Source organism: Candidatus Kapaibacterium sp. (genome assembly GCA_023957315.1).
GTDB lineage: Bacteria > Bacteroidota > Ignavibacteria > Kapaibacteriales > UBA2268 > PGYU01.
In genome coordinates this window covers 346,028-391,974 of record JAMLHE010000002.1, presented here as the reverse complement: position 1 = coordinate 391,974, position 45,947 = coordinate 346,028, and the positions used below count along the sequence as shown (strand labels likewise).

Sequence of the window (45,947 nt, the reverse complement as noted above, 5' to 3'; positions counted from 1 at the left end):
AACATCAAAACTCCTGTTGTATTATTACGAAATAGCAATCGGGTTCTTCCCAAGGTTTTTTAGGGTCAATTCTATTACGGCAGCCCGGTTCTGCTTTTCCTGCGATAATCACTGAATAGCTTTTGCCCAAGGTAAATAGCACATCGCTTAAGCGATTGACATAGTTGTCGCTTTTTTCATCGTAAAAGAAGAAAGTTACTTTCTGCTCTCGGGTTTCGGTAGTATATGATGAAAAAGTATATTGTTCGATACTCTCTGAGTAAGCCTCGTCCTTTGCGGATTTTTTTATAAATGTAATGGGAATATCTTCTGTGGCATTTACAAATCGGTATCTGAAAATTGAATTATCACTTAAACCGAGGGGTTGGAATTTATTTGCAAAGATTTTGATGTTATTGCTGTTGCCGGATGCTACAAACATGATTCTTTCATTTTCGGTTGATTCGATTTGGTGAGATACACCGTTTACCCTAACTTCTATCACGCCTTTGTCCACTACTGTGGCTATCGAATTTGATGCTGATATGCGTGCGTCAACGACTAAATTTTGAATTGCTTTTGATGAAATTATATCAATATTAACAAAATTTACACCCCGAACAGCATTGACTACTTGAACAAATAAGCCTTCTTCCAGAAACGCAACATTCGTATTGACTACATCATCTTCTACGACAGAAATCTTAGTTTTGCCGTCGGTATCTTCGGAAAGTATTAGCAAATAACTGCTACCGGCTTTGAATTCGCCTTTTGCTGAATAGAGCATTTTCGCAGGTTGCGAAGCGGTAAAAATACTCAGCGGAGCGACACCTGCATAAAGAGCTAAGGGATGAGATAATTCACCTTGAGAAATTTCTGATGCAAGTATTGTTCCCGATGAGTAACCATTAGGGAATAATGCAGCGTTTGGCTCTGCTCTTGCCCCAAGCGATACAGTGATAGCTTCGTAATTCTTGGAAGCGTGAAGCACTCTGACGATTGCTTTTCCGGTTACATCCTCTTGCAAACTGACGGGCTCGACCAAAAGCATTTCGCCTGCAATTGTATTGCCTGAGTCGAGTATCACAAGTGAATAATTTTGCAACACTTCGATTGATGATTTAAGATTGATAGTCTCATTTCCACCAACTGTTGCCGAAATTGAATCTCTGAAAACAGTGTTGCAAACGCTAATTTGGTTGTAATCAGTAATTTGGTCAGGCTGAACTGATGATGCAACTGAAAGTCCGTTGAAATTGATGCCAATTTCGTTAGATGCGAGATTGATGATGCGGATATTGGCATTTCTTTCGTCAACAATCCTTGGCGAAGTAAGTGCACCGCCGCTCATCTCATCTTCATCTAAAAGTTTCAGAGTAGGGTTACCGTTTCCGTCATCAGTCACGATTAGCACGTATTGTTTGCGTGCTTCGAAATTAACTTCATAGATATTGACAAACTCTTCTTCGATTGAAGCACCGTCTCGCACAAATCTGATTAATGAAACACCCATGGTCTCAGCAATCAAATTTAGAGGACCTGCAGATGAATTCATATAATTCACATTATTAAACATGATTTCCCCATTCGGACAGCCACTCCTAACAGCAAATGACGAATTTGTATCCGGGAAAAGATTGATAATCTTGAGCAAACATTCGTAGTTGTTGTCGGGCAAAGCTGTCGTTGTTCTCAAAAACAACAAAGTGTCCACGTTACATCCGGGATTTGCCAAACATTCACGGCTTGGAACTGCAAAGTACGTATAGCGAGTGTTTCGCAAGAATTTTTGCAACATTTCTAATTCATACTCTTTGTTAGTCCCCGAATATACATTGAAAAAAGCCGAGTCAGCAGGTGGTTGAATAGAACTTGAACTCGTCCCCCAAGGAGTGACATCCGTTTTGGAAATGCCGGACATGTCCAAGGTTCTCGGGCTTTTGTCCTTGCTAAGATTAATAAAACGAACTCTGACAGTTTCAGCTTTCTCGGGTGGATTGACCAAAGCCGGGTTCTCTTCGATACAGGCGCTAATAATAAACGCAAGAACAATTGGTAGTATGATTCTTTTTAACATAGATAAAAGTCGTTTTTGTACAAAGATTATTTATAACAGACAAACATGTTGCAATAAAGTTACAATTTACGAAAAAATTTAATTTGCTGTTAATATTAAGACGATTAAAATTTATTTTTTTCGTTTAGTGATAAATTATTATCTTAGTATATATTTTTGGCACAATATTTACGGGATTTATTGATTCGATGATTTTAATAGATAATATATTAGTTGACGAGCGGATTGGGACGAGTGATTTCGAGTGCGATTTGACCAAATGCAAAGGTGCTTGTTGTACGTTTCCGGGCGAATACGGCGCCCCCGTTCTTGATGATGAGATACCCAAAATCATGGAAGCCTTGCCTCATGCTCTTGAGTATTTATCCCAAAAATCTATCAAAGTTATCGAAGAAGTGGGTTTTGTTTCCGGAATACAGGGCAACATGACCACTATGTGCATTGAAAAAAAGGATTGTGTGTTTGTCTTTTATGAGGGCGATATTGCATTATGTGCTCTCGAAAAGGCTTACTTAGAAGGCAAAACCGACTTCAAAAAGCCGGTATCGTGCCACCTGTTTCCTATCAGAGTCGGTGATTACGGGGGGAAATCGTTATATTATGAGAAAATCTCAGAATGCGATCCGGCAATTACCAACGGAAGGAGAACGGGGAACAAAATATACACTTCTGTCAAAGAAGCTATCATCAGAGAGCTCGGCGAGAGTTGGTATAATAATTATCTTAATGTAATTAACGGTAAATAAAGAGGAAAATGAATATAACACTTGACCTTCGGACGTCTTTATCGCAAAGACTTACACCTCAGCAAATTCAATATCTGAAATTGCTCCAATTGCCGCTTGTGCAATTCGAGCAATATATAACCGAAGAACTCGAACAAAATCCCATGTTGGAAGACCCCAACAGTGCTATAGATGATGTCTTCTCCGACGACGAAGATGATTTTATTCCGAGTTTGCCCACGGCTCAAGACGCCCAGACTACTGTTTCGGAGCCGGATGTCGCTGATGACCAATCTGATACTGTTTATACAGAGTCTCCTGCTGAAGATTTCATCGTAAGCGAAGATGAAAAAGACCCATTCGAGATTTATGATATGGTCTGGCAAGACGATGTTGGTAACGAATCCCATTCGACTGACAATTTCGATGATGACGAACGTACGCCATTTCAAATCAAAGACAATGTCACTTTTGAAGAAGATTTAATCAGCCAACTGAATTTGCTCGAATTGACCGAAGAAGAGCTGATGATTGGCGAAAGAATTATTGGCGATTTGGATAGCGATGGATACTTCAGACGCGAACTTCAAGATGTGATTGATGAATTGAATTCCGAAATTGCCCGAATCAATACTCTGGCTCAAGGCAAGCATTATATCGAAATGCACCAGCAAAATGGCAAATCATATTCCAATCCTGCAAAATATTACGAACTGACTCCTGAGAGCCGCCGTTTGCTCGAATCAGCTTTGAATCTGACCAATAACGAAGGTCTGCCGACAAATATTCAAAACCATCAGAAAGCCGATGAATTAAAATTTTTCAAAAGTATTGATATTGAAACAGGTGAAAGAGTGCTTTCGATTATTCAAGGGCTCGAACCTCCGGGAGTTGCATCGAGAAATATACAAGAATGTCTGATTGCCCAAACTAAACATAAGGAAGCCGCTCCCGATAGAGATTTGGCGCTGAATGTTTTGTCAAAATGCTACGAACCCTTTATACGCAAGCACTATAAGCAAATCATCAAGGATTTGAATATTTCGGAAGATGAGCTACGTAATGCAATTGAATTTATTAAGAGATTGAATCCCAAGCCCGGCGGTGGAGACAACCAACCCGAGATGAATTCGGTAATTCCCGACTTTATGATTAATCGCGATGAAGAATCGGACGAATTGCTGATTGGGCTAAATGACAGTCGCATCCCGCAAATCAAGCTCAATAATTTGTACGATAAGCTTAAGAAAACTGCGAAACTCAAAAAATTCAACAAAGACACGAAAAAGTGGCTCAAAGATAAACACGAAGACGCAAAATTCTTGATGCAGGCGATTGTTCAGCGTAAAAATACAATGCTGAAAGTGATGACAGCTATTGCTCAAAAGCAAAAAGCATTCTTCTACGAAGGCTCTTCAGCCATGAAGCCCCTTCGATATAAAGATGTAGCCGAAGAATCAGGTATGGATATTTCAACAGTGTGCCGAATCGTCAATGGCAAATACGTTCAAACCGAGTATGGGACATACGAGCTAAAGCATTTTTTCAGCGAGGCATTGCCCACTGAAGACGGTGAAGATGTTTCAAACAAAGTAATCAAAGATGAATTGAAAGATATTATTGAAGCTGAAAACAAGAGCAAACCTTACAGCGACGAAGAATTGAGCAAATTGCTCGGCGAAAGAGGCTATCAAGTTGCTCGACGTACAGTCGCAAAATATCGCGAGCAAATGCGAATTCCCGTAGCTCGATTACGCGTTGAAATTTGATTTCAATACATTGAGTGATTTTTTCATATTGCCGATGAAAATCAACCAAGCTATTACTATCGTTGTCGTAGTTGCGTAATAACCTGCATCGAAGGGTAATTTCGCTATTTTCATCTCGAATAAAATTGCTCTTGCGGCGGTGAACAAAATCAGCAGGATTGCTGCTATCAACGATGACTTAAATAGCGAAGGCACGGACAGAATTGCGATATACCTAAATACCGATTTGCCCAAACTTATAAAATAAGGCTTGAGAATAAAATAACTTGCAATCGGTATCAGCACCAAAAGCGCCAACGATACCAAATAGATGACTGAGGGAAGTTTTGGACTAATGTCTGCCAATCCGCCGGAAATCATAAACGCAGCAAAAGATGCTATCAAAAGCAAAATTGCAAAATATTTGCTATCGCAACTGCTCTTTATTTCGTCACTTGCGAGATATGTTAATGTTTTCTTTGTATTTAGATACATTTTTTTTGTTCAAAAGTATTAGAAATAATATTTTTTTGTTAATTTACTTTTTTAAAATAACAAAAATGAAAATATAAATTACAAACTAAATTAGGATTATGTGATGTCAGACCAAATAAAAATTCATAACCACCAAACTTACTCGATTATTGAGTTGAACGGTAGGTTTTTACCGGGCGGCGACCCTGATGTATCGGACTTGATTAGAGACCATATCCGCGAACAAGGCGATTTGGGTGTCAAAGGTGTTGTGCTTGATTTGCGCAATGTTGACTTCTTTGCATCTAATGCAATTGGAGCTTTGATGTCGGGCTATAATCTGCTCATGGATAAGGGTGCAAAGTTGATTCTCTGGAGACCCAAATCATATCTACGCGACAGTTTGAGACTTGTAAGAGTGGACAAGCTATTGTCTATTGTTGACGATTTAGATGAAGCAATGGACATGATGGGACTGCCTCCTGTTAATGAATAATCGCTGAGAAAATTTTCGTAATCCCGCAAAATTGCCTTTTGACCGGCATTGTGGTTTCATTGTAATGATATAAATAACAAGTCCGTTTTATACGGACTTATTTTTTGGGGAATCACTTCTTTTTCATATCAAATGTAGTTACTTAGCGTAATCTGAACGAATAGATAGGATTTGACGTCTTTATATTTAGAAGTGGAATCTTCATTTACTTAATTCAATCTAAAAAGTAGATGACGGTCAAATGAAACGAAGGAATTAAAAAATGTTGATGGGGATTATAGATGCAGTAGTATTCATGTTTGTCGAAATGGCGCCCTACATAGTATTGGGGCTGATATTCGTGGGTCTGTTGAATCTATTTATAAATAAAGATGTTATTGCACGTCAGATAGGCAAAAAAAGTTTTATGTCGAATCTGAAAGCCGCTTTATTCGGTATTCCTTTGCCACTATGTTCCTGTGGGGTTATTCCGGGTGCGGTTTATATGTCAAAAAGCGGTGCATCGAAAGGTGCGACAATTTCATTTTTGATTTCGACACCACAAACAGGCGTTGATAGCATATTTGCGACTTACGGTATGATGGGACCTGTTTTTGCGATTTTTCGTCCCTTAGCTGCTCTAATTATGGGCATCTTGGGTGGTACATTTATCAATATCGTTGATAAAGATGAGCCGGAAAAGAAAAAATTTATCAATATCGAGCAATTTCAGCCAGTTTCCAAGTCTGATTTAAACACAAGAATTAAAAGTACGGCGAGATATGCTTTTGTTGAATTTTTAGATGATATTTCGGCACAATTTGTTGTGGGTGTTATCATTGCAGGACTGATAGCATATTTTATTCCTGATGATTTCTTTGCGGATTCGGCAATTAATTCGGGAATTCTCGGCATGTTGATTATGATTGCAATCGGAATTCCGATGTATATTTGTGCAACTGCATCAATTCCAATTGCTTTGAGCTTGATGATGAAAGGATTTTCTCCGGGCGTAGCATTTGTGTTTCTGGCAGCAGGACCTGCAGTAAATGCAGCAAGTTTTACGATTATATCTAAAACTCTTGGCAAGAAATTTGCATTTTATTACGTCGGTACAATCGCTGTTCTCGCAATATCAATGGGTTATTTGCTCGAATGGATTTTTTCTGTCATTGGTACGTCTTCAATTACTCATGTTCACGAACATGAGCATGGAGCAAATCTTATAACATCCGAAATTGCAATCGTTATAAGTATATTTTTTGCTGTCATGCTTGGGTTCAGCTTTTATCGAAAGTATTTTGCAAAATTTTTTAGAAAAAGTGAGGATAGTATAATGGAATCAGGTACTGAACAAAAGGTCGTAGGAATTGAAGGAATGACTTGCAATCATTGTGTGGCAAATGTCAAAAGGGCTATAGAGAAAATTCCGGGTGTTCAATCTGTAGATGTCAGGTTGGACGAGAATAAGGCATACATTCAGGGGGATTTTGATATGGACAAACTAAAAGCCGCAATAGATGAAATTGGCTATAAAATTGTCTGATGTATAAACCGAAAATTAAAAATATACTATATTTGCATTTTTAAATAATGATTTGATATGAACAAAACAGCAATTTATCCGGGTACATTCGACCCAATTACTAACGGACACGTAGATGTTATCGAACGTGCGTGTGAGATGTTCGACCATGTGCATGTTGTGATAGCAGTGAATGCAAAAAAACAGACGCTTTTTTCCGAAGAAGAAAGATTGGTCATGATTAGAGAATCGCTCAAACATTTGGATAATGTCTCCGTGATTGCACATCACCAACTTACTGTGGAAATAGCTCGCGAGACAGGTGCAGTGGCAATAGTACGCGGTATAAGAGCCATCTCGGATTTTGAATTTGAATTCCAAATTGCACTCATGAATCGCAAACTTGAGCCCAACATTTACACTGTTTTTCTGACTCCTCACGAAAAATATACTTATCTGAATTCGAGCATTGTTCGGGAGATGGCAAGCTATGGTACCTTCGCCGAAGATTTTGTTCCGCAAATTGTTGTAGAAGCTTTGAAAAAGAAATTTGAATCAAAATCTTAAAATATACGGAGAAAAATGAATGAAATTAACTGTTGATATTAGTCTTTATCCTCTAAGCGAGGATTTTATTCCTCATATTAAGGAATTTATACTCCGGCTCAGATCATACGAAAATTTGACGATTGCCACGAACAAGCTCAGTACTCAAGTTTCGGGCGAATTTGACGAAGTAATGAAAATTATCGGCGCCGAAATGAAGGCAATGTTTGAAGAACAACGTTCTGTACTTGTGATGAAATTCTTATTGGGCGATAAACTTAATGACTGATTTCGTGCTAAAATTACAATGTGTATTTATAAAAAATGAAGAACAAAGAAAAAATTGGCAGATAGAGATAAAATATTAAATAATGATGGTAAGCGAGAGTTGTCCGAAAGAGAAAGGCAAATCCTGCACAAAATAGTGCATTTGTACATTTTGAAGGCTTCACCTGTGGGTTCGCGTTTTCTTTCCAAATATATCGAAAATGACATGAAATTATCGCCCGCAACAATGCGAAATATCATGTCCGACCTCGAAGAATTAGAATATATCAGCCATCCTCATACATCAGCCGGCAGAATCCCGACCGATAAGGGCTATAGATTTTACGTCAATTCGCTCCAAAGTTTTGAAAAGCTCAATAGTGTGGAACTTTCTGCCGTAAAGAAAACTTTATCGCAAGGTGATTCGGATAATTTGCTCAAAAATGCTTCAAAAATACTTGGACTATTATCTAAATATCTCGGAATTGTCAAATTCCCGCACCTCCGCGATTTGATTATCCAAAAAATTGAGCTAATTCAACTAAGCTCTACCAGATTGCTTGTGGTACTTGCATTGGAATCGAAACAAATCAGGACTGTGACGCTCGAAGCCGATTGCGAAATTGATTCGGCGGATTTGGATTCACTTTCAATATATATCAACGAGCGATTGACAGCAAAGCCTTTGAAGTTTATTCGCGATAATTTCGCCGATATTATCAGGGATTCCGATATGGGAAACACGCCTTTGGTAAGGCTTTTCACCGAATCCATTGATAGAATTTTTGCCTCATATCAATCAAGCGAACGAGTACACATAGCCGGAACGCCGAATTTGCTCGATTATCCTGAATTCGAAACGCCCGAAAGATTCAAAGGTGTAATCGAATTAATCGAAGACGAAGATGTAATAGTCCATCTGCTTGATAATATTGAAAATAAAGATGGCGTAATCATAAGCATTGGCGCCGAGCACGAAAATCTTATAATGTCCGATTACAGCCTAATCAAATCTACTTACAAAATGGGTTCTGCAACCGGGACGATTGGATTGATTGGTCCCAAACGCATGAATTATGGCAAAATGATTACAATCGTGAAGTATATTTCCGATTATCTATCCAAACATAACGACTACAATTAGGCTTACAATAAATGATTCATGTGCTTGCGGCGCAAAAAATCAACTAATTCCTGAACGTCCTCGGTTTCGCCTTTTTTGCAAATCAAAATAGCCTCGTCGCTATCAACTACTACTAAATCATCGCATCCGATTATACCAATCATCTTTCCACGTGACATCACGAAACAATTCTTATTGTTAAGCGAAATGACATCGCCTTTGATAACGTTATTGCTCGCATCTTTCATCGAAATTCTGTAAAGTTCGTCCCAATTGCCCAAATCGCTCCAATTAAAGGAAGCTTTGACACAACGGACGTTTTCGGCTTTTTCAAGAATCCCATAGTCAATCGAAATCGAAGGAATTTGGCGATAAATATTTTGCAAAAATTCTACGTATTTATCCCGACCAAACATAGGCACCAAGTCTATAAATCTTTCGTTAATTTCGGTCAAATATTTCCTGAATGCAGCCATCACAGTGCTAATTTTCCAAACGAAAATACCGCTATTCCACAAAAAATCGCCTGATTCGATAAATCTGCGTGCAGTCCCGATATCAGGCTTTTCGGCAAAGGTCAAACATTGTTTCAGCCCTGATTCGTAGTATGGGTTGATTCCCGGATTGCCATTTTTGTATTGAATATAACCGAATTTGGTTTCCGGTCTCATTGGGTGGATGCCGATTGTGATGATATCATCCGCAAAATCTGCACAATCTCCGGCAATATCCAAACTATGGTAAAACTCGCCGAGATTAGAGATATTATGGTCTGAAGGGAACACAAACATAATCGTATCATCATCGTAATTTTTTTGCCTTATATAATGTGAAGATAAAGCAATCGCCGGTGCGGTATTTTTGCCGAAAGGTTCATAAATTATATTTTCTTCGGGTAAATTCGGGAGTTGTTCCTGGGTTATAAATCTGTGTTCGTAGCCCGTCACGACAAAAATATCTTCTTTACCGAAATAGTTCTCAAGTCGCTCGTAGGTATTCTGTAGCAAAGTCCCTTCGCCAATCATATGAGTATATTGTTTAGGATTCTTTTCTGTGCTGCGGGGCCAGAATTTGGCTCCCAATCCGCCTGCTAATATCAATGCAACTTTTTTCATGCCGTTTTTCTCATTCTTATTTCCAATACAATATGTAAAATTATGAAATAAACTTGCAATAATAAAATCAATTTTAAATTTTATTGAAAATTTCCGTTCAAAAAAGTTTAATTATCCTCAACATTAATCCAATTCTAACAAAAAGTAAAAATATCAAATCGTATATAATGAAAATAAAATAATTTTGATAGTATGTTTATATTTCTTAAATTGGTATAAGCAAATTCTGCAAAAAGTTTTTACTTGAAGATTTATTAAATTATACTATCAATTATGATGAAAGATAGAAAAATTGATATATTCCAAGTTCATTGTTTGAGCCATCAAACTTTTGTATATGCTATCCTTTTGCTTATGCTGATACTTATGTCCTCATATTCAAAAGCAGACACTGACACCCTTAATTGGGTTTTTACCGGAAATGCAAGTGTATCTTCAGATTTTTATTCAATCAATTCATCTCCCGAAAATAGTATCAATCGCCGCCGCCCTACAGATTTGCATAGATTACTATACAATTCAAATTTGAAATATGGAATCTTCGAGTTGCCGATAACAATTGTGCTCTCATCCAATCAGACAAACTTTACCACTCAAGCTCCCGGGGCACAGACATTTATGCAATATTTGCAGAACCCGATGAATATAATTAGAATTGCTCCGCGAATTGGAGACTTGAGCCTTCAGTTTGGCTCATTCGTCCCTCGTTATTCCGAACTTTCTACAGGTAATTCTAATGTTTTCGGGCTTGGAGCTGAATATACTCCCGATAATCTTGCGATTTCGGTATTTTACGGCATTTCGCAACGTGGAGTCGAATCCGATACTACACGTGGAATTCGTGGGTCTTATGAACGGCGGAGTTTGACCGCACGATTGCATTATGGGAGCAAACGCACCGGGCTTATCGGGATAAACGTGGTCGCTGCCGAAGATGTAGAGAGCTCTATGAAATCTCCAAGTTTGGAACTTTATCCTGAAAGAGGATTTTTAACAACGATTAATTTCCTTGTTCCATTCACGGAAAGGATTTTTCTCGAAGGCGAAGCAGGTGGTTCACTTTTCACTCGAAACACTCGAGACAAAGAAATCGAAAGCAGTAGTTTAGACTTTTTGTCTGTATTGACACCTATTAAAACATCTACTCGAGCAGATGGTGCCGGAAGGTTGAAATTCGGGATAGAATATGATACTTGGGGAATCGCCGCAAATGCTCTTTATGTAGGAGACGGCTACGTCCCCTTGGGGTACAGGTTTTTCATGTCGGACAGATTGGAATTGACATTGATGCCGAAATTACGACTTTTCGACGGCACTATTTTCGTATCGGGCTCAATTGGTACACGCATTAACAATCTATCAAACACAAAATCCCAGACAAGTGAGCAATTGTTGGCATCCGTAAATTCTGCAATACGATTTACCGACTATCTCAGTCTCAATGCGGGCTACTCTAACTTTGGATTCCGAAACAGAACAGATAATGACACTCTGAAAATTGATGTCATATCGTCTTCGTTTAATCTCTCGCCAAATTTAATTTTACGCGGACAAAAGCTTATTCATTCGATTACACTAAGTTTTGCATTTGACGATTATAAAGACTACAACACATTTACAACTGTAATCAACGAAAATTCAACTCGCAGCATAACAGGAGTTCACGTAATCAACTTCACCGAAATACCCTTGACCACAGATTTGACGCTAATGCAACTCACAAACGACATCAAGCCATTCGAACTTAGCATCTATTCGGTAATTGCAGGCGTGGCTTACCGTTTTTTCGACAATACGCTCAATCCATCTCTAAAAATTTCATACAATAACACAAGTTACACAGGAGCCGGTTCGGATAATTCAATCGGATTCCGGGCAAAAGTGGCTTATATTTACAACAAAAGTTTGACATTTACTGCCGAAGCATCATCCAACCAATATTCTTACGGTGAATTGCGGAGCAATGCTTCATTTGGGGAGACTTTCGTGCGGCTTATGGTTGCATCAAGATTTTAGTGCTAATTTTCTAAGGGAGTTTGAATTATGAGAAAAATATTATCAATTTCGTTGCTTTTGTTAGCAAGCATTTTTACAAATTCGTTCGGGCAATTGAACGTACAGTTGGCTATTTCTCCCAATCCCTCGCCCTATCTGTCGGATTGGCAGGAGAGACGGGAAACGGCAACTATGATAATAACAAACTCATCTTCAGACCAATTTTTTGTAAAGTTGCATACTCGGATATATCAAGGCGGGTTCTCGGATGGTGAAATTCAAGCCCAGACGATTACCGAGAGAATGCCTGTTATGTTTATTGAGCCGGGTGTTACTGTGTTAGATGCCACAGAAATGATTCCATACGAATCAATGGAATTTTACGGACACGTAAATGAAGTTGTAATTCGAACCGGAAAATTACCTGCAAATAATTATACGATTTGTGTCCAACTTTTGGATGCTGAATTGAACGAGCCGCTGACGCAAGACCAATGTCGGCAGTTTTTCATCACTGATTACCAAGGTCCAACTTTGCTTTTGCCTGAAAATCTAAGCGAATTGAAGCCGGAATCAGTGAGCAATATAATTTTCCGATGGACTCCTGTTGTTCCGCAGCCTTTCGAGCCGGTTACTTATACTGTGGCAGTATTTGAAGTATTGCCCGGACAATCGCCCGATATGGCATTTCAGGCAAATTTCCCGATTCTGACCAAAGAGGCAATGAACACAAATTTTACTCTTTGGACTCCGGATTTCGATTATCCGCAACCGGGAATGCAGTATATTTGGAGCGTTCGGGCAATTGATTCGCGTGGTAACCCTTTGGGGCAAAATGACGGTTGGGCAGAGCCATTCATATTCAATGTAACGGAGCGTAGCAGCGGATTTGGCAGAGATTGTTCGTGCGAAGACATAAAGAAAACAATTGAAACTCGAGATTGCAAATCATGCTATTCGATTGAAGTGGAAGGATTGCTGATTGATATTAATTGTGGTGTCCCGATTTACCTATCTGAGGTAAATTCTTTTGTAACAGCTAAAAGTGATTTCCCCGTTGAGTGTGGTGAGCACAGTTGGCTGCTAACGGGTACAGTATTCCAACCCAATCCTGATTATTTGACGACCGATGCAAATGCTTCAAAATATATTACAAAACAAATTGAAATTCCGCTCTCGAATTCAAATATTGCAAACTTTGAGAGTTTTGGTTGGGGTAAATTCGAGCTAATTCATTCGATTAATGGTCTGACTGTTTCAAGATTTTCATTTTTCTCGGACGAACCACCAAGCGATGACGATTCATTACCAATTACCAAAGGCGGTCATTCAATTAAAATTGTCAGCCCGCAAGATGCTTGTGTCGGTTCTGTCATAAGTGAAATGGTTGATGGTATGGTAACTATAACTTGGGAATCAATTGGAGAATTCATAGATTTCGAAGTGGTGATTTTGGAAAATCCCTGCGGTAGGTATCGTTACCCTGTACCAAGTAAAGTGCCCCCCGTGAAAGTGCCTGCTATGTCGCGAGTGCCATACGAGGGTGAAGGCGGTGGCGACGGTGGCGGTGAAGGTGGCGACGGTGTAATACGTGAAGTACACAAAGAAAAAGTTACAGGTCGCGAGACACGTTCAGATTGGAGTACGACAAATTCTGTAGTTGTACCGTTGGCTGAGGTACTTGGCGAAGGTGACGCATTTATCGTCCAGATTGAAGGCAACGCAACATCAGCAGATGGCGAAGTTTTTTTAGTTTTATCCGAACCGATTTGCTCCAGATATCGCCCGCTTGATTCTGATGGAAATCCCGTCGAGACTACACCCTGCTTTCCGCCTCATCGCCCCGAAAATGCCTGTTTGCCCAATGTTAAACCCTTACCCGGTAGCGAAATTTCACTTGGCGTCTATGTTGAGAACATTGATTTATTCGAATATCCGCGTGCTGTGGCTATGACTGCCGATGCTGTGGATTGGGACATAGTAGAAGTACGCTGCAATCCTAACGAAGATTGCCCCGAAACGCAGAGTATGGAACAATTTGCCGTTCGCGATTTAATAAGTCCAAATCAATATAAATGGGAACTCATCGGCAAAGGGTCTCTCAATGACCCATTCGATGTCGGCAATATCGCTCAACTTACAAATGATATCAATGATATTAACAAAAGAATCGCTGAATTGGAAGAGAGAATTGATTCGCTTAATCAAGCAAAGGATTCGAGATTAAGTACTCTTAAAATTCAGCAGGATATGGCAAAAGGACAAGTAGGGAAAACAGACACCACTATAATGATGCTGAGAGATTCATTGATAACTATTACTCAAACTTTGACTGCAAAATGGGACAGTTTGACAACCATCATAAACGAGCGGATTGCCTTGAGTGATAGGATTATTTCCAAGCGTGATTCAGTTGACGGTGTGATTTTAGATTCCATTTCATATTATGATGAACTGCTGTTAAACAAACCAAGCAGCTACGAACTCGGATTGTACGATAAAATAGCAGACGCTCGAGATGAAGTTGATGATGCGAATAAAGATTTGAGGCAATCTCAGACAGACCTCGCCGACGAAGCAAAGCGATTGCAGGACGAAATTATTCGTGCATCTGATGCCGTCAAAGCACAACAAGATGTCGTTAATAATATCAACAATCTGATTGAAGGAAATCAGCAAAGAGTCATATTTTTCGAGCGGCAGGCTTATAAATTATTCGGTTCATTCGCTACTGTTGCTCGGAGTTACATGCGTGAACGCGACCAATATCGCCGTTCAATGAGCAATTTCATAATTCAAAATTTTGATTATGGTAGCGATATTCACGATACACTCACGAATATTTTTCAATTTGCTGATATGATAGCCGAAGACCTTATTGGCTCGACAAATCAGCAATATCGAATGACTCGACTCGCTCTTTTCGATTCTCTCAATGTATCATTTGGCAACTTAGCCAATGATAGTTGCAGCGCTAAATCTGATTCATTGCGTCGTGCTTTGTGCTCCTCATCACTTACATTTGTAGGGAGTTCATACACACTCTATCGCCAAGCACTAAATTCTTCGATTGTTCAGAATTTTGTTGTGGACACATCTGCTATTGACAGTATTAAAAAATTTAGAAATGCGATTCTAACGTACGAACCAATGCTACAAGCTGCCAAACTACAATTGCAACAAACTTATGATGCTTATAATCAAGCATTGGAAAATGATTCGACAACTATAGCACAAATTGTAGAAGCCCAAAAAGCGCTCAAGGACTCGATTACCGCTCGAGAACAACGCTTGGCAAAGGTGGAAACCGAATTACGTGATACTGTAAGCAACCGAGAAGAGAAATTCACCAATAATCGCGTCGAATTCGTTGACCGAAAAGCCTTCCATGAGGAATTTCGTCAAATGACAATTATTGATATATCACGGCTCAGCGATACTGTTCAAGTGAAAATATCGGATTCTACTGTTTGCATTACCGAGATAATCAAAATCCAAAGTGATAGCACAATTATCGAACGCGATATTAAAATCCAAGAAGATTTACTCAAATCGCTTCAAGATATTCTTGCACTCGATTCGAATGACATCAAGAAAGAAATTGATGACATGATAAGCAAACTCGAAGATGAAATCAAAGCATTAGAAGACAAGCTGAAGGCAATGAAGGACAGCTTGAATGTAAGTTTCGCAGGCACAAAAACCGCAACCGGTCCCAAAGTTTATTATATACCGCCGCCCTTGGAAGATATAATGAAAGATAAAACAAGATTTGAACACTTAAAAGATTCAGTTGCTAAAGCCGAAGCCGACTTACTTTTGGCAAAATCCAAAAAGGAAGCAGGGCAAAAACAATTGGCGAGAATGTTGGAAAGAATCGGGCGCTCACTAATTCAATACGTTAATGCTGAGGAAAAAATCAGCGAATTGGAAGATGCGAAAAAAGATGCCCAAGACAAACTAGGCGAAGATAGCGAAGAAAGCAAAGATTATGGTGATAGATTAGACGGAATCCGCCAAACTGCCGAATCTGCCAAGAATACTTCCGAGCAAAAACTCAATGATTTAGACCCCGACAAGATTAAAAGCGAGCTTGTTGATATAAATCAGGACATCGTGGTCAAGAAAGTTGACGTTGCCGACGCACTCAATGATTTCAATGATTCCTACCTTGATTTAATTGACAAGTCCTCCAATCTCGGTCAGTATCGACAACAATTGCAAGCTTTGACAAAACAATATGAGTCAACGCTCGACCGTGCAAATGAATTAAAAACAGCACTCACACAATCGCAAAATGAAGTTGCTCGTATCAGAGCTTTGAATGATTATGCAAGGGCTCAATGGGCGAATGCTGATTTGGATAGAAATGAACAAGCATATAAGAATCAACAAGACAAGATTCAGCTTTTAGTAACGGCAATTCAATTATTGCTCCAAAATCATAACAGCACGACAAATCAACAATCTGACGCCGAAGATGAATTCATGGAAAAAATCGGTAAAGTAGCCGAGAAAATGCAAGAATTGAGTAAATTATTTGATAATTATTTCGAGAAATGGAATGAATATCAAGCAGAAAAGCTGCAAGTGGCGCATTGGAAAGTAACGAAAGTCAAAGCCGAAGACCTCGAAGGGAAAGTAGATGATGCCGAAACCAAACTCAATCAGATGAAGAAAACTGATAGCCTTGGTAAACAATTCGACTTGACAAAAGTTGATGATGAACTGAGGAAATATCAAGATGCAAAATCTAATGCAGATTCGGCGATTGCAGAAATTGTCAGAAAAGGGAAGGATTTGCTCGATTCATTGGATAAGAAAATCGAAGAAGCCGAAGACAAGCTTGCGGAAAAAAAGGAAGATTTGCGTAGATTTTTATTAAATGAATTTAACACCGTTGACCTCGTAGTTCAGCTCAAAGTAACTGTAGATGATGATGTTATTGACGGATATCGCTATGACGACAGCCAAAAAATCAAATCAAAAGAACTTAGATATATGTCTAAGCGTGTGCCACACTTCGACAGTGAACGCCCGAATGTAGAGGAACCCAAGTTAGACAAAAAGCCAGGCGAATGCTTAGTGAAATATGAATTCGAGAAAGACCCTCCAATCGCTGCTTCTGACCCGAGCTTCAACCAAAAGGAACCGCGAACCATTGCACTTGTTTACAAAAATGGCGAGCCGCTTTGGCCCGAATGGCCCGTAATCGAAAACTCCGCTCCAACGCTGTCTAAAGATATTGTGATTATGGCAGGAAATGCTCAAGATACTGATGATTTCTCTATTACCTGCCGCACCGATTGCGAAACGAAACCCATCAAGAATGGAATTGTTGAATTGCCACAATACACCTGGAGAGGCGATGGAACATATTATCAAATTAACACGGCAAATTTAGAGCAACAAATCCTTGCTTATTGGGAGCCTCCTGATGTACCTCAACCATATTGCGAAAAGGATTTTGAGGTTGTCAATGACTTCCGGGCTGCTCGTAAGGGACCCGATGATGATGTCTTGGACAAAAAGACAAAACCACTCATCGTACCCGGTGTATTGATTGAAGTACCCGAAAAGTTGATTGGGTGGTCTGAAAAGAAAGATTCAATCAAGGCAAGAATCGTCAAAGGTGACCACACCGGGCTTGCGGGAGAAAAAATCGAATATTCAGTCACTTTGCTCGAGGGTCGTGCCGAAGATTACGGATTTCCTTCAGATACGGTCAAAGTCGTTACAACGGATGGTGACGGATACGCACCTGTAGAATTCAACTTCGGAAAAGGATTTGCAAAATTTGAAATCAAAGTAAAATGGTTCCGACAAGATACTTGTGAAAGCAAAACTATTGAAGTGGAATCACCACTCAAGATTCAAATGCTACGATTTGCATCGGGATTGAGCAAAGAGGCTTTAGATGGTGCCATGGAAATATGGGATGGTGCATCGGTGCAAGATATTGCCGCTACAATGAGCACTGATGATGAAAAGAGAATTTATGGCATTGCAGGTTTGTTCGATAATTATCCTAATTTTATCAACGAAGAGTATATAAATTACGAACTTGATGACCCGAAACTTGATGTTGACCCTGATTCTGTCGAAACTTCCTTATTCGGAATTGCCGTCACATACATTGATGGCGATGTCCCGGAAAATGCAAAATTAAAACTGACTGCACGTTGCGAAGAAGTTTTCAAACCCATCGCAGACCCATATGAAGATTCGATGGAGCTAAATACCACAAAAGAAGACAGATTCAAAATCGGCATTGATAAATCAATTTTTACTGTTGTGATGGACGAACCATTCACAGTTGGCGAATTGATTAGCGGTACGGGCAAACTTGAAATCGCTCCGGGCGGGCTTAATCCGGCATTTTTGACTCAACTTTTGAATATTGTATTAGTCGCAGACGAAGTCTTTGTCGAAAATGAAGGGCAAGACATTGTAGCTCAATCCGGCAGAGTAACTTGGGAAGCACCTGACGGATTATCGGCGGATTTGCCGGGCTTCACATTTACTTTAGATTCCTTGTCTTTGCGAGCTAAGCAAGCTGCTCAAATGGGTGGGAAAATTTCCAGCACAAGCGATAAATTGCCGCACCCCGTTGGATTTGACGCTGAACTATATTCTGACGGTGAATTTTTCGGCAATGTATATAATTTACCGGAAATAAATATTTCATCTTTCAGGTTAAACCAAGGAACTTCTCTCGCAATTGATTGGTCGAGCACTCGTTCTGTTGCCGGATTTAGCAATGATTTCAAGGGTATCGTAATCCGAACTGCCACTCTTGAATTCCCGAATGTATTCGCTCGGGAAAATTCGCCCGATAAAATGGCTCTAATTGTTGACAATTTTGGAATTTCAAGAGAAGGTGTTCAAGGCACAATTGCTCTAAGTGGCGAAGTCACGGGCGGATTTGCAGGATTTGAAATGACATTGGAGCAAATCGCTCTCGAATTCGAAATGGGTAAATTGAATCCGAAAACTATCACACTCGAAGGCAATCTCACTCCACCATCAAACATTGTCGATGGTACTATTGCATTCAAAATCTCGAAATCCGGCGATGATTGGATTGGCGAAATGACGACCAAGGGAGAAATTCTCGTTCCTTCCATCGGATTGACGATTGCCTTAAATGACGGCACCAAAGCGGAATGGAATACAGCCAAAGAGGAAGGTTCCTTGCTTGTCAACGGTATGTTTAAGTCCCGATTTACAGGTGAAATTGAGTTAGAAAATCTGAAAATCACTTCCGGTGGAGAGATTGACGCAGACGCAGTCCGAGTGAAAACTGATGCATCGCTTGTTATTCGCGGCTTCAATCTCAATCTCGATGAAGTGGCATTAGTTCGTGTTTCCGGCGAAGGCTCTACATCTCAGTATGCAATCGAAGTGTCCGGTGGATTCGGATTCCCAAGCATTCCGGTCCAAAAAGTAGATGGTAAAGTCATCGTAAGTCCGGGACTGAAAATAGCAGTTGAAATTTCTAATGCTGAAATATCATTCGATTATGGTCCCGTCGAATTTAGCGGCAAATTGGAATTTGGGAATAATAGTTTCAAGGGTGATTTTGATGTCGGACTTAAGCAACCCAAATTCGGGCTTAAATGCTCTTTCATAATTGGTACTCAAGAAATTGATTCACTTAATTATTACACTTATTGGTATGCAGAAATGCAACTTGCATTGGGTGCAACCGGCATCCCACTTGGCAGTACAGGACTTGCTATTACTAGGCTTGGTGGTGGAGTGGGTTGGAATTATGACCCACCGGTTGGTTCGCAAGAAGGGGCTCCGCGTAATACGGACGGATTTGCCTTCAAGGCTCTCATCGGCATCGGTACTGTGCCCGGAGGCAAATTCCTGAATAGTCTCTTCACGATGGTCTATACTCCATCTAAGTTTTCGCTCGGTGGCAAATTATGGGTGCTCGAACAAGAAGATAATATATTTGGCGAAGGTGTCTTGAATCTATATTTTAATTCTCAATCGCCAAATGCTATTGATGGTTTCGTAAAAAGCTTTGTGGGAATTCCCGACGCTGAAGGCAAAATTATTCGCTTAGACGGCAAAATTAATTACAAAATAACTCGCGGCGGCAATATTAGTATCGAGAGCGAAACGCTCAATGGCGCTATATTGGATTTGCTGAAAGCCGAAGGAACCGTTGTAATTAATAAAAATATTATTGATTTAAACGGAAGAATATTTCTCGAATTCTATAGCGATGATATTAGTCTTGCCGGAATTTTGACATTAATTGTTGATTTCAAAGCCGAAGCATCAGGTTCTTTTAAATATATGGTGCAGCAAAAGCGGCTCTTTGCAGGAGTGAGATTTGAAGGACATATTGACATCAATCTCGATACTCCTTTTGGAGTTGCCGATATATTATCTGCCCAAACTCATGTAAATATGCAATTACGTGCACAACCGGGTTCCATCGAAGCGAGTGGTTTTGCATTTTTCTCCTATAGTGCATGGATATATAGTGGCAGTGCTAAAGTAGATTTTGGTTTTACAATTTAATTATTTGGTGAAAAAATGAAAAAGTTAATTTTAATATTTCTATTTTATTCAATTGCAATTTATTCGCAAGACCCTGCGTATTTAATTTTCAGAAATGCAGGGAATGTTTATTTGAAATGGGAATATTTGCGAGATAATAATCATGAGCATTTTAATGTTTATCGTCAATATGAAAATAGTGATACATGGGAACAAATAAATCAAAAACCACTGAAATTAATTACGGATATTGACGAAATTGTTTATATTGGTGGAGAATATTACGGCTCTATTTATTTATCTTTAATGGGTGTAAAACGTGAAAAACGAAATATTACGAAATCGGATATCATCGCTTGGCAAAATAATGCAGAAGCTTATTCAATGTTGAACGCACTGTCAGTCACTCAGCCACTGATTTCCGAGCTAACAGGAACTTCTTTTCTCGATGCGCCCGAAACCGGTAAAAGAGTTCGATATAAGATTAATTCCATGAGAGCAGCTGATGAATTGCATTATATCACAAGCGAATTTATTGACCCGAAAATTGATGACATTGTACCCACTCCTGATGATATTTCAATTAATCCGCTAAATAATTCCGCAAATATTATTTGGGCACGAAATTTAGACGTATTGCAATCAGGGAGAGCTGTTAATTTTAATATCTATCGTGCCGATAATATTACCGGTCCATATTTAATTGTAAATTTTGCAGATATGTTCCAAGGAGTATTAACAGGCGAAGAAGTCGAAGTTGACACTAATTATTTTAATTTTGTGGATGCGAATCTAATTAATGGAAAAACATATTATTATTATTTAACGGGAGTTAATACTTTTGGTTTTGAAAGTCAACGTACTTCGGTTTATGAAGTAGTTCCGTCGGATAATCGTGTCCCCTTGGCTCCGGGAGACATTACAATTAATGAATTTGGCGGCAGACTTAAATTATCATGGAGAAACATATCTCGTGTCAGACCAATTGGTTACGAAATATTTAAATCAATTGGCGATACTGACAATTTCGTAAAAGTATTTCCGACTTTGGACGCTCAATATGATGCCGGAATCACAACTTGGACTGATGCTGATGTCCGAGAAGGCGAATTCTACAGTTATTATCTCGTTGCAATCGGTCAAAGCGGGGCACGTAGTGAGACATCCGATACTCTCACTTTTATCATTGATGATTATATACCGCCTTCTGCACCTGTCGGCGTTGTGGCAGTCGGGGATACAGGCGCTATCAAACTAAGTTGGGAAGCAAATACCGAACATGATTTGCTCGGCTATCAAATTGAGCGCTCATCCGATTCGAGATTTGCAACTCGATTTCTGGTAAACGAAAAGCCAATTACGGGAACTGAATTTATTGACACCGTGCGTCGCGAGTCGCAAAGCGATATTGCATATTTTGTTTATGCACTCGACAAAAGTTACAACCGTTCACTTCCATCGGAGCGAGTCATAGTGCGAGTAATTGATGTAGTACCGCCATTGACGCCCGAAATGACAAGCATTTACGAAGAGGACGATAGATATTTCGTTAACTGGACAAAATCTCCCGATAGTGACTTGAAAGCATATCGATTATATCTTTCAATCGGCGACTCGAGCAATTTCACGCTCAAAACCGAAACTAATTCTCTTACATTTTCCGACCGAATCAGCGAACGCAAAGAGCATTATTTCAAAGTTTCCGCAGTTGATTTGTCCGGAAATGAATCCCCGTTTTCACGCACAAGACGGCTCGAAATTGAGGATGAAGCTCCACGACCACCGGATTCGGTTCAAGTAATTCAAGAAGAAAAATATGTCAATATCGAATGGAAAGCGCCCGCAGACGAGCGTGTAGTAGGCTTCTTCATTCAGCGAAATTATGCCGAAGAAGGCAGTCCGATGGTTGATTTGGCTGTCTTAAAAGCTGATAAGAGCAGATTCATGGATTGGGATATTGATATTACTCGCGAATGTACATATTATATCTATTCTCGCGACGAAAAATGGCGTTTGAGCAATCCGGTAGTGATAAATTACGTCCCCAAAGCAAAATAATTCACAATAAATTGCTGTTATATGGGAAATCTTTCATATATTGTGATTTGAATAACAATATTATTTGAAAAATAAAATTGAGAATGTAAATGATAGTAAATGAATTGATTGCTCCTAAGAGCATAGTGATAATTGGGGCTTCGAACGATGTTGAAAAGCCGGGTGGTAAGATACTGAAAAATATTATTGATGGCGGCTTCCGAGGGAAATTATCCGCTGTCAATCCAAAAGAGGAAATCGTGCAGGGTGTGCGGTGCTTCAAGGATGTCGCTGAAATTGACAATGTCGAATTGGCGATTTTGGCTATTCCGGCTAAATTTTGCCTCCCAACTATAGAAATCCTTGCCAAATCTAAAGGTACGAAGGCTTTCATAATTTTGTCAGCCGGATTTAGCGAATTTGGCGAATCGGGCAAAAAGCTCGAACAACAAATCGTCAAAGTGGTGGAAAGCGTTGGTGGAACTCTAATCGGACCGAATTGCATCGGTGTGATGACTCCTCATTACAAGGGCGTTTTTGCAGGATTAGTGCCCCAACTCAGCAACAGAGGTTGCGATTTGGTTTCAGCTTCGGGGGCTACAATCGCTTTCATACTCGAAATGGCAGTGCCACGCGGATTGATGTTCAACAGCATCTTATCTGTCGGCAATAGCGCCCAAATCGGTGTTGAGGAAATTCTCCAGTATTGGGACGAAACATACGACGAAAAAACAAGCGCCAAAGTGAAGTTATTCTACCTTGAGCAAATCAAAAAGCCCGAAAAACTTCTCAAACATTGCCGCTCCTTGATTATGAAGGGTTGCAGGATTGCAGCAATCAAAGCCGGAACGACAGAAGCCGGTTCCCGTGCCGTTTCATCGCATACAGGTGCTTTGGCAGGTTCTGATGCAGCGGTTGATGCACTGTTCCGTAAAGCCGGAGTGGTGCGATGTTTCTCGCGTCAAGAGCTTTTCTATGTAGGCGGAGTTTTGCTTCACAAGCAATTGGAAGGTCCCAACATTGCCGTTATTACCCATGCAGGAGGCTCCGGAGTGATGCTGACTGACTCTTTAGCTAAAGGTGGCTTGAACATCCCCAAGATTGAAGGTCCGGCAGCAGATGAACTTTTAGCCCAACTTTATCATGGCTCGTCGGTTTCAAATCCGATTGACTTCCTCGCTACCGGAACAGCCGACCAACTCGGCACTATTCTGGAATACGTGGATAGGGAATTTGATAATATTGACGGCTCAGTTGTCATCTTCGGCACAACCGGAATGTTCGACGTGACGGGTGTTTACGATGTTCTTCACGAAAAAATGAAATGGTGCAAAAAGCCGATTTACCCCTGTTTGCCATCAGTTGTCCAAGCCGAAAAAGCGGTCAAGCACTTTTTGTCGCTCGGCAGAGTTGATTTTACTGACGAAGTCGCTATCGGCAACGCACTCACCAAAGTTTATCACACGCCTAAACCCGCGAAAGAATTCGATTTGCCGACAATTGACGTCGCGACTATTCGCCAAATTATCGAATCCAGCGATTCCGGTTACCTAAGCCCCGATAAAATCCAAACCTTGCTTGACGCATCGGGGATTCCGCGCGTACCGGAAAAGCTGGCAAATACTGCCGAGTTAGCCGTGCAATACGCCGAAGAATTGGGCTATCCAATCGTGATGAAAGTTGTAGGACCTGTGCACAAGACTGACGTCGGCGGAGTTGTGCTCAATATCCGTCACCCCGACATCATCCGCAAAGAATTTGATAGAATGATTGAAATAAAAGATTGCACAAGCGTCTTGCTCCAACCGATGTTCAACGGCACCGAGCTATTCGTAGGGGCAATGAAAGAACCCGACTTCGGGCATATCATTTTGCTTGGTCTCGGCGGAATATTCATCGAAGTGCTGAAAGATGTCGCTTCGGGCTTGGCTCCAATCAGCAAAGAGGAAGCGCTGAAAATGATGAGCGAACTGAAATCATACAAACTAATTGAAGGTGTGCGCAAGCGAGAAGGTGTAAACAAGGAAATTTGGGCTGATATTATTGAGCGGCTCAGTGCTTTGCTCGCAGCCGCACCCGAAATCGTCGAGCTCGATTTGAACCCGCTATTAGGCAAATCCGACTCTGTAATCGCCGTTGACGGCAGAATCAGAATAGAACGGGAGTAAGGGGTAGAGGTTTAGTCATTCTGAACGAAGTGAAGAATCAAGTTTTAAAAAATACATGGATTGGAGAATAACATAAGTTGGTCAATCTGAGCCGCAGGTGAAGAATCAAGTTTTAAAATACATGGATTCTTCACTTCGTTCAGAATGACGGTAAGACATCATTTTGTGGTCATTCTGAGCCGCAGGTGAAGAATCAAGTTTTCAAGAATACATGGATTGGAGAATAACATAATTTGGTCATTCTGAGCCGCAGATGAAGAATCAAGTTTTAAAAATACATCGATTCTTCACTTCGTTCAAAATGACGGGAGAACTGAAGAGGTGTAATTATGAAAAAGGGATATGTTTATATCATGGCGTCTAAAAGAAATGGAACCTTATATACAGGTGTCACGTCTGATTTATTTAAAAGAGTCTATGAACATAAGAACAACTTGATTGATGGGTTTACAAAAAAATATTCAGTTCATAATCTTGTTTACTTTGAAGATTGCGGAAATATTGTAAGTGCAATTGAAAGAGAAAAGCAAATTAAAGGTTTTTTAAGAGCTAAAAAAATAACACTTATAGAATCAATTAATCCTGAATGGTATGATTTAAGTGAAGAGTGGTTTCTGGATTCTTCACTTCGTTCAGAATGACGGGAGTACATCATCAGTTGGTCAATCTGAGACGAAGTCGAAGAATCAAGTTTTCATGAATACATGAATTCTTCACTTCGTTCAGAATGACAAATACTAATAACCTACTTAATCACATCCAGCTCTTTTAACTTCAACTTTATTGTTTCAGATACGCTTTTTGGAGTATATTTCTTTGCAAATAAATCATCAAACATCAACAATACTTCCTTATCTTGGTATCTGATAATGATTGCAGGGCTCTTTGATATTTCAGTATCTCTAAATTTAATATTAGACATGAAGTTGCGGGGCGAAGATTCAACAAAGAGGATTTCATTATATTTTAATTTTTTCTTAAGCTCAAAAGCAGCGACCTGAGCACTTTTCTTTATCTTCACTGATTTTGTTATGACTATTGTTTTTAGCTTTTCTTTCCATAAGTATGATGACTTTTCGATAATGTCCAAACAATCACTGCAATAAGGTGAATTTAGTACAATAACAAGGCTATTTTCAAAGAAGGCTTCGTCAACTTCTTTCAAATCTGATGTGAATAGAGCCTGAAAACCCAATATTAATAATAAAAATTTCAATTCGACTTCCGTAAAACCAGTTTGTAAAATCCATCTGAGCCATAGTCAAAGTTATAAATCATGTTAGAGTGATTTTTATGTTGCAAAATATAGCTATTATGCATCTTGTCCTCGGATAAAGAAATATCTGATGACTCTAAGAACCAATGATTGTCTTTCTTAGCCCAAATGTCATATTTTAAATTGTAAAGTGAATGAGAACTATCTAAAAATAAATCATCATTATCCGAATAACAAACAAGTAAGTGATTTGCATCAAGAAAATTCACTCTATGAATCAAATTTCTTGTAGCGGTGTCGGATTGCAAGAAATCAATCACTGCCATTGGGTGCTTGCCATCAAATTTTTCAAGTTCATAAGTATTTGCTTTCCAATTATCGAATTTTCGGGTCAAAGTATCTAGGGTTTGAAAATTTTTATCTTTAATATAGATGCTGTAGTTGGTAATATCAGTCACGGCATATGACCCTTGAAAATAATCAATTACATTTCTCGGTTGAAATAAGGTCCAATAAAAGCCTTTAGTATATTCAATATTTATAAAACGATGATTAGTATCAGAAAGACTGAGCTGCCAACTAAATAAATCGTCCTTATTAGAGCTTTTTGGTCTGTATGAGTCAGATAACCCGATTAAAACACCTTTATCAAGTATAAGTCTACTTGCATAGTAAAGTCTTTTCTGTTTAAAAATTTCATCCAAGTCGTAAATATTATCCAACTTCAACTCATTTGACCCATCATACACATATCTTATTACTTTTTTTGCAACGCAAAAGATCAATGTATCAGCGTCGCTACAAATATTTGTCATGAGGTATTTCTCGCAACTGTTTGTATAGAGCCAATCAACATCAATGAGAAGTTTTAAAACATCAGTTGAATCTTCGATGTTTACTAACTCGATTGAGCAATCTTGAGTTAACATTCTATCGTAATAGTACATTTTGTTGTTTATCTCAACAATATCAACCCAACTTATTCTCGATAATCCTTCTGCAGGAATTTCATACTCGGAAACATTTCCAAATAAGCTCTTCAAAAAAAATAATATTATTAATGTGTTCATAAGCTTTTATATCAAAAATTTAAAATGAAAAATGTAATACCGTCTATGTAACAATTCCATTTACAAACTAATCACAATATTTATATTATCCAAGAAAAATCGTATCTTTGTACAAATTTTTCAATATAAAAGGTGAAAAAAATGAAAAATGTTACTTTATGTGTTATTCTTCTGATGTTTGCAATGGCGAGCGTTTCGGGTGCGAGAACTTTGAAAGTGGGCGCTTCGTATGAATTTGCGAGCTTTACCCAAGCAGCAAATCAAGCTGTCCCGGGCGATACGATTTTGTTTTTCGACAGCCCGATTACACAATCGAGCTATATTTCCGACCTTCGTGGCACTGCGGATTTGCCTATCGTAATCACATCAGGGACTGGCGATTATATTTTGTTCAGCGGTGGTGGCAGTGCCTTTCAATTGTCAAATCCTGCAAATTTGCACATTTCGCGTTTGGCATTCGAAGGGCAAACCCAAAATGGTGTCAATATCGATGACGGTGGCGACTTCAGCAATCCCGCTCTCAACATCACAATTGATGATTGCAAGTGGCTCGGGATGAACGCAAGCGGCAATAATGATTGCTTGAAAATGTCGGGTGTTGTGAATTTCAGCATCACTAATTGTAGCTTTGCGAATGGCTCGGCAGGTGGGAGTATCATTGATATGGTCGGGTGCCACGATGGTATTATCGAAAATAATGTTTTTCGAAACGGTGGCTCTAATTCTATCCAAGCCAAAGGTGGAACAAAAAATATTCAAATCTCTCGCAACTTGTTCATAAATGGTGGCTTGCGAGCTTTGAATATTGGTGGAAGCACAGGAATGGAATACTTCCGTCCTCTTGATGCACCTGCCGAATCGGAGGAAATTATCGTTTTTGCGAATATATTTTTCGGTTCACAAGCTCCTTTTGCTTATGTCGGGACGCGCAATTCGAAAGTCATAAATAATACAATAATTAATCCCGAAAAATGGGTGATCAGGATTTTACGTGAAAATAATCATGCTCAGATGCAATTTGATGCAGGCAATGAATTTTCAAATAATATTGTCTATTTGTCTAATGCTGCTGCATCGCCTTCAATAAATATTGGTCCAAATACATTATCCGAATCATATTCTTTTAGAAATAATCTTTGGTACAATCATGAAAATGTTGATTGGATTTCGCCAAATGTTCCGGTTTCAGAATTAAACAGTATCCGCGGTATTGACCCACTGTTTACAAATTTAACGGATTCAAATTTAATTCCCTCGCAAAATTCTGTTATAAAAGGGGCAGCTTACGTAAATAATTACGCTAAATATGATTATTATGGCAATAAATTCGGCAATCCTCCTTCGATTGGTGCTATTGAAATTGATGTCAGCAGTATCGAAGATAATAATATTTCGCCAAATATAATAATTAGTCCAAATCCGGCTCAAAATTCAATTAATATTAATTATAATAATAATGAAAAATATTATATCGAAATAATTAATATTAACGGACAAATTGTTTTTGAAAAAAGAGAAATAATTTCCAATGAAAATATTGATATTTCACATTTGGCAAACGGAACATATTTGCTTTTAATTGAATCCGGTGGAAGAAAAATTCCCAAACTTTTTATAGTTAATCGTTAAAAAATATTTTCATTCCTGCAGAAAATTTCGTAAATTTATGATATGCTTAAAATGAAATTTAGGAAAGACTATGGGAGAAATTGAATTGACTGGCGATGTTTATTATCCGTCGCCGGAAACTATTGCCAATGCGAATTTGAAAGACAGAAGCGAATTCGACAAACGGGCAGAGCAAGATTACGAAGGCTTTTGGGCAGATTTTGCCAATGAATTGGATTGGTTCCAAAAGTGGGACAAGGTGATTGATGATTCCGAAAAGCCCTTCTACAAGTGGTTTACAGGTGGACGCACCAACATTTCGTATAATTGCTTGGATAGACACGTCAAGACTTACCGCCGTAACAAATTGGCGCTAATCTGGGAAGGCGAAGACGGCGAACACCGCACTATGTCCTATTTCAGGTTGCACAATGACGTTTGCCGATTTGCCAATCTACTAAAAAGCATGGCTGTCAAAAAAGGCGACCGCGTTACGATTTACATGGGCAGAACGCCTGAAATTATCATCGCAATGCTTGCATGTGCCCGTATCGGTGCCGTGCATTCAGTTGTTTACGGTGGTTTTTCGGTCGAATCGCTAACCGAACGAATCGAAGACAGCCAATCGCGTGTCTTAATTGTTGCCGATGGAGCCTATCAACGCGGCAAAATCGTGAAACTCAAGGATATAGCCGACGAAGCTTTGCAGAGAGCAGGCACAGTTGAGCACGTCATCGTAGTCAAACGCACAGGGCACCAAGTTTACATGGAGCCCGGCAGAGATATGTGGTACCACGAATTAATCAAATTGCCGATTGCAAATCAACCATGCGTAGTTGAGGAAACTTCGTCCGAAGACCCGCTTTTCATTTTATATACTTCAGGCACAACCGGCAAACCCAAGGCGATTTTGCACACTCATGGCGGATATATGGTCGGGACTTATGTCACGACAAAGTATTATCTCGATGTTCAGGATTCCGATAGAATCTGGTGCACAGCCGACCCTGGCTGGATTACCGGACACAGCTATATCGTTTACGGACCACTGCTCAATGGAGCGACTATTTTTATGTACGAGGGGGCGCCCTACCATCCATACCCTAATCGCTGGTGGCAAATGATCGAAAAATACGGGATTAACATACTTTATACTGCTCCAACGGCGATTCGCGGATTTATGCGTTTCGGAGATTCGTGGGCAAACCGTCACGATTTATCGTCACTTCGCATTCTTGGCTCTGTCGGCGAACCAATCAATCCCGAAGCCTGGAAATGGTACTACAGAGTTATAGGTCGCGAGCGTTGCCCCGTAATAGATACATGGTGGCAAACTGAAACCGGAATGCACATGATTTCCCCCTTCCCAACAATGCCTTTGAAGCCCGGCTCAGGTTCATTGCCATTCCCGGGAATCAAAATGGAAGTCGTTGATGAGCAAGGAAATCCGGTAAAAGCAAATGAGGAAGGATATTTGATTATCAAAACTCCGTGGCCCGCTATGGTTCGCACTATATTCAACGACCCTCAGCGGATGGTTGACCAATATTGGACTAAATATCCCGGGGCGTACATGACCGGTGACAGCGCCAAAATTGACGAAGATGGCTACATCTGGGTTATCGGCAGAGTGGATGACGTTATAAAAGTGTCCGGTTACAGGCTCGGCACCGCTGAAATCGAAAGTGCTTTCGTCAGCCATCATGCCGTGGCTGAAGCTGCCGCAATCGGTGTGCCGCACGAAATTAAAGGGAATGTGATTTATGCATATATCATTTTGAAGCAAAATCAACAGCCAAGCGATGAACTAATCGAAGATTTACGCAAGCATATTGCTCATGAGGTTGGTCCGATAGCCAAACCGCAGCATATCGAATTTGTAGATAAATTACCCAAAACTCGAAGCGGTAAAATCATGCGACGAGTGCTCAAAGCTCAAGCGATGGGAGAAGACCCGGGCAATCTTTCGACACTTGAGGAGTAGGGAGATTAAATATAATAAATAATGTGCTGCAATTTAATAATTGTAGTACATTTTTTTTATACAAGAAATTATTACAGCATTCATCATAATCTCACAAAATCTACACCTTTCATCAAGTATAAGAAATGAAACTTAACTAATCCTTAACCGTCATATAAATTAACGTCATAAATTATGATGTAACATTTTTTTGGAGGATTTATGAAATGGATTTTATTTGCATTTATAGCCGCTTTTTTCGCGGTTTCTTGTTCCGATACTTCTAACAATCCGCAAGGCAACAGGGTTGTTTTAAGTTCAGCTATGACAGAGTCCACCGTAAATTCGATGGTTAACAAGGACAATGACGCTTTTCAGAGCGCAGAATATGCAGACTCACTCGTAATAACTGACTTAAAGTTGTTGATTTCTCGAGTTAAGTTTCACGGAGGAAATACTACTTCCAACGACACTACTTTCGATGAAAGCAAAGGACTTCAATTTGTGACCGGTGCTTTTGTAGTTCGCTCGGATTCGAATAATTCAGGAGTTGTTTTCGCTGATGCCTCTTTAAAAGAAGGAACATATAACAAAATTAAGATAGAAATGCACAGACTAACGCCTGCTGACCTTGTGAATTATCTTACTAAGCCTTACTTCGAAGATTTTGTGACTTCGGACCGTAACACAATCGCTGTAAGAGGTAAGTATTACCAAAATGGCGAAGCTCACGATTTTGAATACTTTTCAACTGTTGTATTGAATTTCACATTCAATCTCAATCCGCCGATTACAATTGATGATTCGGGTGAATATAGGTATGAGTTCGCTTTCGACCCAAAGGTGATGTTTACAGAATCCAATGGTAGCATTTTCGTACCGAGTATGTTGGTTTATCGTAATAAAATTGAGAACAATATTAGAGCCAGCTTCAAATTGCATAAGAAATGATGCGATAATATATTGAAAAGAACAATCTAAAGGCTCTTTAAATAAACAAATCATGAATGCCCTACGCTTTAAAGTGTAGGGCATTTTTTGTATTAGGTCTTAACTCCTGCGTAATAATTGACTGTCATTTCGCAAATTGAATAATAAAATTCATCTAAATGCTATAATTTGCATTTAATTCGTATTTTCGTATAATGATGTAAAACCTTATGGTTAGGTAAAAAATGAAAACGATACTCTTACTATTATGCTTATTCTTTTCCTTCGATGCTATTGCCCAACAGGATAGCACCAAAATCAGCTTCAGACTCGTCCAAGACAAGGATTTGTTAATGGCAAATGAATTGAATGGAATCCAGATGCTTACAATCATTTGCAATGATACCACTATGAAAGGTAAAAGATTCTTGCTTTCTTATGATGAATACAAAGACGGCAAATTTAGCTATACTGACGATTTGGGCTTAGATTGTGTGGACAAGAAGAACACTTTCGTCGTAGGAAATGATACTATGATTTATAATATCAATTTTTGTGACCAAGTTGCATATTCGGATGTATCTAAGGAGTATTCCATCAGACTCGGCGGAAAATTGGAAAATGATACTTTCAATATGCGAATTGATTACCAAAGTTTAAATATGATGAAGGTGCTCGATGGCGACAAAAATTACATATTACGAGAATTGAACCATAAAGATGGTGGTAATCCTATTGCCATTGGCAAGCGCACTCCGATTTTCGCATATTCTCCACCGTATGATCACGGTTCAGGATGGAATAATTACTGCATTCTGAATCATGAACCACCCGAAATCTGGAGCGAGAAGTATAATTTGGAGCACTTTTATGTGTTTTATTTAGAAATCAAATAAAAAATAACCAAGAGTTAAGAATAAAATCTTTAATGCTAAGTAATTAATTTGGCAATACTAAATTTTATTTTTATATTTGCTATTATTATTTATTCATATTTAGGATTCAAGATATGCTTTCAAATACTTTCTTTAGAACTATACTTATTGCAATTACAATTGCATTATTCATCTCTTGTAGCGAAGATAAAAGCGTAAACAATGACGATGATAATAAAAACGATAACACTCAAGCACTTGCCGCAAACAACACAATGGTCATTGACGGAGAGGTTCATATTATGGATAAGATAAGCCAGTTTCATCAATCTGCTTTAGACGAAGTATGGATTTTTGTTTATGGAGATGACTACGATGATGTGATTACTATAAAATTAAGCAAAGAGATTCCGACTGCAAGCGGCACTACAAAGTTAGAATATCGTAAATCTGTACTTGCCCACGAAAGCAATGAATTCAGCATGGGAATTAAGGCTACAGACGGTACAAATGTGAATAGTTGGGTAGATGAATCAAGTATCACAGGAGTCAAAACGACGGGCAACTTATATGTCAAGCAAAACGCAAATGGCACAAGAACAGTCTTTTTCAACAACCTTACTCTTGGTGACAAGCATACTACTCCGACCATGACCAAGAAATTCAGCGGTACATTTACCTTCAGCAATACTATAGTGCCCGAACAATTAGCACAACCGACCATTTATGATTTGGTTGATGACAAGTAAATAGTCCGCAAAAAAAAACTTCAATTCTTTGCGAATTCTTAACAATAAGATTTTATGGAATTCGTAAGACTAGCTATGTTGAAAGCAAAGCAAATAAATTTTTCTTTTTCTAAAGCCAATTTCCGATTGAGCTTGTTCCGGAAAGATATTGCAAACCTTTTTGGAGGGTATATCCGCTAAGGTAGTACCTTATTTTTTGTATATATTCGGGACATGGAATTATGTATGCTCTTCTGAAAAAAAGCTTATTGCTTTCTGTGATTTTCACTCTATTCTTGTCAATCTCAACAAACGCCCAATCTCTTTTCATCAACGAATTTATGTCGTCGAACAACAAATTTTACTTTGATGAAGATGGTGACGATAGCGATTGGATTGAGATTTATAATAATACTTCATCGCCAATCAATTTGTCGGGATATTGCCTTTCGGATAAAGGAAAAGAACTCCAAAGGTGGTGTTTTCCCGATACTACAATTGGGGCATACGGCTATCTTGTGGTATTTGCATCGAACAAAGACCGTGCAATTAAGGGTGCCGAATTGCACACAAATTTTGCAATAGCAGCCGCAGGTGAGGACTTGTTCCTGACTTTTGACGGCAAAATTGTTCATATGCTGCCGGCAATAGCGTTACAATCAAACCATAGTTATGGCTTATTTCCTGACGGCAGTAGTCAGATGTACGTATTTTCAAATCCAACTCCCGGCGAAACTAATTGGTATCAAGCACCAATTGATGAGCTAAGTTTCTCACATCGTGGCGGAATTTATGATGAAACTTTCGTGCTAACTTTAGAAAACAAACGTCAAGAAAACAAAATATACTATACAACTGACGGAAACGAGCCAACCCCAGCCTCCAAATTATATGAAGGTCCATTGATGATGGATTCCCGATTGCACTCACAAAAAAACATTTCACAAATTCTAATTTCACCACCGGATTTATATAAACCCCCGACAATAGATTCTGTACCCAAAGCAATTATTATCAAAGCCGCAGTTTTCAATTCTACAGGCGACAAGGTCAGCGATGTAATCACACACTCGTATTTCATTAACGAACTTGGTATTAATCATAATATTTTACCAATAGTATCATTGAGTGTACAACATGAAGATTTGTTCGACTATGAAACAGGTATTATGGTTCCGGGCGTTCATTGGGATTCAACAAATTCATGGTGGACTGGAAATTTCTGGGGTCGCGGTCAAACGTGGGAACGCCTTGCTTATGTAGAATTCTATGAACCTGACAATTCTGTAGGATTTTCGCAAAATATTGGTTTGAGAATGCACGGTAATATAGTGAGAGTTTATCCTCAAAAAGGATTTAGAATGTATGCTCGTAATTCTTACGGAAAAAATGTTATTCGTTATAAGTTATTCGATGATAGAAATACAACGGAGTTCAAAAGACTCATACTCAAACCCTTTTCATCTTCAGGGAGAGAAACAGGCATTGAGAATTACATTTCTAACGAATTTGCAGCGCAATTAGATATTGATGTCGGTGCATCGCGACCGGTAATATTGTATTTGAATGGCGAATATTGGGGTATATATTATATATATGAAAGAACTGATGATCATTTTATTTCAACTTACTATGAAATAGATTCTGATAGTGTTGATATTATTACCGATTATGCAGGATTTGCCTCTGAGGGAAGTAATGATGACTATTTGCAATTATATGATTTTATCGAAAATCACGATTTGACTTTGCCCGATAACTACAATAGAGTTAAGGATTGGATTGATATTAATAGTTTCATTGATTATCTATTATTAAATATATATCTTGCCAATAATGATTGGCCCGTTCAAAATATGAAATGTTGGCGTTCGCAAAATGAGGGAAGCAAGTGGAGATGGGTGGTTTATGATAGCGACGCCGCCTTGATTTATTTGGATTATAATATGTTTCATCACTCATTAAACACAGATAGAGATATTTGGAGTGCACCACCTGTTGCAACTTTGTTTTTCCGAAAATTGATGGACAATGAAGATTTTAAAACTCAATTTTTTCATAGGTTTGAATTTGTAATTAATAATTATCTAAATTACAATACTACTGTTTTAAATTTTCGGGATGCCATTGATGCTTTAAAATATGAAGTGCAAAGACAGGGGGTACGTTTTGGAAGTCCAAAATCTTACGAAGATTGGGAAGTCAATATTGGCAATGTCAATCGCTTTCTTCAAAATAGAAGCTGTATTGTAAAAGAACATGCTCTTGACACTTTCAATATTGAACTAAACCTCATCGAATGTTTGCCTGATAATGTTGAAGATGATATCGTCGCTTATGGTCAAAATTTTGGCATTGCTCCCAACCCATCATCGGGCAGCTTTAGAATCGAATTCACACCTCAACATACCGGCAACTATGAATTTTATCTTTTGAATTTGTTGGGTCAGAAGCTTCAGTTGGCAAATGAATACTTAAATAGTGGAATTCCTCATACGACATATCACAATATTGATGCCCCTGCAGGAGTTTATCATTTGGTAATACAAGGTGAGAAAGAGAACCAAGTCGAAAAAATTGTTATTAGAAATGAATGAAAATGTTAAAATCGCCATTGAAAGAGCAAATTGACGAAATCACAAATGATTTCAATTCAAAATTTGCTAATTTGACTAAAGATGAGTGGAATTGGAAACCTGACAGTTCGGTTTGGAGCATTGCACAGAATATTGACCATCTGATAGTAATCAATAGTTCATATTTCCCTTTAATATCTGCAATTCGGAAAGGCAGCTACCAATTACCATTTGTTGCAAAGTTCGGTTTCATTGTGAATTTCTTTGGCAAAACTATACTCAAAGCCGTACAACCTGACAGGCGAAGAAAAATGAAGACTTTCACAATTTGGGAACCGACCAAAAGCGAAATTGAAGACGATATTTTGGCACGATTTGAAACGCACCAGTCGGAATTAAAAAAGATAATAGAAGAATCAACTGATTTAATCAATCGCGGTGCGGTGATTTCATCACCTGCTAATAAATTGATTGTGTATAAATTGAACACCGCTTTTGACATCATCGTTACTCACGAACGTCGCCATCTGGAGCAAGCCAAAGAATTGCTTGAACTGATGCCCAAGTAAAAAAATATAAAAATATTTAAAAATTCGGTAACAAAACGTACTTTTCTGTGTCTATTTAAATATACAGATTATGATTTTTAAAAAGTTTTTTTTATTTTGTTCAATGATTTGAGTGAATGATTATGATGACAAAGATTGTTACAATGTTAACGTTTGCAACTCTGCTACTGTCTCCTTATTTACTTCATTGCTCCGACGAGCCTTCATTAACTGCTCATGAATGTGTTGATATGGAGTCCATATATAATATGTCTGAGGAAGCCAGATTATATAGCCTTCAGTTAGAGGAATACACGGCATGGCATATAAAAAACAATAATTCTTTGCTCGAATCTAAAACCATCATTATTCCGGTGGTAGTACACGTCTTTGGGACTGATTTCAATGGCAAAATTGTCAACGACGACATTATCAAGATAGCTCTCCAAAAAACAAATGAAGATTTCAAGGGCTTAAATGATGATTTCGATGATGTTGACTCTTTGTTTATAGGAAGACGTGGTGTGTTGAATATCGAATTTCGGTTGGCACGCGTAGCACCGGATGGCGAATCCACCACAGGAGTATTATATTACGCGGACAAAGAGGGACTTGCCAAAACAGACCCGGCTATTCATGAATTTATCGAAAGCATAGCATGGGACAATTATAAATACATGAATGTATATATTTGCTCTGATTTGATGGGTGATGGTGTTACAAATAATTCAGGTTATGCGTGGTATCCTAACAAATATATGTCCGACCTTGGTATTGCTCGAGTGGTTTATAATGGTAGATATCTCTACGGAAATATTGATAAGGAATTTGCTTCTACATTGACTCATGAATTCGGTCATTGGTTGAATTTAATGCATACTTTCCAAGATGGTTGTAAAATGCCCAATGACCATGTTGACGACACACCTGCATGTGATAGAGCTGCAATGGGATGCCGTGGTGCAAAAAATTGCGACGGCTTATTTATCAATGGCGAGAATTATATGGATTATAATGCATCGTGCTACAAAATGTTCACCCAAGGTCAAGTTGCACGTATGTTGGCAGCATTAGAATCGGAAACACGTAAACCGCTTTGGGATAATGAAAATCTTGTTCGTACCGGCACTGATTATGCCAGCTCAGTCAACGACTTGACACCAAGTACAGATTTTGGAATTTCCCCTAATCCCGCAAGTGAATATATCGAAATAGCAATAGATATCAACCCTACGGTTAACCGTAGGGTTGATGAAGGTTCAGAAGTCAATATCTACAATACACTTGGGGAATGTGTAATCTCGGTAGAGACACGGCATGCCGTGTCTCTACAAAGAATTGATATTTCACATCTGCCTCGTGGTGTGTATTACCTCCGTATTGGCAGCCGGACGCAAATGTTTGTGAAGATGTAGGTTTGTAGGGACTGCAAATAGCGTTCTGTCCGAAAAACATAGCCCATGAATTTATTCGTGGGGAAAGACTGTATTTTTAACGAGAATCCCTATTCCTCCGTAATTCCCTTTATATCGGCAGTCAGTGTTGAAACAAATTTATCAGTGCTTTCTTTGTACGACATCCCTTCTTTCCAAGACTTCAAATAATATTTGTCATCATTGTAAAACACGATGTCATCCCATCCTTTGAATAGTATCACCTTTGTACCTTCATAAAACATGTCTTTTCTTATCGTCTGCAAAAAGTTGATTTTTGCATTATTATTATGCTCGTACATATCGAAAAAGTAGCTGTAATATAATTCAGAATCAATCACATATCTTTTTGTCGGAATGTTATTCAATGAACTTTTTAACAGAGGGCATAGCGTTCTGTCCGCTACTGATATAGGGAAAACCTCAGTCCCTTCTAATACGAATATGCTATCTTTCAAAATGCTTGTAATATGTGTGACAGAAGGGCAAGTTAAATTGAAAAGATAAACAAGCTGATAAGTCGAATCGGAGCTGTTAATCAAATTCTTTAGCTCAGAAGTGGTGATTGAGTAAATTGCCTCATTGCTTTGGGCACGATGCTCGGCAATCTTGATTTGTTCCAACTTGTAATCCGGATTATTCTTATCAAATCTCAATTTATAAGGAATATATACCCCAAACAACAGGAAAAACAGACCTATTAGCATGAGGATAAAAAGCAATAGCGAAATAAGTATAATTTTGATTTTCATAACAGCTCCCGACTCAAACTTTCAATTACATTGAGTTCATTTATTAATAAATCCATCTTTTGCTTGTCTAAGTGAAACGATTCTAATATTTCCATTTTGTTGAGCAGCTGTCTGCAAACGACAATTCCATGCTCAAAGAGATGCTGTTTTTGGATGATTGTCAAATTTGTCAAAAATGTCACAGGGAAAATATTTTCTCTTTCCAGATGCTCCTTCAATCCATTGCCCTCGGGATAATCCCAACCGAGCAGTTTTAAGCCGCTACATCGGGCATATTTGATAGAATCGTCCGAAAAACGAGTATTGGTGATAATCCAGCCTGAGAAAGAAAAATCTTTATACTCGGGCATTTTTTGTCTCAATTTTATTATATCTTCAACTCTCGACCTGACATAGAGCGGCGTTTGAATGCTGACTCGTTTGCCTTGGTCGGTCGAATATTTACATTCAATCAGGCATTGGTGATTTGCACTTGTAGCTACTACGTCCATTTCGTGAGAAACGCAGTACCCTTCAACGATTTGCCCGACTTGGGTATTATAAGCTTGCCTGGCGAAAATAATACTGATGATTTGTTCAAATGGAAATCCTGTCGGTCCAAGCTCAAGCATGGCTTGTTTGAGTTTATATCGAATTGAAGAAAGCTGTTGTTTTCTGTCTAAAATCGAAAATGCCCAATCATAAATTTTCTTTGTCGTGACTCCGTCATAAATCAAATTTTGGATATCGTAAACTATTTCATCTTGTGTCTCGAGATTTGCACCTGCATTTTTTAGTGAACGGCGCAATTTTATGTCTGAAAACGCCTCAATCTCACCATTTGCTTTTTTTATAAGCACTTCTTTGCTTTGAATTTTTTCCATTTGTATTGTTCTAAAATTTTGTCCCGTCAGATATTACACCTGACGGAACAGGAAATCCTGTTTAATCCAAGTTCATTATTTTATTTGTAAAATGCTTTTGAATAATACTCATTAAAGCGCTTTTCAAAATTGGTTTTGCAATATAATCATTGCAACCTGCTTCTAATGTTCTTTCTTTGTCGCCTGCAAGTGCATATGCTGTTTGGGCTATAATGATAACATCTTTGTTGAATTCTCTTATGAGTTGGGTAGCTTCAAGACCGCTTAGTCCGGGCATTTTAATATCCATCAGAACGATGTCAATATCAGGATTTTGGCGACAGATTTCAACGGCATCGAAAGCATTGTCAGCTGAAAGTATTTCCCGAGCGCGCTTCTTCATCATTCTGGAAATTAAATAAAATGAGGTTGCATCATCGTCAACTATTAATAATTTCATATTTGCTATTTCATCCTTTTTAGGTATTTCGACAATCGTTTTAACTATAGGCTTATTACTTCCATTGACGGGATTATATGGAAGAGTGAAATAAAAAGTCGAACCTTTGCCTAATTCGCTTTCTACACGAATTTGCCCACCGAGCATTTCAATGTATGCTTTGGTGATAGATAATCCCAAACCCGCTCCTTGGAAAGCATGTTTATCTTCGATATCTGCTTGGACAAATCGGTCAAAAATAGCTTCGTGCCTTTCTTTTGGGATTCCTATTCCGGTATCTTTTACATAGAATTCAAGTTCTGTATTATTTGGAGTATCTTTGAATTGGCAACCGATTTCAATAGTGCCGAAATGAGAATATTTAATCGAATTTTTGACAAGATTAGTAAGAATAGCCATAAATTTTTCTTTATCAGTTTTGATAATGGCATCTTGTTTTTCGATGGAATTGAATAAGTCACATTTCATTCCTTTGCTTTCAATTTCGGGTTTGAAGAATCTATAGATTTCTTTCAAGCACTCGTTGATATTAGTCTTTGCTAAACGAATTTCCATAAGTCCGGCTTCAATTTTCGATATATCAACAATATCATTTATAATATTTAGCATTCTTATACCACTTTTCTCTATAATTTCGACAAATTCCATTTGCTCTTTTCCGGACAAATTCGGCTTTTTCAACAATCCTGCAAAACCCAGAATTCCATTCATAGGTGTTCTGATTTCATGACTCATATTAGCAAGAAATGCTGATTTGAGCCTATCGCTTTCTTCTGCTCGTTCTTTGGCTTTGATTAATTCTTGCTCTGCTTTCTTACTTTGCGTTATATCTTTACAAGTGGACATCGAGCCTATGACTTTTCCGTTTTTATCAAAAGCCGGTGCAGCATTCATGAATACTATTATTTGTTCGCCATTTTTTTTCACCATGACTAATTCGTATTGTTCAGGGTTGCCGTGTTGTCTCTCTAAGTTCTTTTGGATTATTAAATCTTTATCTGACTTTAACAAAAGCGTTTCATATCCAATTTTCCCAATTAATTCACTTTCTTCATATCCGAAAATATTACAGAACATAGGATTTACAAATTTAATAACATCATCATTGTCAACTACTAATAATCCCTCTTGCATTTGCTCGATTAACAACCTATGCTTCAACTCACTTTCGATTAATAGTTCCTCTGCTTTTTTACGATTAGAAATATCCTGAAATGCTCCCTGGATTTTAAAAATTCTACCCTTATCATCATATACGGGCACACCTATTGCTTTTACCCATACACGTTTTCCGGTAGAAGTGATTATTTCCATTTCTTCTTCATATGAAATTCCCTCTTCGATGCATTTCTTGACTGATTCGGCAATTTTCTCTCTCCACTCGGGAGCATAGAAATTTATACCTACCTCAACAGAAGGCGAAAAACCAAGAGGCATTTCATGAATTTTTGCAACTATATCTGACCAATAGCAGAGATTATTTTCCAAATTGACACTCCAGCCACCTAATTTTGCGTATTCGCCTGCGATACGCATTAGTTCATGATTTTCTTTGAATTTTTCTTCGGCTGCTTTTTTTTCTGTAATATCAGACGCTACGCCAATCAGTGCGAATGGTTTGTTATCTTTATCATGAATAATTGTAGTCGAAAGTTGAATCAAAAATTCGCTGCCGTCTTTTCGCCTATTCCACAATTCTCCTTTCCAACCGCCTTGCAATGTTGCAGGCAAAATTTCCTGAACAAGCTCTTCAGAATTCTTAGATGAACGAACGACGGAAATTTTCTCCCCAACTAACTCATTTTCATCATAACCGTAAGTTTTCAAAAATGATTCGTTAACGAAAATAGTATTATCTTCCAAATCTGTAATACTTATACATTCGTTGACACTCCTTAAAGCATGAGCCAAAATTGTGATTTCGTTTTCTGCTTTTTTGCGGTCAGTTATATCTATAGTGTAACCAGCCAACAGATTTTTGTCGCCTTGTTTGATAGGGTATTTTAATGAAGTATAGTAGCGACCATTAAATTCTTCATCAACTTGAAAAACTTCCCCATTCTCAACTGTAGCCCAATCATCTTGGGTCATTTTGTCAGCGAGTTCAGTCGGGAAAAGCTCATGCATTGTTTTACCGACCATTTCTGATGCTTGGATACCAATCATATCTACATAATTTAAACTCGCTTTCAGCACTCGGCTTGATGTGGGAGTTACTTCCTTTATGAATGCGTAAATTGGTGAAAGTTCCATAAACAAAGAAAATATTTCAATGTTCTTTTGTAGTGCTTCTTCAATTTTCTTGCGGTCACTTATATCTCTGAAATTAATAACAAGAGATTCGATACCCGGTTCGGCAAATTGATTTGTAAAAGTGCTTTCAATCCAATTCCAACTGCCGTCCCTATTTTTGAAACGATATTCAATTGTTGAAACTTTTGAAGGGTTTTCGAAAATTTCGCCGATTGTTGCAAGTACATAGGGCAAATCATCAGGATGAGTTGATTCATTTGGGTCAGGAAATAGCGTTGCATTATCTTCATATCCGAATATTTTCAATGTTGAAGGGCTTGCATAATTTATTTTACCGTCAAGACCTACCAATACAATTCCATCCGGAGCTTTTTCAATAAGTGTTTGATAATATTTCCCTGTACGTCTTAATGCTTCTTCGGCTCGGCTTCGTTCGGTTATATCGTTTATGGTTACATGGCGGGCATTTTTATCGTGAAAGGACACTGTATAAGCATAAATGTCAACTTCAATTAATTCGCCGTTCTTCTTTAAATGTCGCCATCCACCGGAAGAATTATGAGTATCCCTTGTTTCTTCAATTTTCTTTATCAATAAATCAATGTCTTCTTCAGGACGAATATCTTTCAACGTCATCGAAAGAAACTCTTCTCGGGAATAACCATAATGATTGATTGCGGCTTCGTTAACTTCGAGAAAATTAAGTGTCTCAATGTCGAAAATCCACATTGGTTGTGGGTTATGGACAAACATATATTCGTATTTATCCGAAATCCCTTCAGATGGAGCTGAATCACCAACTTGTTCATCACTTTGACTTGAGGATATTGATTTCAACTTGCTAATTTCACTTTGTAAGCGTTCTAACTCAATTATGAGCTCATCTTTTGTCTTGTCCTGATAATTCATTTGATTAAAACCCAATTGTACAAACCTAATCCATTATATACAAATATACATAAATATCTGAATAAGCAAGTTTCTTTAAATAATTGACAAATTATCACTTTATATCAGTTAAATTATTATCAATTAGTCAAGGCATGATTTGTCCAACTTATCGTACCATAATTGCCAATGATGACAAATTTAATATAATCTTTGGTTTATTCCAAAGAATAGTTTTATATTTATAGTTGTAAAAAATGTAATTAGTCAGAATTAAATAATTATAATTTAGGGGCTGAAATTTGTTAACAGAACGCGAACGATGGACCAGCCGAATCGGACTGATACTTGCGATGGCAGGAAATGCAGTCGGGCTTGGCAACTTTTTGAGATTCCCGGTGCAAGCAGCACAAAACGGCGGCGGTGCCTTCATGATACCTTATTTTATAGCTTTCTTTCTATTGGCGATTCCACTTATGTGGGTTGAATGGTCAATAGGCAGACACGGTGGCAAATATGGGCACGGTTCTATGCCGGGTATGTTGGACAGTATGTGGAATTCACCCATTGCGAAGTATCTCGGGGTTTTGGGTTTGTGGGTTTCCACCATAGTCATGATTTATTATACTTATATTGAATCATGGACACTCGGGTTTGCATATTTTTCACTTACCGGTGAATATTTCGGTATGGATAATTTGACTAATATGGAAAGTTTCCTCAAAAGTTACCAAGGCGCCGGCGAAGGGCATTTCAGTAGTATTCTGACTGCATATACTTTTCTTCTGATTACAATCTCTGCAAATCTTTTCATCTTATACAAAGGTATCAGCAAGGGAATTGAATGGTTCGCCAAATTTGCAATGCCGACTTTGATTTTTTTTGGCATTGTACTATTAATATATGTGTTCACAGTTGGTGTACCCGACCCGATTAATTTCCCCGACCGTAGCGTATGGAATGGTTTTGCTTTTATTTGGAATCCGGATTTCTCGATGCTTTCTGATTCAAAAATTTGGCTTGCCGCTTCGGGACAGGTTTTCTTCACTCTTTCTGTAGGTATGGGGACATTACACGCCTATGCAAGCTATTTACGAGAATCGGACGATATAGCTTTGAGCGGGCTTTCGACAGCATCAATTAACGAATTTGTTGAAGTCGTCTTGGGCGGTTCGATTGCAATCCCTATAGCAGTAGCATTTTTCGGGCTTACAACAGCTACGGCAATTGCCATGGGCGGTTCGTTCAACTTGGGCTTTGTATCAATGTCGGTTATTTTCCAACAGATTCCATTTGGCAATATAGTTGGATTTCTGTGGTTCTTCTTGCTGTTTTTTGCCGGAATCACATCCTCCGTTGCAATGGCTCAACCTGTGATTTCATTTCTTAAAGAGCAATTCAAATTCTCCCAGAAAAAAGCTGTGACCATAGTTGGAATTGGGTTATTTGTTTGTATTCATTTTGTGATATTTTTCTTGAAATTCGGTTTCTTAGACGAAATGGATTATTGGGCCGGCACTTTTGCTCTTGTTGTTGTAGCATTGATTGAAGTAGTCGTTTTCGCTTGGATATACGGTATGGACAAAGGTTGGGCTGAATTATCAAAGGGCTCAGATATTAAAGTACCGAGATTCTTTTATTATATCATCAAATATGTAACGCCAACCTATCTTATCGGTATTATGGCATTTTGGACTTGGGATAGTGCCATACCGACATTAATGATGGAAGGTGTGCCCGCCGAAAATATTCCCTATCTATGGGGTGCAAGATTGATGATGTTAACGATTTTCGGATTATTAGTATTTATGGTTTATCGCGGTTGGAAAATGAATGACCACAAATACGAACATTTCAATAATAAAGAGGTGAAATAATGAGTAATTTAATGACAACCGAAGGCTACATTTTTCTCATATTGGCTTGGAGTACAGTAATTGGTGTGCTCACATTCTGTCTGTACAAAGTTTTCACCATTAGGAAAGAAAACGGCAACCAACAAAAAGAATCAAAAAGTTGATTATTTAAAAGTTCTTATTACTTTTGTTAATATTTTATTAACCAAAACTTAACAAATTATGAGAAATTTAATACTTGTTGCTTTCATATTTTGCTACTTTATTATAGCAAATTTCACTTCATTTGCCCAAGAATCTTCACGTTCTCCGGCGAGTTTTGACTTTAACGACAGCGGGCTTCAATTCATGACTGCCGATTCGGCTCAAAAAGTGATGATGAGATTCAGGATGCAAAATCAGATAACTTATAATACGATTTCTGATGAAGATTTCAGTGCGGCATCAACCGAGCTCGCTGTCAGACGTCTTCGACTAAGATTTGGCGGTGTCTTGTACAAATATTTGAGTTTTAATATCCAACTTGGATTTGCTCGCCGTGATTTTGATTTAACTGATTCAGACGTTCCCAATATTATCCGCGATGCAGCAGTATTTTGGAATTTCTCTCCAAATGCGCAAATCGGAATTGGTCAAACCAAACTTCCGGGCAACAGACAACGCGTAATTTCCTCCGGTGACCAACAGTTTGCCGATAGGTCAATTGTAAATAGCTATTTTACTCTTGATAGAGATTTCGGAATTCAAGCCTATTATTCTACAAAAATTGAAAATATACATTTTAATTTCCGAGGTGCTCTCTCTAATGGTGACGGCAGATATGCTCCACAACTTAAGGGTGCAGACTATTGTTACACCGGACGAGTTGAGGTATTACCTTTGGGCAAATTTGCTCGTGGTGGCGATTACTTCGAAAGTGATTTGGTTCGCGAACCTAAGCCGAAATTGTCGCTCGCTTCGACTTATTCAATCAACGAAAAAACGACTCGAACCCGTGGTCAATTAGGGCGTCAGCTTTTGGAAAATCGAACAATCAGCATGTTGATGGCAGATGCTTTGCTTAAATACAACGGATTTGCTTTTTACGCAGAGTTCGCTCAACGTATGTGTGACGACCCATTCACAGGGCTTGATGACGGAGCACAAGTATATGTTTATGCCGGACAAGGTCTATT

At 38.6% G+C, this 45,947-nt stretch carries 31 protein-coding genes (1 of these 31 cut by a window edge); 23 read left to right on the top strand and 8 right to left on the bottom strand.

All coding sequences use genetic code 11. The features are described 5' to 3' along the window. Positions 1–4: 4 nt before the first annotated feature. A complete protein-coding gene (locus M9949_03455) occupies positions 5–2,056 on the bottom strand; it encodes a DUF4397 domain-containing protein (protein ID MCO5250461.1) in 2,052 nt (683 codons plus the stop codon). A 188-nt stretch (positions 2,057–2,244) separates the two neighbouring features. Here M9949_03455 and M9949_03450 point away from each other — a divergent pair, with 188 nt between their 5' ends. Together M9949_03450 and rpoN are read left to right on the top strand one after the other, a co-directional pair. Next, positions 2,245–2,802, top strand: a complete 558-nt coding sequence (locus M9949_03450; protein MCO5250460.1) for a DUF3109 family protein — start codon at positions 2,245–2,247, stop codon at positions 2,800–2,802. Positions 2,803–2,810: 8 nt separating this feature from the next. Beyond that, positions 2,811–4,550: an RNA polymerase factor sigma-54 gene (rpoN, locus tag M9949_03445; protein ID MCO5250459.1), complete on the top strand. Its 1,740-nt coding sequence runs from the start codon at positions 2,811–2,813 to the stop codon at positions 4,548–4,550. Here rpoN and M9949_03440 read toward each other — a convergent pair. Next, positions 4,533–5,024, bottom strand: a complete 492-nt coding sequence (locus M9949_03440; GenBank protein MCO5250458.1) for a hypothetical protein — start codon at positions 5,022–5,024, stop codon at positions 4,533–4,535. The two genes, rpoN and M9949_03440, sit on opposite strands and share 18 nt — an antisense overlap. Before the next feature lie 103 nt (positions 5,025–5,127). On the opposite strand from M9949_03440, the gene M9949_03435 reads away from it, so the two are divergent. The 5 genes from M9949_03435 to hrcA all read left to right on the top strand — a co-directional run bounded on the left by M9949_03435 (position 5,128) and on the right by hrcA (position 8,960). Continuing rightward, the gene (locus tag M9949_03435) at positions 5,128–5,499 is read left to right on the top strand and encodes an STAS domain-containing protein (GenBank protein ID MCO5250457.1); all 372 of its coding nucleotides are present in this window, start codon (positions 5,128–5,130) and stop codon (positions 5,497–5,499) included. A 262-nt stretch (positions 5,500–5,761) separates the two neighbouring features. Then, positions 5,762–7,024 (top strand): SO_0444 family Cu/Zn efflux transporter, encoded by a 1,263-nt coding sequence (locus M9949_03430; protein ID MCO5250456.1) that lies wholly within the window; start codon positions 5,762–5,764, stop codon positions 7,022–7,024. 57 nt (positions 7,025–7,081) lie between these two features. Then, the gene (gene coaD, locus M9949_03425; protein ID MCO5250455.1) at positions 7,082–7,570 is read left to right on the top strand and encodes a pantetheine-phosphate adenylyltransferase; all 489 of its coding nucleotides are present in this window, start codon (positions 7,082–7,084) and stop codon (positions 7,568–7,570) included. A gap of 19 nt (positions 7,571–7,589) precedes the next feature. Continuing rightward, positions 7,590–7,838 (top strand): thiamine-binding protein, encoded by a 249-nt coding sequence (locus M9949_03420; protein ID MCO5250454.1) that lies wholly within the window; start codon positions 7,590–7,592, stop codon positions 7,836–7,838. A gap of 54 nt (positions 7,839–7,892) precedes the next feature. Continuing rightward, positions 7,893–8,960, top strand: coding sequence for a heat-inducible transcriptional repressor HrcA (gene hrcA, locus M9949_03415; protein ID MCO5250453.1), 1,068 nt, complete (start codon positions 7,893–7,895; stop codon positions 8,958–8,960). A gap of 2 nt (positions 8,961–8,962) precedes the next feature. Here the strand turns inward: hrcA and M9949_03410 are convergent, their stop codons facing one another. Continuing rightward, positions 8,963–10,054 (bottom strand): sugar phosphate nucleotidyltransferase, encoded by a 1,092-nt coding sequence (locus tag M9949_03410; protein MCO5250452.1) that lies wholly within the window; start codon positions 10,052–10,054, stop codon positions 8,963–8,965. A gap of 273 nt (positions 10,055–10,327) precedes the next feature. Between M9949_03410 and M9949_03405 the strand changes: the two genes are divergently transcribed. The 5 genes from M9949_03405 (at position 10,328) to M9949_03385 (ending at position 25,415) form a co-directional block, all read left to right on the top strand. Beyond that, a complete protein-coding gene (locus M9949_03405) occupies positions 10,328–12,070 on the top strand; it encodes a hypothetical protein (protein MCO5250451.1) in 1,743 nt (580 codons plus the stop codon). A gap of 27 nt (positions 12,071–12,097) precedes the next feature. Further along, the gene (locus M9949_03400; protein ID MCO5250450.1) at positions 12,098–20,590 is read left to right on the top strand and encodes a hypothetical protein; all 8,493 of its coding nucleotides are present in this window, start codon (positions 12,098–12,100) and stop codon (positions 20,588–20,590) included. Between the two features lie 15 nt (positions 20,591–20,605). Then, the gene (locus M9949_03395; GenBank protein ID MCO5250449.1) at positions 20,606–22,627 is read left to right on the top strand and encodes a hypothetical protein; all 2,022 of its coding nucleotides are present in this window, start codon (positions 20,606–20,608) and stop codon (positions 22,625–22,627) included. An 89-nt stretch (positions 22,628–22,716) separates the two neighbouring features. Continuing rightward, positions 22,717–24,774, top strand: a complete 2,058-nt coding sequence (locus M9949_03390; GenBank protein MCO5250448.1) for an acetate--CoA ligase family protein — start codon at positions 22,717–22,719, stop codon at positions 24,772–24,774. 329 nt (positions 24,775–25,103) lie between these two features. Continuing rightward, positions 25,104–25,415 (top strand): GIY-YIG nuclease family protein, encoded by a 312-nt coding sequence (locus M9949_03385; GenBank protein MCO5250447.1) that lies wholly within the window; start codon positions 25,104–25,106, stop codon positions 25,413–25,415. Between the two features lie 104 nt (positions 25,416–25,519). On the opposite strand, the gene M9949_03380 is transcribed toward M9949_03385, so the two are convergent. After that, positions 25,520–25,990 (bottom strand): hypothetical protein, encoded by a 471-nt coding sequence (locus tag M9949_03380; protein ID MCO5250446.1) that lies wholly within the window; start codon positions 25,988–25,990, stop codon positions 25,520–25,522. Beyond that, positions 25,987–27,060: a hypothetical protein gene (locus tag M9949_03375; GenBank protein MCO5250445.1), complete on the bottom strand. Its 1,074-nt coding sequence runs from the start codon at positions 27,058–27,060 to the stop codon at positions 25,987–25,989. Before M9949_03375 ends, M9949_03380 begins: the two co-directional genes overlap by 4 nt. Before the next feature lie 141 nt (positions 27,061–27,201). On the opposite strand from M9949_03375, the gene M9949_03370 reads away from it, so the two are divergent. The 8 genes from M9949_03370 (at position 27,202) to M9949_03335 (ending at position 37,703) form a co-directional block, all read left to right on the top strand. Continuing rightward, positions 27,202–28,689 carry a T9SS type A sorting domain-containing protein gene (locus M9949_03370; GenBank protein MCO5250444.1) on the top strand — a complete coding sequence of 496 codons (1,488 nt, stop codon included), beginning with the start codon at positions 27,202–27,204 and terminating at the stop codon, positions 28,687–28,689. Positions 28,690–28,759: 70 nt separating this feature from the next. After that, positions 28,760–30,652, top strand: a complete 1,893-nt coding sequence (gene acs, locus M9949_03365; GenBank protein ID MCO5250443.1) for an acetate--CoA ligase — start codon at positions 28,760–28,762, stop codon at positions 30,650–30,652. A gap of 201 nt (positions 30,653–30,853) precedes the next feature. After that, positions 30,854–31,582: a hypothetical protein gene (locus M9949_03360; GenBank protein ID MCO5250442.1), complete on the top strand. Its 729-nt coding sequence runs from the start codon at positions 30,854–30,856 to the stop codon at positions 31,580–31,582. 224 nt (positions 31,583–31,806) lie between these two features. Further along, positions 31,807–32,457: a hypothetical protein gene (locus M9949_03355; GenBank protein MCO5250441.1), complete on the top strand. Its 651-nt coding sequence runs from the start codon at positions 31,807–31,809 to the stop codon at positions 32,455–32,457. A 113-nt stretch (positions 32,458–32,570) separates the two neighbouring features. Beyond that, positions 32,571–33,185 carry a hypothetical protein gene (locus tag M9949_03350; protein ID MCO5250440.1) on the top strand — a complete coding sequence of 205 codons (615 nt, stop codon included), beginning with the start codon at positions 32,571–32,573 and terminating at the stop codon, positions 33,183–33,185. Between the two features lie 221 nt (positions 33,186–33,406). Continuing rightward, positions 33,407–35,761: a CotH kinase family protein gene (locus M9949_03345; protein ID MCO5250439.1), complete on the top strand. Its 2,355-nt coding sequence runs from the start codon at positions 33,407–33,409 to the stop codon at positions 35,759–35,761. Continuing rightward, positions 35,758–36,309, top strand: a complete 552-nt coding sequence (locus M9949_03340; GenBank protein MCO5250438.1) for a DinB family protein — start codon at positions 35,758–35,760, stop codon at positions 36,307–36,309. Before M9949_03345 ends, M9949_03340 begins: the two co-directional genes overlap by 4 nt. Before the next feature lie 122 nt (positions 36,310–36,431). Continuing rightward, positions 36,432–37,703 (top strand): M43 family zinc metalloprotease, encoded by a 1,272-nt coding sequence (locus M9949_03335; protein ID MCO5250437.1) that lies wholly within the window; start codon positions 36,432–36,434, stop codon positions 37,701–37,703. Between the two features lie 89 nt (positions 37,704–37,792). Here M9949_03335 and M9949_03330 read toward each other — a convergent pair whose 3' ends face one another. The 3 genes from M9949_03330 to M9949_03320 form a co-directional block, all read right to left on the bottom strand. Beyond that, positions 37,793–38,473 carry a hypothetical protein gene (locus M9949_03330; GenBank protein ID MCO5250436.1) on the bottom strand — a complete coding sequence of 227 codons (681 nt, stop codon included), beginning with the start codon at positions 38,471–38,473 and terminating at the stop codon, positions 37,793–37,795. Beyond that, positions 38,470–39,336, bottom strand: a complete 867-nt coding sequence (locus M9949_03325) for a restriction endonuclease (protein ID MCO5250435.1) — start codon at positions 39,334–39,336, stop codon at positions 38,470–38,472. Before M9949_03325 ends, M9949_03330 begins: the two co-directional genes overlap by 4 nt. Before the next feature lie 61 nt (positions 39,337–39,397). After that, a complete protein-coding gene (locus tag M9949_03320; protein ID MCO5250434.1) occupies positions 39,398–42,937 on the bottom strand; it encodes a PAS domain S-box protein in 3,540 nt (1,179 codons plus the stop codon). Positions 42,938–43,218: 281 nt separating this feature from the next. On the opposite strand from M9949_03320, the gene M9949_03315 reads away from it, so the two are divergent. The 3 genes in view from M9949_03315 to M9949_03305 are tightly spaced (at most 58 nt apart) and all read left to right on the top strand, a layout consistent with a single transcriptional unit that may run on beyond the window. After that, positions 43,219–44,793 (top strand): sodium-dependent transporter, encoded by a 1,575-nt coding sequence (locus M9949_03315; GenBank protein MCO5250433.1) that lies wholly within the window; start codon positions 43,219–43,221, stop codon positions 44,791–44,793. After that, the gene (locus tag M9949_03310; protein ID MCO5250432.1) at positions 44,793–44,936 is read left to right on the top strand and encodes a hypothetical protein; all 144 of its coding nucleotides are present in this window, start codon (positions 44,793–44,795) and stop codon (positions 44,934–44,936) included. The genes M9949_03315 and M9949_03310 overlap by 1 nt, the downstream gene beginning before the upstream one ends. Before the next feature lie 58 nt (positions 44,937–44,994). Next, positions 44,995–45,947, top strand: partial view of an OprO/OprP family phosphate-selective porin gene (locus tag M9949_03305; protein ID MCO5250431.1) — the 5' portion only. Its footprint extends 256 nt past the window's final position; the window shows 953 of its 1,209 coding nt (coding positions 1–953); the start codon lies at positions 44,995–44,997; its stop codon lies off the right edge, out of view.

Excerpts from the sequence above, each read along its gene's own strand:
- M9949_03405 (MCO5250451.1), top strand. The coding sequence starts at position 10,328 with ATGATGAAAGATAGAAAAATTGATATATTCCAAGTTCATTGTTTGAGC.
- M9949_03355 (MCO5250441.1), top strand. The coding sequence starts at position 31,807 with ATGAAAACGATACTCTTACTATTATGCTTATTCTTTTCCTTCGATGCT.
- acs (MCO5250443.1), top strand. The coding sequence starts at position 28,760 with ATGGGAGAAATTGAATTGACTGGCGATGTTTATTATCCGTCGCCGGAA.
- M9949_03430 (MCO5250456.1), top strand. The coding sequence starts at position 5,762 with ATGTTGATGGGGATTATAGATGCAGTAGTATTCATGTTTGTCGAAATG.
- M9949_03375 (MCO5250445.1), bottom strand. The coding sequence starts at position 27,060 with ATGAACACATTAATAATATTATTTTTTTTGAAGAGCTTATTTGGAAAT.
- M9949_03435 (MCO5250457.1), top strand. The coding sequence starts at position 5,128 with ATGTCAGACCAAATAAAAATTCATAACCACCAAACTTACTCGATTATT.
- M9949_03400 (MCO5250450.1), top strand. The coding sequence starts at position 12,098 with ATGAGAAAAATATTATCAATTTCGTTGCTTTTGTTAGCAAGCATTTTT.
- M9949_03340 (MCO5250438.1), top strand. The coding sequence starts at position 35,758 with ATGAAAATGTTAAAATCGCCATTGAAAGAGCAAATTGACGAAATCACA.
- M9949_03370 (MCO5250444.1), top strand. The coding sequence starts at position 27,202 with ATGAAAAATGTTACTTTATGTGTTATTCTTCTGATGTTTGCAATGGCG.
- M9949_03310 (MCO5250432.1), top strand. The coding sequence starts at position 44,793 with ATGAGTAATTTAATGACAACCGAAGGCTACATTTTTCTCATATTGGCT.
- M9949_03345 (MCO5250439.1), top strand. The coding sequence starts at position 33,407 with ATGTATGCTCTTCTGAAAAAAAGCTTATTGCTTTCTGTGATTTTCACT.
- M9949_03385 (MCO5250447.1), top strand. The coding sequence starts at position 25,104 with ATGAAAAAGGGATATGTTTATATCATGGCGTCTAAAAGAAATGGAACC.
- M9949_03440 (MCO5250458.1), bottom strand. The coding sequence starts at position 5,024 with ATGTATCTAAATACAAAGAAAACATTAACATATCTCGCAAGTGACGAA.
- M9949_03350 (MCO5250440.1), top strand. The coding sequence starts at position 32,571 with ATGCTTTCAAATACTTTCTTTAGAACTATACTTATTGCAATTACAATT.
- M9949_03450 (MCO5250460.1), top strand. The coding sequence starts at position 2,245 with ATGATTTTAATAGATAATATATTAGTTGACGAGCGGATTGGGACGAGT.
- M9949_03390 (MCO5250448.1), top strand. The coding sequence starts at position 22,717 with ATGATAGTAAATGAATTGATTGCTCCTAAGAGCATAGTGATAATTGGG.
- M9949_03410 (MCO5250452.1), bottom strand. The coding sequence starts at position 10,054 with ATGAAAAAAGTTGCATTGATATTAGCAGGCGGATTGGGAGCCAAATTC.
- M9949_03320 (MCO5250434.1), bottom strand. The coding sequence starts at position 42,937 with ATGAATTATCAGGACAAGACAAAAGATGAGCTCATAATTGAGTTAGAA.
- M9949_03330 (MCO5250436.1), bottom strand. The coding sequence starts at position 38,473 with ATGAAAATCAAAATTATACTTATTTCGCTATTGCTTTTTATCCTCATG.
- M9949_03420 (MCO5250454.1), top strand. The coding sequence starts at position 7,590 with ATGAAATTAACTGTTGATATTAGTCTTTATCCTCTAAGCGAGGATTTT.
- rpoN (MCO5250459.1), top strand. The coding sequence starts at position 2,811 with ATGAATATAACACTTGACCTTCGGACGTCTTTATCGCAAAGACTTACA.
- M9949_03395 (MCO5250449.1), top strand. The coding sequence starts at position 20,606 with ATGAAAAAGTTAATTTTAATATTTCTATTTTATTCAATTGCAATTTAT.
- M9949_03325 (MCO5250435.1), bottom strand. The coding sequence starts at position 39,336 with ATGGAAAAAATTCAAAGCAAAGAAGTGCTTATAAAAAAAGCAAATGGT.
- M9949_03455 (MCO5250461.1), bottom strand. The coding sequence starts at position 2,056 with ATGTTAAAAAGAATCATACTACCAATTGTTCTTGCGTTTATTATTAGC.
- M9949_03360 (MCO5250442.1), top strand. The coding sequence starts at position 30,854 with ATGAAATGGATTTTATTTGCATTTATAGCCGCTTTTTTCGCGGTTTCT.
- coaD (MCO5250455.1), top strand. The coding sequence starts at position 7,082 with ATGAACAAAACAGCAATTTATCCGGGTACATTCGACCCAATTACTAAC.
- M9949_03335 (MCO5250437.1), top strand. The coding sequence starts at position 36,432 with ATGATGACAAAGATTGTTACAATGTTAACGTTTGCAACTCTGCTACTG.